The 57,671-nt window shown below is 64.0% G+C and carries 47 protein-coding genes (2 of these 47 cut by a window edge); 27 read left to right on the top strand and 20 right to left on the bottom strand.

The genetic code is table 11. The features are described from left to right. The 3 genes from P3T23_RS23965 to P3T23_RS23955 form a co-directional block, all read left to right on the top strand. Positions 1 to 359, top strand: partial view of a sigma-54 interaction domain-containing protein gene (locus P3T23_RS23965; protein WP_429318596.1) — the end only. 700 nt of this gene lie to the left of the window's left edge; 359 of the gene's 1,059 nt are visible here — the last part of the coding sequence; its start codon lies off the left edge, out of view; the stop codon is at positions 357 to 359. Between the two features lie 352 nt (positions 360 to 711). Beyond that, positions 712 to 1,221, top strand: a complete 510-nt coding sequence (locus P3T23_RS23960) for a hypothetical protein (protein WP_429318633.1) — start codon at positions 712 to 714, stop codon at positions 1,219 to 1,221. Continuing rightward, positions 1,218 to 1,733 carry a hypothetical protein gene (locus P3T23_RS23955; RefSeq protein ID WP_429318595.1) on the top strand — a complete coding sequence of 172 codons (516 nt, stop codon included), beginning with the start codon at positions 1,218 to 1,220 and terminating at the stop codon, positions 1,731 to 1,733. The genes P3T23_RS23960 and P3T23_RS23955 overlap by 4 nt, the downstream gene beginning before the upstream one ends. 93 nt (positions 1,734 to 1,826) lie before the next feature. Here the strand turns inward: P3T23_RS23955 and P3T23_RS23950 are convergent, their stop codons facing one another. Together P3T23_RS23950 and P3T23_RS23945 are read right to left on the bottom strand one after the other, a co-directional pair. Further along, positions 1,827 to 3,170, bottom strand: coding sequence for an AAA-associated domain-containing protein (locus tag P3T23_RS23950; RefSeq protein WP_429318594.1), 1,344 nt, complete (start codon positions 3,168 to 3,170; stop codon positions 1,827 to 1,829). 23 nt (positions 3,171 to 3,193) lie between these two features. Beyond that, positions 3,194 to 4,945, bottom strand: coding sequence for an ABC transporter permease (locus P3T23_RS23945; RefSeq protein WP_429318593.1), 1,752 nt, complete (start codon positions 4,943 to 4,945; stop codon positions 3,194 to 3,196). 658 nt (positions 4,946 to 5,603) lie between these two features. On the opposite strand from P3T23_RS23945, the gene P3T23_RS23940 reads away from it, so the two are divergent. Together P3T23_RS23940 and P3T23_RS23935 are read left to right on the top strand one after the other, a co-directional pair. Beyond that, positions 5,604 to 7,283, top strand: a complete 1,680-nt coding sequence (locus P3T23_RS23940; RefSeq protein WP_429318632.1) for a sensor domain-containing diguanylate cyclase — start codon at positions 5,604 to 5,606, stop codon at positions 7,281 to 7,283. 144 nt (positions 7,284 to 7,427) lie between these two features. Continuing rightward, complete coding sequence (locus P3T23_RS23935) at positions 7,428 to 7,694, top strand: hypothetical protein (RefSeq protein ID WP_133660407.1); 267 nt, start codon at positions 7,428 to 7,430, stop codon at positions 7,692 to 7,694. Positions 7,695 to 7,821: 127 nt separating this feature from the next. Here P3T23_RS23935 and P3T23_RS23930 read toward each other — a convergent pair whose 3' ends face one another. After that, positions 7,822 to 9,144, bottom strand: a complete 1,323-nt coding sequence (locus tag P3T23_RS23930) for an ATP-binding protein (protein WP_429318592.1) — start codon at positions 9,142 to 9,144, stop codon at positions 7,822 to 7,824. Continuing rightward, on the bottom strand, positions 9,128 to 9,853 hold the full coding sequence (locus P3T23_RS23925) for a response regulator (RefSeq protein WP_133660409.1): 726 nt from the start codon (positions 9,851 to 9,853) through the stop codon (positions 9,128 to 9,130). Before P3T23_RS23925 ends, P3T23_RS23930 begins: the two co-directional genes overlap by 17 nt. Before the next feature lie 239 nt (positions 9,854 to 10,092). Between P3T23_RS23925 and P3T23_RS23920 the strand changes: the two genes are divergently transcribed. After that, positions 10,093 to 10,635 carry a periplasmic heavy metal sensor gene (locus tag P3T23_RS23920; protein WP_429318591.1) on the top strand — a complete coding sequence of 181 codons (543 nt, stop codon included), beginning with the start codon at positions 10,093 to 10,095 and terminating at the stop codon, positions 10,633 to 10,635. Between the two features lie 159 nt (positions 10,636 to 10,794). Here the strand turns inward: P3T23_RS23920 and P3T23_RS23915 are convergent, their stop codons facing one another. Further along, the gene (locus tag P3T23_RS23915; protein WP_429318590.1) at positions 10,795 to 11,493 is read right to left on the bottom strand and encodes a pirin family protein; all 699 of its coding nucleotides are present in this window, start codon (positions 11,491 to 11,493) and stop codon (positions 10,795 to 10,797) included. A gap of 384 nt (positions 11,494 to 11,877) precedes the next feature. Between P3T23_RS23915 and P3T23_RS23910 the strand changes: the two genes are divergently transcribed. From P3T23_RS23910 to P3T23_RS23890, 5 genes are all read left to right on the top strand, one after another. Further along, on the top strand, positions 11,878 to 12,654 hold the full coding sequence (locus P3T23_RS23910) for an ABC transporter substrate-binding protein (protein WP_429318589.1): 777 nt from the start codon (positions 11,878 to 11,880) through the stop codon (positions 12,652 to 12,654). A gap of 410 nt (positions 12,655 to 13,064) precedes the next feature. Then, positions 13,065 to 13,754, top strand: a complete 690-nt coding sequence (locus P3T23_RS23905) for an ABC transporter permease (protein ID WP_429318588.1) — start codon at positions 13,065 to 13,067, stop codon at positions 13,752 to 13,754. After that, on the top strand, positions 13,751 to 14,464 hold the full coding sequence (locus tag P3T23_RS23900; RefSeq protein ID WP_429318587.1) for an ABC transporter permease: 714 nt from the start codon (positions 13,751 to 13,753) through the stop codon (positions 14,462 to 14,464). The genes P3T23_RS23905 and P3T23_RS23900 overlap by 4 nt, the downstream gene beginning before the upstream one ends. Before the next feature lie 17 nt (positions 14,465 to 14,481). Next, a complete protein-coding gene (locus P3T23_RS23895) occupies positions 14,482 to 15,270 on the top strand; it encodes an ABC transporter ATP-binding protein (RefSeq protein WP_429318586.1) in 789 nt (262 codons plus the stop codon). Positions 15,271 to 15,829: 559 nt separating this feature from the next. Next, positions 15,830 to 16,948 carry a porin gene (locus P3T23_RS23890; protein WP_429318585.1) on the top strand — a complete coding sequence of 373 codons (1,119 nt, stop codon included), beginning with the start codon at positions 15,830 to 15,832 and terminating at the stop codon, positions 16,946 to 16,948. 211 nt (positions 16,949 to 17,159) lie between these two features. Here P3T23_RS23890 and glnK read toward each other — a convergent pair whose 3' ends face one another. Together glnK and P3T23_RS23880 are read right to left on the bottom strand one after the other, a co-directional pair. Next, the gene (glnK, locus tag P3T23_RS23885) at positions 17,160 to 17,498 is read right to left on the bottom strand and encodes a P-II family nitrogen regulator (RefSeq protein WP_007587958.1); all 339 of its coding nucleotides are present in this window, start codon (positions 17,496 to 17,498) and stop codon (positions 17,160 to 17,162) included. A gap of 120 nt (positions 17,499 to 17,618) precedes the next feature. Beyond that, a complete protein-coding gene (locus P3T23_RS23880) occupies positions 17,619 to 19,307 on the bottom strand; it encodes an NAD+ synthase (protein WP_429318584.1) in 1,689 nt (562 codons plus the stop codon). A gap of 144 nt (positions 19,308 to 19,451) precedes the next feature. Here P3T23_RS23880 and P3T23_RS23875 point away from each other — a divergent pair, with 144 nt between their 5' ends. Together P3T23_RS23875 and P3T23_RS23870 are read left to right on the top strand one after the other, a co-directional pair. Next, the gene (locus tag P3T23_RS23875; RefSeq protein ID WP_429318583.1) at positions 19,452 to 20,621 is read left to right on the top strand and encodes a GNAT family N-acetyltransferase; all 1,170 of its coding nucleotides are present in this window, start codon (positions 19,452 to 19,454) and stop codon (positions 20,619 to 20,621) included. 170 nt (positions 20,622 to 20,791) lie between these two features. Further along, a complete protein-coding gene (locus tag P3T23_RS23870) occupies positions 20,792 to 21,145 on the top strand; it encodes a GIY-YIG nuclease family protein (RefSeq protein ID WP_429318631.1) in 354 nt (117 codons plus the stop codon). Positions 21,146 to 21,238: 93 nt separating this feature from the next. Here P3T23_RS23870 and ppa read toward each other — a convergent pair whose 3' ends face one another. After that, positions 21,239 to 21,766, bottom strand: a complete 528-nt coding sequence (ppa, locus tag P3T23_RS23865; protein ID WP_429318582.1) for an inorganic diphosphatase — start codon at positions 21,764 to 21,766, stop codon at positions 21,239 to 21,241. A gap of 353 nt (positions 21,767 to 22,119) precedes the next feature. Between ppa and P3T23_RS23860 the strand changes: the two genes are divergently transcribed. From P3T23_RS23860 to P3T23_RS23850, 3 genes are all read left to right on the top strand, one after another. After that, entirely contained in the window at positions 22,120 to 23,559 is a 1,440-nt protein-coding gene (locus P3T23_RS23860) for an aldehyde dehydrogenase family protein (protein ID WP_429318581.1), read from the top strand. A 55-nt stretch (positions 23,560 to 23,614) separates the two neighbouring features. Beyond that, complete coding sequence (locus tag P3T23_RS23855; RefSeq protein ID WP_429318580.1) at positions 23,615 to 24,373, top strand: SDR family oxidoreductase; 759 nt, start codon at positions 23,615 to 23,617, stop codon at positions 24,371 to 24,373. A gap of 163 nt (positions 24,374 to 24,536) precedes the next feature. Beyond that, positions 24,537 to 25,856: an MFS transporter gene (locus P3T23_RS23850; RefSeq protein ID WP_429318579.1), complete on the top strand. Its 1,320-nt coding sequence runs from the start codon at positions 24,537 to 24,539 to the stop codon at positions 25,854 to 25,856. A gap of 159 nt (positions 25,857 to 26,015) precedes the next feature. Here the strand turns inward: P3T23_RS23850 and P3T23_RS23845 are convergent, their stop codons facing one another. Genes P3T23_RS23845 through hemC form a run of 3 tightly spaced genes read right to left on the bottom strand, consistent with a single transcriptional unit; the run spans position 26,016 to position 30,216 of the window. After that, the gene (locus P3T23_RS23845; protein ID WP_429318578.1) at positions 26,016 to 27,206 is read right to left on the bottom strand and encodes a heme biosynthesis protein HemY; all 1,191 of its coding nucleotides are present in this window, start codon (positions 27,204 to 27,206) and stop codon (positions 26,016 to 26,018) included. A 2-nt stretch (positions 27,207 to 27,208) separates the two neighbouring features. Then, complete coding sequence (gene hemDX, locus P3T23_RS23840; RefSeq protein ID WP_429318630.1) at positions 27,209 to 29,236, bottom strand: fused uroporphyrinogen-III synthase HemD/membrane protein HemX; 2,028 nt, start codon at positions 29,234 to 29,236, stop codon at positions 27,209 to 27,211. Further along, positions 29,236 to 30,216 (bottom strand): hydroxymethylbilane synthase, encoded by a 981-nt coding sequence (gene hemC, locus P3T23_RS23835; protein WP_429318577.1) that lies wholly within the window; start codon positions 30,214 to 30,216, stop codon positions 29,236 to 29,238. Before hemC ends, hemDX begins: the two co-directional genes overlap by 1 nt. A gap of 408 nt (positions 30,217 to 30,624) precedes the next feature. Between hemC and ppc the strand changes: the two genes are divergently transcribed. Then, positions 30,625 to 33,765: a phosphoenolpyruvate carboxylase gene (gene ppc / locus P3T23_RS23830; protein ID WP_429318576.1), complete on the top strand. Its 3,141-nt coding sequence runs from the start codon at positions 30,625 to 30,627 to the stop codon at positions 33,763 to 33,765. Positions 33,766 to 33,875: 110 nt separating this feature from the next. On the opposite strand, the gene P3T23_RS23825 is transcribed toward ppc, so the two are convergent. Beyond that, positions 33,876 to 34,628 (bottom strand): class I SAM-dependent methyltransferase, encoded by a 753-nt coding sequence (locus tag P3T23_RS23825; protein ID WP_429318575.1) that lies wholly within the window; start codon positions 34,626 to 34,628, stop codon positions 33,876 to 33,878. A 155-nt stretch (positions 34,629 to 34,783) separates the two neighbouring features. Here P3T23_RS23825 and P3T23_RS23820 point away from each other — a divergent pair, with 155 nt between their 5' ends. The 3 genes from P3T23_RS23820 to P3T23_RS23810 all read left to right on the top strand — a co-directional run bounded on the left by P3T23_RS23820 (position 34,784) and on the right by P3T23_RS23810 (position 38,474). Further along, complete coding sequence (locus P3T23_RS23820; protein ID WP_429318629.1) at positions 34,784 to 35,599, top strand: helix-turn-helix transcriptional regulator; 816 nt, start codon at positions 34,784 to 34,786, stop codon at positions 35,597 to 35,599. Between the two features lie 148 nt (positions 35,600 to 35,747). Then, entirely contained in the window at positions 35,748 to 37,154 is a 1,407-nt protein-coding gene (gene argH / locus P3T23_RS23815) for an argininosuccinate lyase (protein ID WP_429318574.1), read from the top strand. Between the two features lie 360 nt (positions 37,155 to 37,514). Beyond that, the gene (locus P3T23_RS23810) at positions 37,515 to 38,474 is read left to right on the top strand and encodes a bestrophin family protein (protein ID WP_429318573.1); all 960 of its coding nucleotides are present in this window, start codon (positions 37,515 to 37,517) and stop codon (positions 38,472 to 38,474) included. A 66-nt stretch (positions 38,475 to 38,540) separates the two neighbouring features. On the opposite strand, the gene P3T23_RS23805 is transcribed toward P3T23_RS23810, so the two are convergent. The 5 genes from P3T23_RS23805 to apbC all read right to left on the bottom strand — a co-directional run bounded on the left by P3T23_RS23805 (position 38,541) and on the right by apbC (position 44,160). Further along, positions 38,541 to 39,242, bottom strand: coding sequence for a lysozyme inhibitor LprI family protein (locus P3T23_RS23805; RefSeq protein ID WP_429318572.1), 702 nt, complete (start codon positions 39,240 to 39,242; stop codon positions 38,541 to 38,543). Then, the gene (locus tag P3T23_RS23800; RefSeq protein WP_429318571.1) at positions 39,242 to 41,527 is read right to left on the bottom strand and encodes an Orn/Lys/Arg decarboxylase N-terminal domain-containing protein; all 2,286 of its coding nucleotides are present in this window, start codon (positions 41,525 to 41,527) and stop codon (positions 39,242 to 39,244) included. Before P3T23_RS23800 ends, P3T23_RS23805 begins: the two co-directional genes overlap by 1 nt. An 83-nt stretch (positions 41,528 to 41,610) precedes the next feature. Beyond that, a complete protein-coding gene (dcd, locus tag P3T23_RS23795) occupies positions 41,611 to 42,180 on the bottom strand; it encodes a dCTP deaminase (protein WP_429318570.1) in 570 nt (189 codons plus the stop codon). A 215-nt stretch (positions 42,181 to 42,395) separates the two neighbouring features. Continuing rightward, entirely contained in the window at positions 42,396 to 42,932 is a 537-nt protein-coding gene (locus P3T23_RS23790) for a superoxide dismutase family protein (protein ID WP_429318569.1), read from the bottom strand. 139 nt (positions 42,933 to 43,071) lie between these two features. Then, positions 43,072 to 44,160, bottom strand: a complete 1,089-nt coding sequence (apbC, locus tag P3T23_RS23785) for an iron-sulfur cluster carrier protein ApbC (protein ID WP_429318568.1) — start codon at positions 44,158 to 44,160, stop codon at positions 43,072 to 43,074. 268 nt (positions 44,161 to 44,428) lie between these two features. Between apbC and P3T23_RS23780 the strand changes: the two genes are divergently transcribed. Together P3T23_RS23780 and metG are read left to right on the top strand one after the other, a co-directional pair. Beyond that, positions 44,429 to 45,091 (top strand): OmpA family protein, encoded by a 663-nt coding sequence (locus P3T23_RS23780; protein WP_429318567.1) that lies wholly within the window; start codon positions 44,429 to 44,431, stop codon positions 45,089 to 45,091. 444 nt (positions 45,092 to 45,535) lie between these two features. Then, positions 45,536 to 47,689, top strand: coding sequence for a methionine--tRNA ligase (gene metG / locus P3T23_RS23775; protein WP_429318566.1), 2,154 nt, complete (start codon positions 45,536 to 45,538; stop codon positions 47,687 to 47,689). Between the two features lie 79 nt (positions 47,690 to 47,768). Here metG and P3T23_RS23770 read toward each other — a convergent pair whose 3' ends face one another. Then, complete coding sequence (locus P3T23_RS23770) at positions 47,769 to 51,854, bottom strand: translocation/assembly module TamB domain-containing protein (RefSeq protein WP_429318565.1); 4,086 nt, start codon at positions 51,852 to 51,854, stop codon at positions 47,769 to 47,771. Between the two features lie 12 nt (positions 51,855 to 51,866). After that, positions 51,867 to 53,681: an autotransporter assembly complex protein TamA gene (locus P3T23_RS23765; protein ID WP_429318564.1), complete on the bottom strand. Its 1,815-nt coding sequence runs from the start codon at positions 53,679 to 53,681 to the stop codon at positions 51,867 to 51,869. A gap of 345 nt (positions 53,682 to 54,026) precedes the next feature. Here P3T23_RS23765 and P3T23_RS23760 point away from each other — a divergent pair, with 345 nt between their 5' ends. The 4 genes from P3T23_RS23760 to panD all read left to right on the top strand — a co-directional run bounded on the left by P3T23_RS23760 (position 54,027) and on the right by panD (position 56,588). Further along, positions 54,027 to 54,212, top strand: coding sequence for a DUF3460 family protein (locus P3T23_RS23760; protein ID WP_429318628.1), 186 nt, complete (start codon positions 54,027 to 54,029; stop codon positions 54,210 to 54,212). A gap of 2 nt (positions 54,213 to 54,214) precedes the next feature. After that, the gene (locus tag P3T23_RS23755; protein WP_429318563.1) at positions 54,215 to 55,087 is read left to right on the top strand and encodes a segregation and condensation protein A; all 873 of its coding nucleotides are present in this window, start codon (positions 54,215 to 54,217) and stop codon (positions 55,085 to 55,087) included. A gap of 233 nt (positions 55,088 to 55,320) precedes the next feature. Continuing rightward, positions 55,321 to 56,154, top strand: coding sequence for a pantoate--beta-alanine ligase (gene panC, locus P3T23_RS23750; RefSeq protein WP_429318562.1), 834 nt, complete (start codon positions 55,321 to 55,323; stop codon positions 56,152 to 56,154). Positions 56,155 to 56,201: 47 nt separating this feature from the next. Then, positions 56,202 to 56,588: an aspartate 1-decarboxylase gene (panD, locus tag P3T23_RS23745; RefSeq protein ID WP_133660441.1), complete on the top strand. Its 387-nt coding sequence runs from the start codon at positions 56,202 to 56,204 to the stop codon at positions 56,586 to 56,588. Positions 56,589 to 56,666: 78 nt separating this feature from the next. On the opposite strand, the gene P3T23_RS23740 is transcribed toward panD, so the two are convergent. Beyond that, positions 56,667 to 57,296, bottom strand: coding sequence for a ParA family protein (locus P3T23_RS23740; RefSeq protein ID WP_133660442.1), 630 nt, complete (start codon positions 57,294 to 57,296; stop codon positions 56,667 to 56,669). Positions 57,297 to 57,449: 153 nt separating this feature from the next. Between P3T23_RS23740 and P3T23_RS23735 the strand changes: the two genes are divergently transcribed. Beyond that, on the top strand, positions 57,450 to 57,671 hold the 5' portion of the coding sequence (locus P3T23_RS23735; RefSeq protein WP_429318561.1) for a PaaI family thioesterase. 198 nt of this gene lie beyond the right edge of the window; 222 of the gene's 420 nt are visible here — the first part of the coding sequence; the start codon lies at positions 57,450 to 57,452; the stop codon falls past the right edge of the window.

Here is a 57,671-nt window from a genome sequence, read left to right as displayed (position 1 = left end):
ACAAGACGTTCAGCAAACGCGCGATCGAAACGCTACGAACCTGGTCGTGGCCCGGCAACGTGCGCGAACTGAAGAATGCGGTGTATCGGGCATTCATCCTCGCGGAGAAGACAGTCGAACTGCCGCATCCGCACGTTGCGTCGCGCGTGAAGAAGCCGGTCACACAGGGCGATTCGATGAGTGTATGGATTGGTACGCCGCTCGCCGACGCGCAGAAACAGATCATCCTCGGCACACTGAAGTATTGCGGCGGCGACAAGCGGCGCGCAGCGAAGACGCTCGGCGTGAGCCTGAAGACGCTTTACAACCGCCTTGGCGCGTACGGCAGCGAAGACGATGCGCAAGTCGACGAAGAATAGCCGGGGCAGGCCGGCGGGTCCTGTCGGCAATGTCCCGTCGCCCTGCTACGCAAGGGCCGCGCACGCGGCAGTTTCGCGAATGGTTCAAGTTCTCATGCAGTGCGAAGCAGTGCGCTTTGGCAGAAAGCCACGCCACGCGCAGCATATTTTGCAATTCTTTGCACTTTCCCACTGCCAATTACAAATCGCATCCTGCACAATGCTGCGGCGTGAAACGACGCATTCGAGCGTCGTGTGACCGCCACCTGAACACGAGGCATCAAGCCCCGGCAGGCAGCGCATGCAGGAGCAAGACAGGGAAATGCAAAACAAGAATCAACGGGCCAGTTGCGCCCTGCGTCCGGGCATCACGATGCGCGCGACGCTTGCTGTCGCCCTGGCGGCGACGTTGAGCGGATGCAGTTCGCTCTACTCGGAAGGCGCGGCCACCACGGCGGGCATCGCGGGTGCAGCGATCGCCGGACAGGTCACCAATAATGCAGCGGTCGCAACCGGTATCGGCCTTGGCGTCGTCGCCGCGGCGCGGGCCGGCGTCCAATATTCGCAACGCGTGGTCCATCGCGACACCCAGGACCGCATTGCCCAGGCCGCCGGCCCGCTCGAGGTGGGCGGCGTCGCACCGTGGAGCGTCACGCACTCTGTGCCGATCGAAGACGACGAACATGGTCGTGTCACGGTCAGCCGTACGATCAGCAGCGGCGCGCTCGACTGCAAGGAGATCGTTTTCTCCGTCGACACGAAAGCCACGCCGAACGTCCCGGCAAGCAGCGCGTTTTACGTGGCGTCGGTCTGCCGCGACGGCAACGCGTGGAAATGGGCCTCGGCCGAACCGGCCACCGAACGCTGGGGTGCGCTGCAATGAGCGGCCGGCGAGGCGCAAGACTGCTCGTAGCCGGCGTGCTCTGCGCGAGCACCAGCATCCTGATGAGCGGCTGTGCGTCGGTCGGCGCGGCGAGCGGCGCGGCGGCCGGCGTCGCGACCGGTCTCGTCACGGCGAACCCGGCGGTCGGCATCGGCGTCGGTATCGCGGTGCAGGCCGCCACCGATGCAACCGTGAAGCGCTACATGCGCGAGATGCACGGCGACCAGCAAAACCTGATTGCCGCGCTCGCAGGCGAGATGGCAGTCGGTGAAACGCGGCCGTGGAACGTGAAGCATTCGCTACCGATCGAGAACGGCCACGGCCAGGTGCGCGTGACACGGGCGTTCGCATCGGCGCTCGCGATCTGCAAGGACTTCGTCTTCTCTGTTCAGGATGGCGACGACCCGGGCGCGCACGAAGCGTGGTTCACCGGCAGCGCGTGCCAGGACGACAAGGGCTGGAAATGGGCGTCGGCTGAACCGGCCGTGGAGCGCTGGGGCAACCTGCAATAGCGGCGCCAGGTCACGCGCATGCGCGCCATCCATGCAAAAAGGCCGTGCGGTTCATATATCGCACGGCCTTTTTTTCTGCCAGCAGGCTGGCGATCAGGACTCGACGTCCTCGAGGCTGAAGATTTCCGTCTGGTCGTTGTACGAGAAGATCTCGCCATAGCGGCCCCAGTTGATCACGGCGTCGAGCGTCTCTTCGGCGGCGCTGTCGGAGAGAAAATCTTCCAGCTCCTGCTCGAAGCGCACGCGTGGCGCACGGTGTCCCGGACGCTCGTTCAGCACCTTCTTGATCCGTGCGGCGAGCGGCACGTGCCGCAGCAGATGCTCGGCGAACATCATCTTCCGCTCCTGCGTGCCGAACTCGGCAAAGACGCGCGCCGGCGGCGTGAGGAAAATATCGCCTTCGCGCACGTCCGCGAAACCGAGATGCTGCAGCACTTCGGCGACCGGGAACAGATCGTCGACCTCGAGATGCAGCGAACGGGCGATCTCCGGCATGTCCGCGCGGCCGTGATACGGCGCGGCGGCCAGCGTTTCGATCAGACCGGCCATCAGGTTGGTCGACACATGCGGCAGCCAGCTGCCGAGTTCGAGCCCCTTCCTGGTCGCTTCGCCCGTCTGACGCGCGGTCATCTTCGCGTAGATGTCGTCGACGAGACGGCGGAACGCCGGGTCGAGACGGTTGCGCGGATGCTTGAACGGCACCTTGATTTCTGCGATCACACGGCCAGGATTGGACGACAGCACGAGAATCCGGTCGCACATGAACACCGCTTCCTCGATGTTGTGCGTGACGATCAGCACCGACTTGATCGGCATGCGGCCCTGCGTCCACAGGTCGAGCAGGTCGGTACGCAGCGTTTCGGCGGTCAGCACGTCGAGCGCGGAGAACGGCTCGTCCATCAGCAGCAGCGTCGGATCGACGACCAGCGCACGCGCAAAACCCACGCGCTGCCGCATGCCGCCCGACAGCTCGCGCGGATACGCGTTTTCGAAACCGTCGAGACCGATCAGGTCGATCGCCGCCAGCGCGCGCTCGCGACGCTCGCGTGCGCCCACGCCCTGCGCCTCGAGGCCCGCTTCCACGTTCTGCAGCACGGTCAGCCACGGGAACAGCGCGAAAGTCTGAAACACCATCGCGACGCCTTTAGCGGGGCCGTCGAGAGGTTTGCCCATATAGGTGACTTCGCCGCCCGTCGGCTCGATCAGCCCGGCGATGATGCGCAGGAGCGTCGACTTGCCCGAGCCGGAACGGCCCAGCAGCCCGACGATCTCGCCCTCACGCAGCGACAGATTCGCGTCGTCGAGGACGAGCAGTTCGCCCTGCGTCTTGTTGAAGCCACGGCACACGTCCTTGACGCGCAGGATCTCTTCGCCGAGGCGAGGGGGCATCGGCGGCGTCTGGATCGGCGGGGCGGTTACGGCTTTGGGATTTTGCATCGCGGATTGCCCTAAATTTGCTCTCAATCGAGCCGGAGCTTGGCTTCGGCATAGGCGTACATCGGACGCCACAGCAGGCGGTTGAACAGGGTCACGAACAACGACATCACGGCAATGCCGAGAATGATCTTCGGATAGTCGCCTGCTGCGGTGTTCTGCGCAATGTAGGCGCCAAGGCCGTGCGCAACGACCTTCGTGTCGCCCCACTGGACGAATTCCGCGACGATACTCGCGTTCCACGCTCCGCCCGAAGCGGTGATCGCACCCGTCACGTAATAGGGGAAAATGCCCGGCAGCATCGCCTGACGCCACCATTGCCAGCCGCGAATGCGGAAGTTGGCAGCGGCTTCACGATAGTCGTTCGGATACGACGTCGCGCCGGCAATCACGTTGAACAGGATATACCACTGCGTGCCGAGCACGATCAGCGGCGACAGCCAGATATCTGGATTCAGGTGAAACCGCACGATCACGATCACGAACACCGGAAACAGCAGGTTCGCCGGGAACGCCGCAAGGAACTGCGCGAGCGGCTGCATTTTCTCGGCGAGCGCCGGGCGCAGCCCGATGAGCACGCCGATCGGCACCCACACCACCGAGGCGATCGCAATCAGCAGGACCACGCGCAGCAGCGTGATGAGCCCGAGCACGAACACATGGCCGACCTCGTCCATCGAGACGCCGGTGCGCACATACATGATCACGCGATAGACCACGTACACCGTGGCGAGCAGCACGATGACCGACCATGCGATGTCGCCAACCTTCGACGACTTCTCGCGTTGCGGGATCTGGAAGCGCGCCCGGTCGAACGTCGGCAGCTGCAGCGGCACGCGCGCCGCCTTCGCGAACATCCAGCCGAGCGGCACGAGCAGGCGGTGAATCAGCCGGGTACGCCGCACCAGGTCGAGCAGCCATGACTCCGGCGCGTTACCCGAGCTGGTGGTTTCCATGCGGAACTTGTCCGCCCACGCGACGAGCGGCCGGAACAGGAACTGGTCATAGGCGAGGATCACGACGGTCATCGCGAGGATCACCCAGCCGATCGCCGGCAGATTTCTCTCCGTGATCGCCTGCGCTAGATACGCGCCGATCCCCGGCAGCGTAATGGTGTTGTTGCCAACCGTAATCGCTTCCGAAGCCACGACGAAAAACCAGCCGCCGGACATCGACATCATCATGTTCCAGATGAGGCCCGGCATCGAGAACGGCACTTCGAGCTTCCAGAAGCGTTGCCAGGAAGTCAGGTGAAAGCCGCGCGACACTTCGTCCAGATCGCGCGGCACCGTGCGCAGCGACTGATAGAAGCTGAACGTCATGTTCCACGCCTGGCTCGTGAAGATCGCGAAGATCGCCGCGAGTTCCGCGCCCAGTACGCGCCTCGGGAACAGTGCGAGGAAAAAGGTGACCGTAAATGAAATGTAGCCGAGCACCGGCACCGACTGAAGGATGTCCAGAATCGGCACCAGCACAAGCCCGGCACGTCGGCTCTTGGCAGCCAGCGTTCCGTACACCAGCGTGAAGATCAGCGAGGCGACCATCGCGGCGAGCATCCGCAGCGTGGTACGCATTGCATACTCCGGCAGGTTTGTCGGATCGAGCGAGATCGCCTGCGTCTTCAGGGTGGAGATCGGCGCCATCGTCTCGTGGAAACCGATCGCCGCCATCGCGATGAGGCAGATGATGAGCGGAAAGGCGACGAAGTCCCAGCGATTGGGCAGCACCCGCCATGCGGACGCATTGGCGGTGCGGTTCAGGTTGAAGCTGAAGTCCATCAGGCGCCCTTCCTGTGTGGTTGAGCCGGAGCAACGCCAGCGGAAGAAGCCGCATCAATTCGCGCCAGACGAGAAGCCAGCGGGGCGCGAGCGACGCAGCGGTCGAAAGATCGGTCCGGAAAGCGGAATTCAGGCATGGCTAAACGCTTGTGCGGGATAAATCGTTGGCGTTGGAGACGCGTTGACCGGCTGAGCCGTGCGGCGAACCACACCGGCTCATGCTTCCCCCGGCTCACCGGCCGCCGCTGTCGCCGCCCGAAGGCTGGCGGGCTTTCCTTGTTTTGGACGGCACGACACTACTACAACCTGTGTTTCAGGCACAACCTCGCGCGCTCAAATTCGCGCAATCGGGCGCCATTTGACGTGCGACGCGCCCGCTTCCTGCGACCGGCGTCGCGTGCGAGCCACATCCGGTAAACCCGTGAGCCCATTCAGAAAATGACGCCTGCAGCCGATAAAGAACCTGATGGGTGCCCGAGTTGCTGAATAACGCTCTCTCACCGCGCTGTCTGGCGGTTAAAATCCCGTGATGGCGAGCGGCACCCGTTTTTCCGGCGTGTTTGCGACGCCTCGCTGCCCGGGTCCACAGGTACGAACCAGCGCCGGCGCGCTGCAACGCATGACCTCGCATGTAACAGTCAGACGGATCAGAGGGTTGATGAACAGGACAATCTTGCGCCAGACAACCGGACCGGTCAGTTTCGTACTGATCGTGCTCCTGTGCTGGTTCATCGCGGGCATGATCGCCGACCGGATGGTACAGCAAGAGCTGGACGCCGCGATGCGCTCGCAGCAACAGATGTCCTCGTCGATCGTCGACAACATGGCCGAGGTGATCGCAAGCGATCTCGCCATGTCGCGCGCCATTCCGGCCACGATGGCCGAACTGGCCGTGATTCAGCACGCGCTCGCGCAAACGCTGGATTATGCCGTGAAGAGCACCGGCGGGGAACCCTCGCACCGGGACGAGCTGCTGAAGGTGCCCGAGCTGATCGCCGTCAGCAACTTTCTTCACGACGCGCAGGGCTTCTCCGGGCTCGACTCGATCTGGCTGGTGAACGCTAACGGGCTGTGCGTCGCGTCGAGCAACTCTCAGAACTCGCAGACCTTTATCGGCATCGACATGCGCGCGCGCAGCTATCTGGCGAACGCGCTGCTCGGTGCGTTCGCCGAGGCCTACGGCGTCGGCCGGGCGAGCGGCGAGCCGGGCATCTTCATCTCGGCGCCCGTCTATGACGACGGCCTGCTGGTCGGCGCGGTCGTGGCCAAGGTCGGGATCGCGCGGTTGCGCCACTGGGTCGCGCACGCGGGCACCTTCGTCGCCGACGACAATGGCGTCATCATCATGGCGCACGACAGCTCGCTCGAAGGCCGCGCACTGCCCCACTCACGGGTCACCCGGATGCCGGTTGCGGAACGCCTGAGCACCTATCGCCGCGACGCCTTCCCCGAGATCGAAATCCGCCCGGCCACGAAACAGGTGCGCCAGCGGGCGCCGTGGATCCCGGAGGCGCTTGCCGCACAGCTCTTCGAAACGCCCGAACAGCATATGCCGGCGCTGTATGAATACCGCATCGGGCTGAACTCCGGGCTGTCCGCCCATCTCGTCGACCCGCTCGCGGCATGGCCCGAACTGCTGCGCAATCACACCCGCGACCGGTTACTGGTGTTCCTGACGCTTGCTGGCACGGTTGCGCTGGCATGGGTGATCGCCGTGTCGTACATGCGCGAACGGCGCCATCACCGGGCGACGCGCGATCTGGCCGAGCAGCTCCAGTCGGCCAATACGCTGCTGTCGGCCGAAGCCAGGCACGACGCGCTGACAGGCGCGCTGTCGCGACGCTACTTCCTGGATCTGCTGCGACGTGAAATCGATGCCGCCCGCGCCAAACGCGAGCCGTTATGCATGGCGATCGCCGATCTCGACCATTTCAAGCAGATCAACGACCGCTTCGGCCACGCCGCCGGCGACCGTGCTCTCGAACATTTCGTCGACACCTGCCGGGCCGAACTGCGCGGCGGCGATTCAATCGGCCGGCTGGGCGGCGAGGAGTTCGGCATTCTGTTGCCCGCAACCACGCTCGCGGCCGGGCTCGAAGTCGTGGAACGGCTGCGCCAGCGGCTGAAGGCCGCGCCGTCGGCGAAACTGCCGTCTGCGGCGGCACTCAGCGTGAGCATCGGAATTACGGAGCTATCCGCCGAAGATCTCCCCGAGCGAATCATGAGCCGCGCTGACCTCGCACTTTACCAGGCGAAATCGGCCGGCCGCGACCGCACCAAGGCCGTCCCACCGGACGACACCGCGCCGCCCGCGCGGGCGGCTGCTTCAGTCTGGTAACCAGGTCTGGTAACTGTGCCTGGCAACCAGGTCTCACAACTCAACTGCAAAGTAAGCTAACCATCCCCCAGTCCACCCGGAAGGAAGCAGGTATCATCGACTTTCGTACGAAGGTTACTGTTACCGCTCTACCGGGAGATTCGCATGAAGGGAAATCTGGTCATCGTCTGTCGCGATCAGGATGCTGACGCGTTCGACCATCTGCTGGCCGAATACGGTTCGTTCCAGACCCGGCTATCGTCGACCACCTGGTATCTGAAGCTCGAAGTGGCGCCGGAAGTCATTCAGGAGGAAATCCTCGCGCGCCTCGGCAAGTACACCACCCACTATATTTTCGAGGCGGATACGGTGACCTGGAACACAGTGGACAGCGACGCAGCCACCGCGTTGAACACACTGTTCACGGAATAACGCGTTCAGGACGCGAGGCCAGAGTCGGACTGCGGGTCACCCGCCCTTACGTGGGTGGCGTTGCCGGTTGAAGGAAGCTGTCACTCGCGCGAGTGCCGTGCGGTTGCCTGTTCAGCCCGCCGACGGTTCACCTGCCCCAGACGCTCTCGGCCGCGGATGGTTCGCGCGATACCGCGTCGAAAGGAAAACGGATCAGGACACGCAGGCCACGCCCCTCATGGTTACCGATTTCCCACTCTCCGCCCGCACGCCGCACCAGCCGCTCGACGATCGCCAACCCAAGCCCGCTATGGCCGTTACCGCCGCGCGCCGGGTCCAGCCGTACGAAGGGACGGCTTGCGTTGATCAGGTCGTGCACGGCGATGCCGCTGCCGTTGTCGCTGACAGCGAGCGTGAAACCATCGGGAGTGCGCGCCGTCTCTACAACGATCGGCGGCGCGCCGTACGCGTGGGCGTTGTCGAGCAGGTTCGACAGGACGCGGTCTAGCGTCGCGGCGGGCAGGCGAAAGCCCGGACCGGCCTCCAGCACGGTTTGCACAGCGGGCGCGCCGGCCGCGACCGCACGATAACTGCGCACGACACGCTCGCACTGCATGTCGACCTCGACCGGCTCGCTGCGATCGGCGCCGTCATGCGCAAACACCAGAAACTGGTCGACGATATGCGCCATCGAATCGACGTCGCGCACGACGCCGTCGCGCAGCTTGGCTTCTTCCATCATTTCGGCGCGCAGGCGCAGCCGGGCGAGCGGCGTCTTGAGATCGTGAGCAACACCCGCGAGCATCACTGCGCGGTCATCCTCGGTACTCGCGACTTCCTGAACCATCTGGTTGAAACCGTGCGTCAGCTGACGCAGCTCCCTTGGCCCGCGTTCCGGCACCGGCGGCACAGGCAGGCCGCGGCCGAACCGCGCGACCGCCTGGGCCAGCGAGCGCAGCGGCTGCTGCAACTGCCAGGCGGCAAAGAGCGCAGCCATCACGGCGGCGGAAAAGATGATGACGAGCCACCACACCATCCGGTCGAGCGGACGCGGCGGCCGCAACGGCTGCACGGGAACGACGATCCAGCTTTGGTCACTCGCTGCGCGGACCCACAAGGTAGGCGGCTTGCCGGGCGAGCCGACGCGTACCAGCGTACCTGCCGGCATGCGATCACGCACATCCTCGAGGAAACGCTGCATCGGAGCCGGAAGATCATTGGTATCGGCCGGAACGTCCGTGCTGGCCGGATCGACCAGTTTCACGCGCGACGGCAGCGGCTGATCAGGCGTGCGCGCAACGTGCTGACGCACAGCATCGACGAGGAACGTCGCTTCTTCAACTGCATAGCGAGCCTGCAGCTGGTTGCGCTCGAGCCGCATCAGCGCATACCACGCGAAATGCGAGATCAGCAGCACCCCGACGACCAGCACCGCCAGCCGTCCGAACAGCGAATCAACTGGTCGGCGCATGCTGCTCGCCGTCGGGCACGAACACGTAACCGCGACCACGCACGGTCTGGATGAAACGCGGCGTGGAAGGATCGGTTTCGAGGATGCGGCGCAGGCGCCAGACCTGCACGTCGATGCCACGGTCGGTGCCGTCGTACTCCGGGCCGTGTAGCAGTTCGAGCAGACGCTCGCGCGTAAGCGTGCGCATCGGATGGTTGACGAAGATCTTGAGGAGCGCGAATTCGCTGCCCGATAGCGTCAGCGGCCGGCCGTCGTGATTCAGCGTGCGCGACTGAAAGTCGAGCGTGAAGCGGCCAAACGCGAACGGCTCGCGCTGCTCGGGCGCCGCCGCCGACGGCATCGTGCGGCGCCGCCGCAGCACCGCCTGCACGCGGGCAAGCAGTTCGCGCGGGTTGAACGGCTTGCCGAGATAGTCGTCCGCACCGAGTTCGAGGCCGACGATACGGTCCACGTCGTCCGCGCGGGCGGTCAGCATGATCACCGGGATATCGTCGCCGGCGGCGCGCAGCTTGCGCAGCGCCGTCAGGCCGTCTACGCCCGGCATCATCAGGTCGAGCACGATCAGGTCTGGGCGCTCGCGTTCCAGCCGGCGCTCGAGAGAGCCGGCGTCGTGCAGCACCGATACCTCGATGCCCTGGCGGGCGAGATAGTCGCGCAGGAGATCGCGCAGTTCGACGTCGTCATCGACGACAAGAATTTGAGTAGCCATGGAACGAAGTTTAACGCGCGCGCCCAACCGTTTCTGACACAAACCCTCCGCAAAGGGTTACCGGGTGTTACCGCGAAAGGCGCACGTAATGTCGCGTAACGGCCGCAGGCGGCCGTGTAACACGCCGAGCCCTGGACAACTCTACGCTGTGTCTTACCGAATGCAGGCCGTCACAAGCTAACCCAGGGAGCTGAAGTCGAATCTGCATCGTCGGCTAGTTCAATACAAGGAGTTGTTCCATGTCTACAAAAACATCACGTTTTCTCGCCGTTGCTGCTACTTCGCTTGCGCTGAGCCTCGGCATCGCCCATGCCGCTCAGCCCGATGCGCCGATGGGTGGTCCCGGCGGTGCCGGCGGCTGGCACGGTCATTTCATGAAGGAGCTGAGCCAGTTGCACAGCCAGCTCAACCTGAACGCGGATCAGGAAAAGCAATGGCAGTCCGCACTCGACACGATGAAGCAGACTCATGAGGCCGAGCGCGCCAACCATGAACAGATGAAGCAGCAGTTCAAGGCCATGCAACAACAGCCTATCCTCGATCTGAACGCACTGCACGCTGCGCATCAAAAGGTCCAGCAGCAGGATGCGCAACTGCGCGAACAGAGCGCGAACGCGTGGCTCGCTTTCTACAACGGCCTGAACGACCAGCAGAAGACGACCGTGAGCACGGCGCTCAAGCAACGTTTCGCGAAGATGGAGCAGCGCCACGAGAAGATGCGCGAGCGCTGGGAGCAACATCGCGATGCGGCGCCGGGCGGCGCTTCGACGCTCAAGCCATAACGCAACCGCTCCGCCTGCCTGCGGCAGGCGGGCTGCACCGGGCCCGTTTGCCGCAGGGATCATGCGGATCGGTCAAAAGGCTGCGTCAAAAAAAACGCCACGGAAGCGATTCCGTGGCGTTTTCTGCTACTACGCCTGCCTGCGAGCGATCGCGACCGATCAGGCGAGATCGAACAGCAGCACTTCTGCGGCACCCCCCTTTTCGAGCGTGACCGTGTCGACATTCGACAGCATGGCGGCATCGCCGGCGGCGAGCGCCTCGCCGTTCACCGTCAGGCCGCCTCGCGCCACGTGCACGTAAACGCGCCGCCCCGCCGGCACGGCATATTCCGCCCGTTCAGCGCCGTCGATCAACGCTGCATGGATCGACGCATCCGAATGAATCGTCACCGAGCCGTCGCGTCCATCCGGCGACGCCACCACGCGCAGGCGACCGCGCTTGTCAGCATCGTCGAAGCGCTTTTCTTCGTAGCCCGGCTGATCGCCGCGGCGGGCCGGCAGCACCCAGATCTGCAGCAGATGCACCGCCTCGTCCTTCGAAGCATTGAACTCGCTATGCATCACGCCCGTGCCGGCGCTCATCCGCTGGACGTCGCCGTGACGGATGGTCGAACCGTTGCCCATGCTGTCCTTGTGCGCGAGCGCGCCGTCGAGCACGTAGGTCACGATCTCCATGTCGCGGTGGCCATGTGCGCCGAAACCCTGACCGGGCGCGACCACGTCTTCGTTGATCACGCGCAGCGGGCCGAACTGCATGTGGTCGGGATCGTAGTAATCCGCAAACGAGAAGCTGTGATACGAATCGAGCCAGCCGTGGTTGGCATGACCCCGCTCAGCCGAGCGGCGAATCTGAAGCATGTCGATCTCCCGTCAGTGATTGGCGATGCCTGGAATGTATGGGCAATCGACCTCGAGGACAATCCGCACCGGCGCACCGCATCGTTCCATCCGTGACGGCAATGCCATGCGATGCAGCTTGCGGCACACGGCTTTGCCGTGCGAGGCGGCCGGCCACGCTCCAGGTCGGGCCTTCGGTGGCGCCGTCCGGCTCTTCGGGTAAAATACCGCGCTTTTCGGTCGGGCTGGGTCAGGCGGATGCGCACGCGGCGTTCCCGGGCCGCACGCCGGATCGGGCGACACAGCGCCCTGCGCCGCAATTTTGTCCGCCTAGAATAGCGACGGCCAGTCACAAGCCGGCAGTCGTCGCCCGGACCCCGACGATCAGTCAGAATCAGGAGAATCATGAAGAAGTTCGCACTGTGCGCAGCGCTTGCAGTCGCCGCCACCGGGGCCATGGCAAAAGAATGGAAAACGGTGCGAATCGGCGTCGACGCCAGCTATCCGCCGTTCGAATCGAAAGCGGTCAATGGCCAGATCGTCGGCTTCGATGTCGATCTGACGAAGGCCATGTGCGCGAAGATGAACGTCAAATGCGTGTGGATCGAGCAGGATTTCGACGGCATCATCCCGGCCCTGAAGGGCAAGAAGTTCGACGCGATCGTGTCGTCGCTGACGATCACCGACAAGCGTCGCGAGCAGATCGATTTCTCGGACAAGCTGTTTGACGCACCCGCCCGCATGATCGCGAGGACCGGCTCCCCGCTGCAGCCGACGGCGGCATCGCTGCAAGGCAGGCGCGTCGGCGTCGAGCAGGGCTCGACGCAGGAAGCTTACGCGAAGGCCTATTGGGAACCGAAGGGCGTGACCATCTTGCCGTACCAGGATCAGGATCAGGTCTATGCCGACCTCACCTCGGGCCGACTCGATGCCGCGCTGCAGGATGAAGTGCAGGCCGATGCCGGCTTCCTGAAGACGTCGCGCGGCAAGGGCTTCGCGTGGGCGGGTCCGGAAGTGAAGGATCCGAAGACGATCGGCGAAGGCACCGCGATTGGCCTGCGCAAGGACGATGCCGAACTGAAGACCCTGTTCAACAAGGCGCTGGCGGATGTCCGCCAGGACGGCACGTTCGGCAAGCTCGCGAAGCAGTACTTCGACTTCGACATTTACACGGGCAAATGAGCGGAAAAATGAGTGGTAGAGAATCCGGTAGATGAGCCACCATACGACGCGTTGCACGGCACCGTGCGATTTCGGTAACGCGGACCCATCGGGGCGTGCACCGATGGGCTGGATGGGGTTCCGGTAATACAGTCGCAGTCAGTCAAAAGCAGTTAGCAGCAGTTAAAGGCAGTCGCTAAAAAACGCGCTGCTCCGCCGGCGGCAGTTCGGCATGCGCCTCAGTTGAAACGAGACAGCGTGTCGTGCTTCGCGGCCCCGGATCCGGGGCACGGAGGAGCGGTCATGATTCGCACAGCGGCGCGCTGTGCGCCGGGCGTCCGGCCGGATCGAGGATCCACCACCGGTCAGGGACGCACGGCGCGGGCAAACCGCGTCTTTCGCGGCGCTTCGGGCGCCGTCGAGGACTTCATATGCTCTTTCAAGGCTACGGCCCGCTGATCCTGGCCGGCACCTGGCAGACCGTCAAACTGGCGGTGTTGTCACTGGCGTTCGCATTTCTGCTCGGGCTGCTTGGTGCAGCGGCGAAACTGTCGAAAAACCGCGTGTCGCACGGCGTCGGTACGCTGTATACGACGCTGGTTCGCGGCGTTCCCGATCTCGTGCTGATGCTGCTGCTGTTCTACAGCATCCAGATCTGGCTCAACGACCTGACCGACATGCTCGGTTGGGACCAGATCGACATCGACCCGTTCATCGCCGGCGTGATCGTGCTCGGCTTCATTTACGGCGCGTACTTCACCGAGACCTTCCGCGGTGCCTTCCTGTCGGTGCCGCGCGGCCAGCTGGAAGCAGGCTCCGCGTACGGCATGAGTTCGTGGCAGGTGTTCTCGCGAATCATGTTCCCGCAGATGATGCGCTTCGCATTGCCCGGCATCGGCAACAACTGGCAGGTGATGGTGAAAGCCACCGCGCTGGTGTCGATCATCGGGCTTGCCGACGTCGTCAAGGCTTCCCAGGATGCCGGCAAAGGCACCCTGCGGTTCTTTTTCTTCACCTTGCTTGCGGGTGCGATCTACCTCGCCATCACCACAGTCTCCAACTTCGTGCTGATGTACCTCGAAAAGCGTTACTCGACCGGCGTACGAAAGGCGGACCTATGATCGGGCTGATCCAGGAATACTGGCGCAACTATCTTTTCACCGACGGTTATCGCTTCACCGGCCTCGCGATCACGATGTGGTTGCTGGTGGTATCGATCGGCCTCGGCTTCTGCCTGTCGATCCCGCTCGCCGTGGCGCGCGTGTCGAAGAGGGTATGGCTGTCCCGCGCAGTGTGGCTGTATACGTATATCTTCCGTGGGACGCCGCTCTATGTGCAGTTGCTGCTCTGCTACACGGGCCTCTACAGCCTCGAAATCGTCCGCTCGCATGAGCTGACCGACGCTTTCTTCCGTAGCGGCATGCACTGCACGCTGCTCGCGTTCACGTTGAACACCTGTGCGTACACCACCGAGATCTTCGCCGGCGCCATCAAGGCCACCCCGTACGGCGAGATCGAAGCGGCACGCGCGTATGGCATGTCGCAGTTTACGCTGTACCGGCGCGTGATCCTGCCGTCGGCGCTGCGCCGCGCGCTGCCGTACTACAGCAACGAAGTGATCCTGATGCTGCATGCCACCACCGTCGCCTTCACCGCGACTGTGCCGGACATCCTCAAGATCGCGCGCGACGTGAACTCCGCCACGTACCAGTCGTTCGGAGCATTCGGCATTGCCGCCCTGCTCTACCTCGCCATTTCCTTCACGCTCGTGTGGCTGTTCCGCCGCGCCGAGCGCCGCTGGCTCGCTTATCTGCGGCCGCAAGGCAAGTAAGCCAGACAAGGACACAGATGAACACCCAGAAAACCAGGCAACAAAAGCTTTTCGTCGACGAACTGCACAAGCAGTACGGCGACAACGAAGTCCTCAAGGGCGTCTCGCTCAAGGCGAACGCCGGCGACGTGATCAGCGTGATTGGCTCCTCCGGCTCCGGCAAGAGCACGATGCTTCGCTGTATCAACTTCCTCGAGCAACCGAACTCGGGGCGCATCTTCGTCGACAACGAGGAAGTGCGCACCGCGAAGGATCGCAGCGGCGCGCTGCGCGTCGCCGACCAGAAACAGCTGCAACGCGTGCGCACCAAACTGTCGATGGTGTTTCAGCACTTCAACCTGTGGTCGCACATGTCCGTTCTGGAAAACGTGACAGAGGCGCCGGTCAACGTGCTCGGCCTGCCGCGTCGCGAAGCCGAAGAGCGTGCCCGCCAGTACCTCGAAAAGGTGGGTCTCGCTCCCCGTCTCGAGAAGCAGTACCCGTCGCATCTGTCGGGCGGCCAGCAGCAGCGCGTGGCGATTGCGCGGGCGCTGGCGATGCATCCGGACGTGATGCTGTTCGACGAACCGACCTCAGCGCTTGATCCGGAGCTCGTGGGCGAGGTACTGAAAGTGATGCAGACGCTGGCCGAGGAAGGCCGCACGATGATCGTCGTCACGCACGAGATGGCGTTCGCGCGCAACGTGTCGAATCACGTGATGTTTCTGCATCAAGGGCGGGTCGAAGAAGAAGGACATCCCGAAGAAGTCTTCAAAAACACGAGGAGCGAACGGTTAAAACAGTTTCTTTCGGGCAGTCTCAAATGAGTCTGTAGTTAATGTAGTTTTACAAGGCGCTTACAGCGCCTTTTTTATTCCCGCTTCCTCGCGCTTCCAGCTCATATTTCCCAAGATTTGAGACTTCAAAGGCTGAAACGCACTACTCCCGACGATTTCTATCGTCAATAGTGGCAATCCTTGACGCCCTTGCCTTCGATCCGTGATTCCCTTGTCTGACAAGGCTTTCGGCGCATTTCTTCGTACCAGCCGCAGACCGGCACGCATACCAGTATTGCAATTTGGCGACACCTGTTTGGGAGAAGACGATTTTCTTCGCCACGTAAGGGTATTTTTGCTAAATTAGTAACCAAAGTAGCAAAACAAAGTTCGATAAAAGTAGTTTCACTTCATAAGTCACAGGAGATACCGGTCGACGTGGGGATCGGAAATGACGAACAGACGGCCACTCACACAGGCTGCATGTCATGACAACAGGCCCCCGGCCGTAAAAGCTCTCTGGTACAGAAATTCTGTTCGGCGCCTCTGGCGTCCGGACACCATTCGCAGTACTGGGTTTACTTTTTGACAGGGTATGGAGGAGGAGAAGATGAAGAAAGCTTTGCTCGCGGCATCGCTGCTGACGTTCGGCGTGGCAGCACACGCACAGAGCAGCGTTACGCTGTATGGGCGCCTGGATGCCGGCCTTGAGTACCTTAGCGGTCTCTCAAACGGTAATGGCGGTACGACCAGCCGTTGGAAGGCTGAAAGCGGCGACTGGGGCACCAGCCTGTGGGGCATGAAGGGTGTCGAGGACATCGGTGGCGGCAACAAGGTCCTGTTCCAGTTGGAAGGCTCCTTCAACACGATGACGGGTCAAGGCCCGGGCGGCGGCGGTCTCTTCAATCGCTGGGCAACGGTCGGTATGTCGAACGACATGTACGGTACGCTGACGGCAGGCCGTATGCTCTTCATCTCGAACGGCGTGTGGGACTTCGATCCGTTCGGTCAATCGAACTGGTCGTCGGCTTCGCTGGTGCGTGGCCGCAACTGGCCGCAATCGAGCAACAACATTGCATACCAGTCGCCGAAGTTCGCAGGCTTTGACTTCTACGGTCAATACGCCCTGTCGAACGCCACGAACTGGAACGGTAACGGCACGACGACGCAAGGCCGCGAAGCTGGCGCGCAGGTTACGTACACGTCATCGCTCTTCCAGGTCCGCGGTATCTATGACGAAATCCGCAACCCGGCAAACGGTCAGTTCACCGACCCGTTCAACTTCTCCCGTGAGTACTCGGCATTGGTCAACGTGTTCCTCGGCCAGTTCAAGGTCCAGGCTGCTTACCAGGCAATTCGTACGGCCAACGCAGCAACGCTGGCTAACGCGGCGCCGACCTCGCTCGATCATGAATGGGGTGGTGTGACGTGGCAAGCTACGCCGGCTGCAGCCCTGATTGCGGCGGTCTATCACGTCAACGCGAACAAGGGCGGCGGCAACGCTACGATCTACACGATCGGCGGTTCGTACAACATCTCGAAGCGCACGCTGTTCGACATCCAGATCGCAACCGTGCGTAACAGCTCGACTGCGAACTTCGGTCTGGAAGCGAACGCGGCAGGTCCTGGCGGCTCGTCGACGGTGGATGGCGTCACGTCGTTCAACGACAACCCGCCGGTCGGCAAGAACCAGACGGGTGTGTACGCAGGCATCCAGCACTCGTTCTAATCGAACGGTGTAATCAGAACAGTTAAAGAGAAGTTTTCACGCTGCTGCGAGAGGCGCGTATCGGTGCGGTACCCGAAAGGGTATCGCACCGTTTTTTATTGTGGCTAACGAATATGCGCGCACCGGGTTGGTGCAGTGGCGATGCCTGATATCCAGCGAGGTCAGCCCGGATCAGTTGTGATCGAATCGGGCGGCCCCGCTAAGAGCCGCATCACACCGCCGCTTCGTTCTCCTCACCCGTGCGGATGCGGATCACACGCTCGACGTCCGCGACGAAGATCTTGCCGTCGCCGATCTTGCCGGTGCGCGCCGCGCCGATGATCGCATCGATGACCTGATCGCACTGGTCGTTGGCGACGACCACTTCAATCTTGACCTTTGGCAGGAAATCGACGACGTACTCCGCGCCGCGATACAGCTCTGTGTGACCCTTCTGGCGTCCAAAGCCCTTCACTTCCGTCACGGTCAGGCCTGTCAGCCCCACTTCGGCGAGCGCCTCACGCACTTCGTCGAGCTTGAATGGTTTGATGACTGCAGTGATGCGTTTCATGGCGTACCTCGTCGAGGGTCGGAAATTGAACGGTTTGAAAACAAAATGAATGCTTTTGATTCTACGCCGCGCAGGACGCATTGCGAGTAGTCCAGCGCACGTATCTCACGTACAGCGACCTCATTCGACGGGTTCCGTATAGCGTGACGTAATCGGATAACGCCAGTCGCGGCCAAACGCGCGATGCGTCACGCGGATGCCGATGGGCGCCTGACGCCGCTTGTATTCGTTGATCTTGATGAGGCGCGTGACGCGCTTCACGTCTTCGACGGCAAAGCCGGCCGCGATGATTTCCGCCAGCGACCGGTCCTCCTCCATATACATGCGCATGATCGCATCGAGCACTTCGTACGGCGGCAGGCTGTCCTGGTCGGTCTGGTTGTCGCGCAATTCCGCCGACGGCGCGCGCGTCAGGATCCGCTCCGGGATGATGTCCTGCTTCCCGAACGTGGTCGCCGCGTTACGGTAGTGGCACAGGCGATAGACGAGCGTCTTCGCGATGTCCTTGATGACCGCGAAGCCGCCGGCCATATCGCCGTACAGCGTGCAGTAGCCCACGGCCATCTCGCTCTTGTTGCCGGTGGTGAGCACGATCGAGCCGAACTTGTTCGACAGCGCCATCAGCAGCGTGCCGCGAATGCGCGCCTGGATGTTTTCCTCGGTGGCGTCTTCGGGGCGGCCGGCGAATTCGTCCGCAAGCGAGGCGCGAAACGCGTCGAACATCGGCGCGATGGCGATCTCGTCGTAGCGCACGCCGACGCGGCGAGCCATGTCGGCCGCATCGGTGGTGGAGATGTCGGCGGTATAGCGCGACGGCATCATCACCGCGCGCACCCGGTCCGCGCCCAGCGCGTCGCACGCGACGGCCAGCACCAGGGCGGAATCCACGCCGCCCGACAGGCCGATGATCGCCCCCGGGAAACCGTTCTTGTTGATGTAGTCGTGCACGCCCATCACGAGCGCGGCGTAGACCTGCGCTTCGACCGACAGCTCCGGCGCGATCGTCGAAGGCACCGGGGTCGCGCCGTCGAATTCGACGATCGCGTACCCTTCTTCGAACTGCGCCATCTTTGCGACCACCTCGCCCTGGCCGTCGAGTACGAATGAGCCTCCGTCGAACACGAGCTCATCCTGCGCGCCGACCATGTTCACGTAGACCATCGGCAGACCGGTCTCGCGGATGCGTGCGCGCAGGATGTCGACACGCACCGCTTCCTTGTTCAGGTGATACGGCGAGCCGTTCGGAATCAGGAGCACCTGCGCGCCCGCGGCCTTCGCGATCTGCGCCGCCGACGCATGCCACACGTCTTCGCAGATCACCACGCCGAATTTCACGCCATCGAGTTCGAACACGAACGGCTGCGGGTCGTTGGCGAAATAGCGCTTCTCGTCGAAGACTTCGGTGTTCGGCAGATCCTGCTTGCGATACGTACCGACAACGTTGCCATCGACGATCAGCGACGCCGCGTTGAACGTATCGACGGGCGGCACGCCGCGCTCGATTGGCGCGTTTGCATTACCATGGCCGTTTGCCGTGTCGCGATGCGGATGCCCGACGATCACATGCAGGCCCTTGAAAGGCTTCAGCTGTGCGGCGAGATCGGCCAGCGCCGCGGCGCTCGCCGTATAGAACGCGGGACGCAGCAACAGGTCTTCTGGCGGATAACCGGACAGCGCGAGTTCCGGCGCGACCAGCAGCTTCGCACCATCGTTGTGCGCAGCACGCGCCGCGTCGACGATTTTCGCGACGTTGCCGGCGAAGTCGCCGACGGTGACATTGAGTTGGGCTAGAGCGATTCGGGTCTTCATGGCAGGAGCAAAGGCCGGGAGGCAAGCCCGCGGCTTGCCGGCGACGGCGGCAACAGTAGTTCGATGAACGGGCAACGGACAACACGGACGACGGGCCGCACACCACGCGGTTAAAGGTAGAACAGAGTGGAACGGTCACACAGATTGAATCAGGAACGCTTTGATTATCGCACGGGCATTCTGGCGTCGCCGCTCGAGGTCGATGCCACCGAATGGAATGCACTGCTCGCGCGGCAGACGCAACCCACGCCGTTTCTGCGCCATGAATTCCTGAGTGCGCTGCACGCGACACGCTGCGCCGTACCCGATACGGGCTGGCACACGCAGTTCGTCACGCTGACCGACGCGCGCACAGGGCGCCTCGAAGCGGCCGCGCCGGTGTACCTGAAAGGGCACTCGTACGGCGAATACGTGTTCGACTGGGCCTGGGCGGATGCGTACAAGCGCAACGGCGTGCCCTACTACCCCAAGCTGCTGTGCGCGGTGCCGTTCACGCCCGTGCAGGGCAACCGCCTGCTCGCGACGGGCGAACACGCGCTGCGCCATCTCGCCGCGACGTTGATGGCGTTTGCCGAGCAGGCGGATGTCTCATCGCTGCATGTGCTGTTCCCGACCGAAACCGAAGCCGATGCGCTCACCGACCTCGGGATGATGCAGCGCGAAGGCGTGCAGTTTCACTGGCTCAACGACGGCTACCGCCACTTCGACGATTTTCTCTCGACGCTCGAACAGAAGAAGCGCAAGAACATTCGCGCCGAGCGCCGCAAGGTGCACGACGCGGGCATCACGTTCCGGCGCGTGCGCGGCGAAGACGCCACCGACGCCGACTGGCGCTTCTTCAGCAAATGCTACCGGCAGACGTATCGGGAGCATTTTTCGACGCCCTATCTGAACCTCGATTTCTTCCGCATGATCGGCGAGTCGATGCCGGAGAACCTGCTGCTCGTGATCGCCGAGTTCGAAGGCAAGCCGATCGCCAGTTCGCTCGTCGTGTACCAGCGCGACGCAACGACTGGCGGCACGCTGTACGGACGCTACTGGGGTGCGCTCGAACACGTGCCGTGCCTGCACTTCGAGACCGCGTACTATCAGCCCCTCGAATTCTGCATCGAGGAAAAGCTCGGCGCGTTCGAAGGCGGCGCGCAGGGCGAACACAAGATGGCGCGTGGTTTTCTGCCGACCGTCACGCGCTCGGCACATTGGCTCGCGCATCCGGCTTTCGCGGATGCGGTTGCGCGGTTCCTTGAAGGGGAAACGAACAACATCCATGCTTACGTCGATGAACTGCGCGAGCACAATCCGTTCAGGATCTGACTGAAGAGCTGACCGAAGAGCGGGTTAAAGGGCTGAATGAAGGGCTGAATGAAGGGCCAGTTGAAGCACAGACCGAAGGCGACGGCAGCAGGTTACGGCGGTGTGTTTCTGTGGGAAACTTGCGCCCGCACCGTCCCCCACTTTCGACGACTGACGTTTTCATCGCCGCCATGCCGTGGTTTCTCTACCTGATCGAATGCGAAGACGACAGCGTCTATACGGGCATCGCCACCGATGTTCAGGCGCGCTTCGACAAGCATGTCAACGGCACCGGCGCGCGCTACACGCGTTCGCGCAAGCCGCGACAGTTGCTGGCGTGGTTCGAACTGGCCGACCGCTCGAGCGCATCGCGTGCCGAGTACTGGGTCAAACGGCTTCCGCCAGTCGAAAAACGCGCGCTCGCGGCAGGGGTCCGCTCACTTGAATCGGTTTTGCCCGCGCCTCCTGCCGATGAGGAGGAGGAGGAGGAGTCGGAGCCCGACTCCGAAATCGCTTCCGCGGAAACCGATGCCTCCAGGGCGTAAAAAACCGCGCGGCCCGTTAGGGGCACGCGCGGTTTTTTCATACTGCGGCGCGCAGGCTAGCTGGAATAGCAGAACCCGCGCGAGGCGAAAACTTCACTTCTTGTAGTTCGCCACGCCTTCGCTGATTTCCTTGTGCGCGGCATCGATGTCCGCCCAGCCGTCCACCTTCACCCACTTGCCCTTTTCGAGCGCCTTGTATTGCTCGAAGAAGTGCTTGATCTGGTCTTTCAGGTACGACGGCACGTCGTCGATGGACTTGAGGTCAGCAGTCATCGGGCAGATTTTGTCGTGCGGCACGGCGATCAGCTTCGCGTCGACGCCCGATTCGTCCGTCATCTGCAGCATGCCGAGCGCGCGGGCGCGCACCACCGAGCCAGCCAGCAGCGGGAACGGCGTGATCACGAGAACGTCGACCGGGTCGCCGTCACCGGACAGCGTTTGCGGAATGAAGCCGTAGTTGGCCGGATAGCGCATGCCCGTGCCGATGAAGCGGTCGACGACGAGCAGGCCCAGTTCCTTGTCGGCCTCGTACTTCACCGGATCGCTTTGCGCGGGGATTTCGATGATGACGTTGAAATCTTGCGGGAGATCTTTGCCTGCGGGGACGTGATTGAAGCTCATGAGCGTTCTCTGGTCGGGATGAAATTCGGAACACGGCGTACGGCGCGACACCTGACGGACATCAGGTGCATCACGCGCATGAGGCGCGGATAACACCTCACGCGCGGCGACGCGACCGGACAGTGCGGGATGCGCCATTATAGCCAATCGGCCGATGGCACCCGGCGCGGGATCGGCGCGATAATCGTTCTGCGTCCTGCGAGTTGCGCGCTGCTTCCGGGTGCTTTTGGGTATTTCTGGTCAGATCCGGAAGCCCGGCGGCGTCCGCACCGCCCGCGCCAACCTCTGCCCGTGGCATCCGGCGGTTCGGCTGTCGGCTCGCCCTGTCTGTGGCTTTTCAACCAGGAGCATGCATGGAAGAAGCGAAACACTTCATCGGCGGCGAATGGATCAATCCTGCGGGCGGCGAGACGATCGACGTCGTCGATCCGTCGGACGGCCAGCCGTTCACGCGCCTCGCCCGCGGCACGCCCGCCGATGTCGACCGTGCCGTGCAGGCGGCGCGCCGCGCCTTCGAGGGCGCATGGGGCGCAGCGAGCGCCGCCGAACGCGGTCGCGTGCTTTACCGGCTGTCGATGCTCGTCACCGCGTGTCACGAAGAACTCGCGAAGCTCGAAGCGCGGGACACCGGCAAGCCGCTGAAGCAGGCGCGCGCGGATGCTTCGGCGCTCGCGCGTTATTTCGAGTACTACGCGGGCGCCGCCGACAAGCTGCACGGCGAAACGCTCCCCTATCAGGCCGGCTACACGGTCTTCACGATCCGCGAACCGCACGGCATCACGGGCCACATCGTGCCGTGGAATTATCCGATGCAGATCTTCGGCCGCAGCGTCGGCGCGGCGCTCGCGGCGGGCAACGCATGCGTCGTGAAACCCGCCGAGGACGCGTGCCTGACGGTGCTGCGCGTCGCCGAACTGGCCTCCGAAGCTGGCTTGCCGGCGGGCGCGCTGAATGTCGTCACCGGTTATGGACACGAAGCGGGCGCGGCGCTCGCACGTCATCCGGGCATCGATCACATCTCGTTTACCGGATCGCCGGAAACCGGCAAGCTCGTCACGCAGATGGCGGCCGAAAATCATGTGCCCGTCACGCTCGAACTCGGCGGCAAGTCGCCGCAAATCGTTTTTGCCGACGCGGACCTCGACGCCGCGCTGCCTGTGCTGGTCTCGGCCATCGTGCAAAACGCGGGGCAGACCTGTTCGGCAGGCAGCCGGGTGCTGATCGATCGTGCGATCTACGAGCCCCTACTCGACCGGCTGGCCGCGGCGTTCAATGCGTTGCGCGTCGGGCCGTCGCAGGCCGATCTCGATTGCGGGCCGCTGATCAGCGCGAAGCAGCAACAACGCGTGTGGGACTTTCTGTCCGACGCGCAGCACGACGGCGTCGCGATGGCCGCCCATGGTGAAGTTGTCAGCGAAGCGCCCGAAACGGGCTTCTATCAGGCGCCGACGCTTTTACGCGACGTGCCGCCCGCTCACCGGCTCGCGCGCGAAGAAGTGTTCGGCCCGGTGCTTGCCGCCATGTCATTCAGCAGCGAGGACGAAGCCGTCGCGCTCGCCAACGGCACGCCGTACGGGCTTGTCGCCGGCATCTGGACGCGCGACGGCGCGCGTCAGCTACGCCTGGCACGCCGGGTGCGTTCCGGCCAGGTTTTCATCAATAACTACGGCGCCGGCGGCGGCGTCGAACTGCCGTTTGGCGGCGTCCGGCATTCCGGCCACGGACGCGAGAAAGGCTTCGAGGCGCTGTACGGCTTCACGGTTCTGAAAACGGTCGCGATCCGTCACGGCTAGCCGGCACGCTCCACACCACTGCAGTTCGAACACTGACTAAAACACAGGAGACATCATGCGGTTGACAGGCAAGACAGCCATCGTGACAGGTGGCGGCTCGGGTTTCGGCGAAGGCATCGCGAAAACCTATGCACGCGAGGGTGCGAATGTCGTCGTCAACGATCTGCACGGCGCGGCAGCCGAACGTGTCGCAAGCGAAATCGCGCTGGCGGGTGGCAAGGCGATCGCCGTGGCCGGCGACGTCACGAAGAGAGATGACTGGCGCCTGCTGCGCGAAGCGGCGCTCGAAGACTTCGGTAGCGTGCAGATCGTCGTCAACAACGCCGGCACGACACACCGGAACAAACCGGTACTTGACATCACCGAAGCCGAGTTCGACCGCGTCTACGCGGTGAACGTCAAAAGTATCTACTGGAGCGTGCAGCAGTTCGTGCCGTACTTCCGCGAAAAAGGCGGCGGCGTGTTCGTCAATATCGCGTCGACGGCGGGCGTACGTCCCCGCCCCGGGCTCGTCTGGTACAACGGCAGCAAGGGCGCCGTGATCATCGCGAGCAAGTCGCTCGCCGCTGAACTCGGGCCAGACCGGATTCGCGTGAATTGCGTCAGTCCGGTGATGGGCGAAACCGCCCTGCTCTCAGAGTTCATGGGGGTCGAGGACACGCCGGAAAACCGCACGCGGTTTCTCGCCGGAATTCCGCTCGGTCGCTTCTCGACGCCGCAGGATGTCGCCAATGCGTGCCTCTATCTTGCCTCGGACGAAGCGGAGTTCATCACCGGCGTGTGCCTCGAAGTCGACGGTGGACGCTGCGTCTAGCCTTGCGTCTCGCGCCGCATGGCCACATGCGACGCACTGTGTTCGAATGGCCGTCGCATCTCGGTGTTTTCCCCGACGCCACACGCCGGGGATTCGTATGAACCGCGTATAGAATGCGCGAGACGCGGCACTTCTTTCTACCTAGAACAAATGAGGAGACACCATGGCCAGTCCCGCGAATCAGCTGCACCATCCCGGCGCCGGCGCGCCGCCTTCCACCTTCGAAGAAGCGACCTACCGTAAAGTCGCATGGCGGCTCACGCCGCTCTTGATGCTGTGCTATGTGGTCGCGTATCTCGACCGCGTCAACGTCGGTTTCGCGAAGCTGCAGATGACCACCGACCTCGGTTTAAGCGACGCCGTCTATGGCTTTGGCGCCGGTATCTTCTTTGTCGGGTACTTCATCTTCGAGATTCCCAGCAACGTCATCCTCCACAAGGTCGGCGCTCGCGTATGGATCGCGCGGATCATGGCATCGTGGGGCGTCATCTCGATGCTCACGATGTTCGTTACCACCCCGACGATGTTTTACGTGATGCGCTTCCTGCTCGGTCTCGCCGAAGCAGGCTTCTTTCCCGGCATCATCCTGTATCTCACGTACTGGTATCCGGCGCATCGGCGCGGCCGCATGACGACCTGGTTCATGACGGCGATTGCGCTCTCAGGCGTGATCGGCGGCCCGGTGTCGGGCTACATCCTGAAAACGTTCAATGGCGTCAACGGCTGGCATGGCTGGCAATGGCTGTTTCTATTGGAAGGGGTGCCTTCGGTGATCGTGGGCGTGATGGTGTTCTTCATGCTGGACGACCGGATCAGCAAGGCAAAGTGGCTGACCGACGAAGAACGGCAACTGCTCGAACGCAATATCGCTGCGGAAGACGCGACCAAGCATGACATGCCGATCCGGAAGGTCCTGTCCAGTCCGCGTGTGTGGCTGATGAGCCTGATCTACTTCTCGTTCGTGATGGGGCTTTATGGCGTGAGCTTCTGGCTGCCGACGATCATCAAGGCGACGGGCGTCACCGACGCGTTCGTGATCGGCCTGCTGTCGGCGATCCCGTTTGCGGCAGCCGTGGTCGCGATGGTGCTGGTCTCGCGCAGCGCGGACCGTATGCGCGAGCGTCGCTGGCACGTCGCATTGCCGGCTCTGGCGGGGGCGATCGGGCTGGTGCTGTCGGTTGTCTGGGCGCACAACACGCTTCTCGCGATGACCGCGCTGACGCTAGCGACGATGGGCATCCTCACGACGCTGCCGCTGTTCTGGAGTCTGCCGACTGCCTTTCTCGCCGGCACAGGCGCCGCCGCAGGCATCGCGATGATCAATTCGCTCGGCAATCTCGCCGGCTTTCTGAGCCCCTATGCGGTGGGCTGGCTCAAACAGGCGACGGCTGCCAACGACTCCGGCATGTACCTGCTGGCCGGATGCATGATCCTCGGCGGCCTGCTGGCGATCAGTGTGCCCGCGCGGGTCGTGAACAAGTAGCGGTTACGTTGCCCGCAACGTTCCCAGGCGGTTGATCGCACGCGCCGGCCTGCAGAAGCGAATCAGCGAATCGAAACAAAGGCGCGAACCGTCGAAAGAACAAAGCCTCCGGGGATTCAATCCACCGGAGGCTTTTTTCAATTCACCTTCCAGAACAGCTCAAACCACATTCATCGCCAGCGCGCTTTCCCGATAGTGCTCGCTGGCCTTGGCGGTATCGCCCAGCTGCTCGTGCAACCGCGCGAGCGCGCGATGCGAGCGGATTTTCAGCGGCTCGTTGTCGGCGAGCTTCAGCGCCATTTCGAGGAACGACTGGGCTTTGCCCCAAAGCTGCTGACGCAGGCACAACCGTCCGAGCGCGAATAGCAGATCCGCATCCTCCGGGCGCTCGTTTTTCCACGCCTCGGCCTTCTGGATGAGCGGCAGCGCGTCGTCGCCTGCGGTATCCGGGTAGCGGCGCAGCAGGCGCGCGTCCCAGTTCTGCGCGAGCGCTTCCTCGACGATCCTGCGCGCGTCGTTCGGACGGTTCAACGCAATCAGCAACTCGGCCGCCAGATCGGCAAGTCGCGGCGAATGCCGCTCGGTCGCCGACAGGGAATGCCACAGTTCAAGCAGCGCGTCCGCATTGTGACGACGGTCGCGCAGCAGATTCTCGGCTGCCAGTTGACGCAGCCGCACCGCGACTGCCGGGTGAATCGCCTCGCGTTTTTCCAGCGTCTTCACGAGCTTCAGCACCTCGCCCCAGTTCTTCAACTGCTGCTGGGCGCGCAGGGCGATCTGTTGCGCGTGAATGCGCCGGCCGCCCTGCGTCTGCATCTGCTTGAGCGCTTCCAGCGCACCGTCCGCGTCGCGGCCGTCGGCACGCATGTCGGCGGTGGCCATCTGACGCGCATCCTGCAGCTCGGCTTCGTCGATCTGCGCAAGCCATTCGTCGCGGCGCGCATATTCGTGCATACGATGTGCCGCGCTTGCGGCGATCAGACCGGCCGCGCCCTTGTTGTCAGGGTTCGCGAGCGAATCGCGCGCCGCCTTTTCCGCACGCGAGAAACGGCCCGCATACAGATTGCCGATCGCATCGCGCAATGCCGCATGCGCCTTCGCGACACGAGACCGCGCGCGGAAGGCCGCGACACGTTGCGGCATGCGCCAGATATTGCGGATGGCGCGCAGGAGCGCGTACAGCGCGATAAACATCACGATCAAACCGACGACGAACAGGTTCAGCGAGATGTCGACGCGGTATGGCGGATAGACGAGCAGCACCTGGCCGGTGTCGAAGCGGCCGGCTGTCGCCAGCACGACCGCGATCACGAACAGGAAGGCCAGCCAAAGAAGTCCCCGGATTGCCATGATTACCCCCGGCTCCGGTATTGATGAATAGCCTGCAGGCTCGTGTTCAGATTCGGCAGTTCGACTGCGGCCGAGCCTGTATCGACGTCCTTGACCAGTTCACGCACCGTCTGCACGCGCTTCGACGAGTTATCGAAGTAACGTCCCAGCGCGACGTCAGCCGCACGCAGGTCGGACTTGAGCGTGGTCTGGTTGCGCGACAGCAGCGCAAGCCGCGCCGACAGCAGGCGCAGCTTCAGGTTCTCGCGCACGAAGTAGCCCTGATCGGGCGACACGAGCATCGCGTCGGCATTGTCGATGCGGCGGATCTGAACGAGGCTCGTCAGCTGTTCACCGACGCCCTTCGTGAACTCGAACCACAACACCTTCCAGCGCGGCTCGCCGGTTGCGGCCGCGACCTTCGTCGAATCGGGCGGCGTGGCGGCGTGCGCGGTGGCGTGGCCGATCGGCGCCTCACCCGCAAGCGGGAGGGCGTCGATCTGCTCGATCGCGTTGTCGAGCTTGATCGCGAGGCCCGTGAGATCGGTGGACGGCGCGGCCTTCAGCTTGTCGATGTCCTGCGCGATGGCCTTGCGTACCGCGATCACCTGGGCGGCATCCGATGCCGCAAGACGCGTGTCCGCGCTTTGCAGGGCAAACAGCGCAAGTTGCGTGTTGCCGGTGAGCTGCAACTGCTGGCTTGCGGCCGACAGCATCTGCCCGACTTCGGCGAGCGTCCAGTCGTCGCGGTTGCGGGCGAGGTCCGCGTATTGCTGCTGCAACGCCTGCTGCCCGGCCTGGGCATCGGCAAGCCTGCCCTCGAGTTGCGACACCTGCGAATCAGACTGATGCACGGTCGCGAGCGCCTGTTCCGTCTTCACGTTCAGCGCGGCGGTGAGTGCGTCGTTGGCCTGCTGGCGCTGCACCAGCTGCTGCTCCATACGATCGACCTTGCGGTTCAACGCGAACGCGCCGACGCCCACCGCGCAGATCACCACGACGAGCACGAACCATAGCAGCGGTCCGCTCATGCTGCGCGGCTTCTGCGCTTCGAAGGGCGTGAAGGGAGGGTTCGGCGGCAACGGAGGCATGGCAGCCGGCGAAGTTGGGGCGTTCGTGGAAGCGTTCGATTCTGTCATGCGTGAGTGAGCCGGGTTGGACGGTACCGGTTTAACAACGGAAGCAACGGAAGCTGCGGAAGCGAGCAACGAGCGGACGATACGCTCGTCGCCCGCGCCTGACACCGTAATCCTATCAAAACCCACTCCCCGCGCGGTCTGCGCGATGCGTGGGTGTGGCGTGACGAGCACCGCGCGTTTCAGTTGCGCGATCTCGCCGGCGGTCAGATGGTCCTGCGCGAGCGCGTCGAGATTGCGCACCCCTTCGGAACTGGTGACGAGCCACGCGTGCGGCTCGCCGGACAACAGCCGGTGCACGCGCGCCCAGACACTGATCGACGGCTCGGGGACGATGCGCCGGTAAGCCGCGACCGTCTCGACCTGCGCGCCCGCCTCCCGCAGCCGGTCCGCGAGCCATTCGCGGCCGCCGTCGCCGCGCACGATCAGGACGCGCCGCCCTTCAAAACCGCTGGTTCCGAGCGACGCCTCCAGCGCCGCAAAGAGCGCCTCAGAATCGAAACGAGCGGCGTCGTCATCGGCCGCGACGGCCGGGCTGATCACGCGATACCCCGGCGCCTCGACGCCATGGCGCGCGAGCGCCGCGACGCTGCCCGGCCCTACCACGCCAACCGGCAGCGCATGCGGCCAGATCGCGTCATGGTGGGCGAACGCCCGATCGACCGCATTCGGCGAAACGAATACCACCAGCGCATAGTTTTCGAGCGACGCCAGTGCGGCGCGCAGCGGACCAGCGTCCTCGACGTCGGCGATATCGATCAGCGGGAACTCGAGGGTCTCCACGCCCGCTGTAGCGAGCAGCCCGATCAGTCCGGACGATTGCCCGGCCGGGCGTGTAACGACGACGGTGAACACCGGTGCAACCACGCCGGCAGGAGGATCGATGCCCGCTTCTGGCGGCGCGCTGGATGACATCACGCGCCGGATGCGTTGCCGCTCGCAGCGGATAGCGCGCGGACGATGTCGAGTGCGCCCTGGCTTTCGAGCTGGGCTGCCACTTTGCGCCCCAACTCGATAGCGGCGCCGACCGTCGGCGCGGGCGCGGACGCCTGTGCGTGCAGCACGCGCTGGCCGTCGGGCGTCGCGACGATGCCGCGCAGATGCAGCGCACCGTCATGCCAGCTTGCGTAAGCCGCGAGCGGTACCTCGCAACTACCGCCCAGCGCGCGCGACACCATCCGCTCAGCCTCCACCGCCGCAGCCGTGTGTTCGTGATGCAGTGGCGCAAGCCACGCGGCGAGGTCAGCACGATCCGCGCGGATCTCGATGCCGAGCGCGCCCTGGCCCGCTGCGGGCAGGCTGTCTTCGGGGTCGAGCAGCGCGCGGATGCGCTCAGCGAGGCCAAGCCGCTTCAGGCCGGCCGCCGCCAGGATGATCGCCGCGTAGTCGCCTCGGTCGAGCTTCGCGAGCCGCGTGTCGAGATTGCCACGCAACGGCTGCACGACAAGGTGCGGATAGCGGGTCCGCAGCATGGCCTCGCGGCGCAGGCTGGAGGTGCCGACGACGCTGCCGGCCGGCAGCGCCGCCAGCGAGTCATAGGTGTTCGACACGAACGCGTCGCGCGGATCTTCGCGCTCCATGATCGTGGAAAGCGCGAAGCCTTCCGGCAGTTCCATCGGCACGTCCTTGAGCGAATGGACGGCCAGGTCGGCGCGGCCATCGGCCAGCGCGTTTTCGAGTTCCTTGATGAAGAGCCCCTTACCTCCAACCTTCGAAAGCGTGCGATCGAGAATCTGATCGCCACGTGTTGTCATTCCGAGGATTTTTACGTCGCAAGATGGATATAATTTGTGCAGCGCACACCGCACATGTTCAGCCTGCCACATGGCAAGGCGGCTTTCTCGCGAAGCGATCACAAGCGTGCGGGGTAGCGCTGAATTGGTCTCGGAACTCATTGCAAGGTCTTTGGAAGACGGGATCGAATAACAATCAATGTTAGCACGCACGCCAGCGTCTCTAACCCGGCCAGATGGCCGTACTGGCGTGGCATCGATGGAGGAGACGGGCCCGTCCCGGGCGTTGCCGCTGGATCCGCCCCCATGCTTCACGCACGGTCGTTCGCGCGCCCTGCGCCTGCATGCGGGATGATGCAATGCGGCGGACCGTGGGGCGAGTCATTTCCTTCCTCGATTGCATCCACGCGTGCATGTCGTTCCGGCAGTCCCCGCGCTGTCGTGCCCCGGTGCATACCGGCGCGCGACAGCGAGCGCAGCTCGCCTGCGCAGTTGGCCGCAGTTGGCCGCAGTTGGCTTGTAACAGCAGTCCATCATCAATAGACCCTGGCTTCCCTGAGGAAACCCATCGTGACGTCTTCCGGATCGGCGCGCCCTGCCCGCCGCAACACTGCATCGCTCAATGCTTCAACGGCTGCGAACGCCACTCAGGCCACGCCGGCCAAAGCGGCCAAAGCCGCAAAAGTCGATAAAGCCGCCACTAAAGCCGCCGCCAAAGGCGCAAAACAGGCAAAACCCGCGAAGGCCCTGAAACCCATCAAAGCCGGCGCGAGCCGCGCTGCGCCCGACGACGCCCAGGCCGCGGCGAACGCCGTGGCACAAAATGGCGCCGCCAATGGCCATGCCGACCCCGCCGCGCTCACGCCGGTCGCGGACGCGGCGCCGGCAAAAACCGGTGGCCGCACACGCGAAGACAAGGATCAGCCGCTGTTCCAGGACATCCGCTATCTGGGACGCCTGCTCGGCGACGTCGTGCGCGAACAGGAAGGCGACGCGGTATTCGACGTCGTCGAGACGATCCGCCAGACGGCTGTGCGCTTTCGTCGCGAAGACGACAGCGCCGCCGCGCAGACACTCGAAAAGAAGCTGCGCTCGCTGAGCCCGGAACAGACCGTGAGCGTCGTGCGCGCGTTCAGCTATTTCTCGCATCTCGCGAACATCGCCGAAGACCGCCATCGCAATCGTCGCAATCGCATTCACGCGCTGGCGGGCGCGGGGGCGCGGCCGGGCACGATCGCGTACGCGCTGGAACGGCTGATGGAAGCGGAAGCCGCGCCGACGCCCGTGCTGCAGCAGTTCTTCAACGATGCGCTGATCGTGCCCGTCCTGACGGCCCACCCGACCGAAGTGCAGCGCAAGAGCATTCTCGACGCCGAACACGACCTCGCGCGCCTCCTCGCCGAGCGCGACCAGCCGCTGACGGAGCGCGAACGTGCGCACAACGAAGCGATGCTGCGTGCCCGCGTGACGTCGCTCTGGCAAACGCGGATGTTGCGCGATGCGCGCCTGACGGTCGCCGATGAGATCGAAAACGCGCTGTCGTACTACCGTGCGACCTTCCTCGAAGAAATCCCGGCGCTGTACGCCGACATCGAAGCCGCGCTCGCCGAGCACGGTCTGCCGGCGCGCCTGCCGCCGTTCTTCCAGATGGGCAGCTGGATCGGCGGCGACCGTGACGGCAATCCGAACGTCAGCGCCGCGACGCTCGAAGAAGCGATCACGCGCCAGGCAGCGGTGATCATCGAACACTATCTTGAACAGGTGCACAAGCTCGGCGCCGAGCTGTCGGTGTCGAATCTGCTCTCGGGTGCGAGCGATGCGCTGAAGGAACTCGCGGCGGCCTCGCCGGACCAGTCGCCGCACCGCGTCGACGAGCCGTACCGCCGCGCGTTGATCGGCATGTACACGCGACTCGCCGCGAGCGCTCGGGTCCGCCTCGGCGAAGGGGTCGTGCCCGTCCGTAGCGCGGGCCGCGGCGCGAAGCCGGTGCGCGCGACGCCGTACGCCGACGCCTCGGAATTTGTGCGCGACCTGCACGTGCTGATGGATTCGCTGGCCGAGCATCACGGCGCCTCGCTCGCCACGCCGCGCCTGTCACCGCTCGCGCGGGCCGCCGAAGTGTTCGGCTTCCATCTGGCCAGCATCGATCTGCGTCAAAGCTCGGACATCCACGAGGCCGTGATCGCCGAGCTGTTGAAGCGCGCCGGTGTCGAGGACGATTACGCGGCGCTCTCCGAAGCCGACAAGCTGCGCGTGCTGCTCGCCGAACTGGAACAGCCGCGCCCGCTGCGCCTGCCGTTTGCCGAGTACTCCGACCTCGCGAAGAGCGAACTCGGCGTGCTCGAAATGGCGCGTGTGACGCGCGAGAAATTCGGCCCGCGCGCGGTGCGCAACTACATCATCTCGCATACGGAGACGGTGAGCGATCTGGTCGAAGTGATGCTGCTGCAGAAGGAAACCGGCCTGCTGACGGGCCTGCTCGGCAATCCGGAACAGCCGGCGAGAGCTGGCCTGATGGTGATCCCGCTGTTCGAGACGATTCCCGATCTGCGCAACGCACCGCATATCATGCGCGATCTGATCGCGTTGCCCGGCGTCGACTCGCTGATTGAACATCAGGGCGGCGAGCAGGAAGTCATGCTCGGCTACTCGGACAGCAACAAGGACGGCGGTTTCCTGACGTCGAACTGGGAGCTGTATCGCGCGGAACTGGCGCTGGTGTCGCTCTTCAACGAGCGCGGCGTGACGCTGCGTCTGTTCCACGGCCGCGGCGGCACAGTCGGCCGCGGCGGCGGCCCGACCTACCAGGCGATCCTGTCGCAGCCGCCGGGCACCGTCGACGGCCAGATCCGTCTCACCGAGCAGGGCGAAGTGATTGCGAGCAAGTTCGGCAATCCGCAGATCGGCCGGCGCAATCTCGAGACCGTGGTGGCCGCGACGCTCGAAGCATCGTTGCTGCCGCACGGCAATGCGCCCGCACAACTGCCCGCGTTCGAGGAGACGATGCAGCAGCTCTCGGATACGGCGATGGCGTCATATCGTGCGCTCGTGTACGAAACGCCCGGCTTTACCGACTACTTCTTCCTGTCGACGCCAATCTCCGAAATCGCCGAGCTGAACATCGGCAGCCGGCCTGCTTCGCGCAAGCTGCAAGATCCGAAGCAGCGCAAGATCGAAGACCTGCGCGCGATTCCGTGGGGCTTCTCATGGGGTCAGTGCCGTCTGCTCCTGACCGGCTGGTACGGCTTCGGCAGCGCGGTCGCGGCGCACCTCGACAGCGCACCGTCTGACGCCGAACGCACACGGCGTCTGAACCTGCTGAAGAAGATGCACAAGACCTGGCCGTTCTTCTCGAACCTGCTGTCAAACATGGACATGGTGCTGGCAAAGACCGATCTCGCGGTCGCGTCGCGCTACGCACAGCTCGTCACCGACAAGAAGCTGCGCAAGCACGTGTTCGAGCGGATCGTCGGGGAATGGGAGCGCACGTCGAAGGCGCTGTCGGAGATCACCGGCAAGACCGAACGGCTCGCGGATAACCCGCTGCTCGCACGGTCGATCAAGAACCGCTTCCCGTATCTCGATCCGCTCAATCACCTGCAGGTGGAACTGCTCAAGCGCTACCGTGCGGGTGATACGAATGCGCGTCTGCGTCGCGGGATTCACCTGACGATCAACGGCGTCGCCGCGGGGCTCCGCAATACGGGCTGAACGCCGGGGTCAAGCGCGACAGGATGCTCCACTTGAGCAAGGGCACGCGATCCTTCATCGGGATCGCGTGCCTTTTTATTGCCCGTGTTATTTCCTGCTGCGCCCCGATATCAACGCGCTTCGATCATCAGCGCGTCGAGCTTGAAGGAGCCGTCGTCCCCCACGTCGAAATACTGACGCACTTCATCCGGCGCACCCGCCCACAATGAACGGATCGCGACGACACGAGGCTCCGGCGTACGCATCCGCGCCACCCACGAAGCGAAGTCGATCGGCAGGCGCCAGCGTTCGCGGATCGTCGCCTTGAAACCAGCCGCTTCGAACAGTGCGATCCACTCGTCGGCGCGATAGTCGCGGATATGTGAGCCATCGCGCAGCAACTCGACCGCCTGCAGATGCGTGTCGAGCAACGGGTGATCGCTGCCGGCAATATCGATGAAGAGCACCCGGCCGCCCGGCTTCAGCACGCGCCGCACTTCTGCAAGCGCCTTCGGTACGTCGTGCCAGTGGTGCGCGCTCATCCGGCTGATGACCCAGTCGAACGAGGCGTCGTCGAACGGCAGCGTTTCCGCCGCGCCCTGCTGCGTGCGGATCGTGTCGAGCCCGCGTTCGCGCGCCGCGGCGGCCACCGTTTCGAGCATTGGCGGCGCGATGTCGTACGCCACCACCGACTTCGCGTGCGGCGCCACCGCGAAACTCGCATGACCCGCGCCGCAGCCCATATCGAGAACCGTCGCCCCGGGCGTCGCCTGGATCGACGCCGCCAGCGTCGACAGATCGGCGCCCGTCGCGTGCACCTGACTCGTCAAGTAAGAGGCGGCGGTCGAGCCGAATGCGTCGGCGACCTGATCGTGATGCTTCATGGGATGCTCCTTGCCCGTGCAGGGGTCTAGTTGAGGTGGGCGAGCGGCCCGTCTGTGCGATTTCTGCCGCCCGAGCCGCTACAATAGAGCCCGCGCTGTACCAGTACAAGTTGAGCAATTATTCTGGTATCGACAACACCCCCTTCACGCACACGATGACGCCGCCGTCCGCTTCCGACCTCTCACCGCCACCGCTCGACGCCACACCCGCCCGCGCGCTGGGCGATTTCATCCGCGCCCACCGCGAACGTCTGTCGCCTCAGGCGGTCGGCCTGCCGCCCGGCCCGCGCCGCCGTACGCCTGGCCTGCGCCGCGAGGAAGTCGCGCAGTTGTGCAGCGTGAGCCCGACCTGGTACACGTGGATCGAACAGGGCCGGCCCGTGTCCGCTTCCGCCGATGCGCTCGCGCGGATCGCCGTGGCGTTGCAGCTTTCGCGCGCCGAACGGGCCTATCTGTTCGAGCTGGCTGCCCAGCGCGACCCCGCCGAACCAGACCCGGCCGCCGCCGATGCCCCCGCCACGCTGCTCGAAACCGTCCAGTTGATCGACGCGCCCGCGTACGTGCTCGACCGGCAATGGACCGCCCTCGCCTGGAACGCGCGGGCGGCGGACCTGTTTGTCGGCTGGCTGGACGGCGAGCATGACCGCAATCTGTTGCGCTTCACGTTCACCGAGCCCGGCGCGCGCGAGCTGATCGCCGACTGGGAGATCCGGGCGCGACGGCTTGCCGCCGAGTTTCGGGCGGATTCGATCCGGCATCTGAACGATGCGCCGACCCGCGGGCTGATCGACTCCCTGAGCACCGCCAGCGATGCTTTCGCGCGGTTCTGGGCGTCGCAGGACGTAGGCGGACGCGAAGGCGGACGGCGCGAATTCAACCATCCGCGCCACGGACACATCGTGTACGACCAGATCACCTTCAAGCCGGCGCATCGCGAAGACCTGAAGCTGGTGGTGCTGGTGCGGCTGTAGTGCTTCGGGCGCAGGTCGCTGAAACTGAAATGCGCCCGGTGCGGCGGGGGGTCATGCCTGCGCCGGATGTTAAAATCGCTGTCTTCTTCGCATCCGCGACGCGTGTACGCGTCGCACGCCTCTCACCGCCTCTTCACTGCCAAACATCATGACGTCCCAACTGCACAAAAAAGGCGAAGCCTGGTCGGCACGCTTCTCGGAGCCGATGTCGGAACTCGTCAAACGCTATACGTCGTCGGTTTTCTTCGACAAGCGTCTGGCGCTCGTCGATATCGAAGGGTCGCTCGCGCATGCCTCGATGCTGGCCGCGCAGAAGATCATCGCCGCCGACGACCTCGCCGCGATCCAGCGCGGCATGGCGCAGATCAAAGGTGAGATCGAACGCGGTGAATTCGAGTGGCAACTCGATCTGGAAGACGTGCACCTGAACATCGAAGCGCGCCTGACGGCGCTGATCGGCGATGCGGGCAAGCGTCTGCATACGGGCCGCTCGCGCAACGACCAGGTCGCCACGGATATCCGGCTCTGGCTGCGTGGGGAAATCGACCGTATCGGCGATCTGCTGAAGGATCTGCGTGGCGCGCTGATCGATCTGGCGGAGCAGAACGCCGGAACGATCATGCCGGGCTTTACGCACCTGCAGGTCGCGCAGCCGGTTACGTTCGGGCATCACCTGCTGGCCTACGTCGAGATGTTCACTCGCGATGCCGAGCGGATGCGCGATTGCCGCACGCGCGTCAATCGCCTGCCGCTGGGTGCGGCTGCGCTGGCTGGGACCAGCTATCCGATCGATCGTCATGCGGTCGCCAGGACCCTGGGCTTTGACGGCATTTGCGCGAACTCGCTCGATGCGGTTTCGGATCGCGATTTCGCGATCGAATTCACGGCGGCTTCCGCGCTCGTGATGACGCACGTGTCGCGGTTTTCCGAAGAGCTCGTACTGTGGATGAGTCCGCGGGTCGGCTTTATCGATCTGGCTGACCGGTTCTGCACGGGCTCGTCGATCATGCCGCAGAAGAAGAACCCCGATGTCCCCGAACTGGCGCGTGGCAAGACCGGGCGTGTGAATGGCCATCTGATGGCTTTGCTCACGCTCATGAAGGGTCAACCGCTCGCCTATAACAAGGACAATCAGGAAGACAAGGAACCGCTGTTCGATACCGTCGATACGGTCGCGGATACCCTGCGGATCTTTGCTGAAATGGTCGCAGGGATTACCGTCAAGCCGGCTGCCATGCGCGCTGCCGCGTTGCAGGGTTTTTCCACGGCAACCGATCTGGCTGATTATCTCGTGAAGCGCGGCCTGCCGTTCCGTGACGCTCACGAAGCCGTGGCACTCGCTGTGCGGATCTGCGTCGATCGCGAATGCGACCTGGCCGATCTTTCCCTTGACGAGATGCGCCATGAACTGCCGAACGTGGCTCACCTCATCGGTGAAGACGTGTTTGAATACCTCACGCTCGAAGGCTCGGTTGCAAGTCGTAACCATCCAGGAGGCACTGCGCCTGAGCAGGTGCTGCTCGCTGTTCAGGCTGCGCGGGCCAGGCTTGGCTGAAGCTGGTTTTTTGCGCCTTTAGCGCGCGTCGAGTTCCAGGCTGAAGGCGGGTCTCTTTTTAAGGGATCCGCCTTTTTCTTTTTGGTGGATCACTCGCATGATTTCATCAGGCTTCCTCAGCAGAATCAAATCCGAAAAACCTGCGCTCAGCATCACCACTTTATCGGCGCATCAGCAATTAATCTGCTACCCCTATCACGGGGCATCGGCCGACTGCTCTTACCTGTGTCGCTGACAGGCACGCCTTGCCCCGTCGGCCGTGCCCCTTCTCTCCCCCGGACAATGCGACGCACGCAGAAAACCTGATCCTTACCTGCATTTTCGACATAATGGGGTTTCGTTACGCCCGGCTCCGCCCCCATGATCATCCGGCCTCACCTGAACTGGTTTCGTATGCTCCTCGCGTGGAAAGGCTCTGTCCTCCCGCAACTGCTGCCGCGTCTCCTCGTGATTTTCTGCATATCGATCATCGCTGTCGCCGTGCACGATCACATTCTCAAGATCACCGTCAATCTCAACCCCACGCCGTTTTCCCTCATCGGCATCGCACTCGCCATCTTTCTCGGGTTTCGCAATAGCGCCAGCTACGACCGATACTGGGAAGCGCGAAAACTCTGGGGGCAACTGCTTAACGAGTCCCGCTCGATGACGCGTCAGGCGCTTACGTTTCCCCGCCATACGGGCGATGCGGGCGATGCGGGCGATGCGAACGCTGCAGCCGACGCGGACGAAACGCGCGAATTCGTGCGGGTCCTCGGCGCGTTTCCACACGCGCTGCGTCATCAACTGCGCAGGAGCGATCCGCGCGAGGACCTCGCCGCGCGCCTGCCGACGCCGCTTCTGGAACGCGTGATGGGGTCGCGCCATCGTCCGGCGACCATCATGCTCTGGCTCGGTGAATGGGTGCAGCGGCGCGCGCGTGAAGGCAGGCTCGAGTCGTGGACGGTGCTCGCGTTCGACCGCAATCTGAACGGGCTGTCGGATATCGTCGGGGGATGTGAGCGGATTGCGTCGACACCTCTGCCGTTTGCGTATTCGGTGATGATTCACCGCACTGTCTACTTCTTCTGTGCGGCTCTGCCCTTCGGGCTCGTGGATAGCATCGGCATCTTTACGCCGATCTTTTCGGTGTTCGTTGCGTACACCTTCATGGCGCTGGAAGCGATCGCGTCCCAGATCGAAGAACCATTCGGCACCGAGGACAACGACCTCGCGCTAGGCGCGATGTCCCTCTTCATCGAGGATGCCACGCGCGATCTGCTCGGCGAACCGGCGCTCGAAACCCAGACGCCCGGTCAACCACCGTTCTCGCTCAGCTAGCGGGCTGTGCGGCCATCCCGGTAATGCCGGCCCTGGCCTGACCTGAATCACGACGCCTCGCCTGGCTCAGTCGTTGCCGACCGTCTCCGAGAGACGCTTGATTGTCGCCACGCGCGCGCCAATGATATCGACACGGCTCCGTTCGTCGATCAATAGCGTCGTCGCATCGCGATATCCCATCCACGCGCGCTGCGCGCGCGACAGCGTCGAACGCGAGCGTGGCGGCATCTTCGCCCGCAGTTGCCGGAGGTAGCGGTTCAGATCGTAAGTGGCATGTTCGCACTGGGCGTCCATCGAACACGGGCGCAGTTGGGGGCTGTCGTCCCGGCGGGCATTCGCCGCGGCGGCGCGCAGCGCCAGCGCGCGGTCACGGACTGGCTGCAACTGCATGTCCGCCTCGGACAGCACATACATCGTCCCGTGGGTGGTTTCGAAGACGGCCTTCAGGAGCGGCGCTTCAGCCTCCCGCCATGCCTTCCAGCGCCGCTGGCTGGTTTCCCAGCCCCTGCGCCGCGAGGCCGGCGTCACAGCCTGCAACTGCTGCCATGCGGTATCCACCGCGGACTGCCACGCAGCCTGCGCCGCGTCCATGCACTGCACCTGACCCGCGGTCGACGAGCGGTCGCTGCGCGCGAGACACTGCCGCATCGCCGCGTCGATCGGATCGGCCGCGGCGACCTCCGCGCGGGCCGTGCCGGCCGCGAGGGTCAGCGCTACGCCCGCCGTGCAGAGCAAGGCGCGCGCAGCCCATGTCGAGCGCCCGACCATCAGCCGCGGACGCAGTCGACGAAGTACTCGATGCGCCCGTTGATCATCTCGCCTACGAGCCCGTGGATATCCGTATGGAAACCCGGGAAGCGCTCGTTGAACTCGCGCGCAAAACGCAGGTAGTTGACGATCGTCCGGTTGAAGCGCTCGCCGGGAATCAGGAGCGGAATGCCCGGCGGATACGGCGTGAGCAGGATCGACGTCACGCGGCCCTCGAGTTCGTCGATGGGCACCCGGTCGACCTCGCGGTGCGCGAGCTTTGCGAATGCTTCCGATGGCTTCATCGCCGGCTCCATGCTCGACAGATACATCTCGGTCGTCAGACGCGCGATGTCGTTTGCACGGTACACGCTGTGAATCTGCTCGCACAGATCGCGCAGGCCGATGCGCTCGTACGCCGGATGGTGCGACACGAATTCGGGCAGCACGCGCCACAGCGGCTGGTTGTTGTCGTAGTCGTCCTTGAACTGCTGCAGCTCGGTCACCATCGAGTTCCAGCGGCCCTTGGTGATGCCGATCGTGAACATGATGAAGAACGAGTACAGGCCTGTCTTTTCGACGATGATGCCGTGCTCGGCCAGATACTTCGTCACGATCGCGGCCGGAATGCCGGTTTCGCCGAACTCGCCGTCGACATCGAGCCCCGGCGTGATGATCGTCGCCTTGATCGGGTCGAGCATGTTGAAGCCTTCGGCCAACGGGCCGAAGCCGTGCCAGCGGTCATTCGGTCGCAGCATCCAGTCTTCGCGCGAGCCGATGCCTTCTTCAGCCAGTTCTTCCGGGCCCCAGACCTTGAAGAACCATTCGTCGCCGTACTCGGCGTCGACCTTGCGCATCGCGCGGCGGAAGTCCAGCGCTTCGGCAATCGATTCCTCGACCAGCGCGGTGCCGCCGGGCGGCTCCATCATCGCGGCCGCCACGTCGCACGACGCGATGATCGCGTATTGCGGGCTCGTCGACGTGTGCATCAGATACGCCTCGTTGAAGCGGTGCTTGTCGAACGTGCTGTTCTCGGAGTCCTGCACGACGATCTGCGAGGCCTGCGAGATGCCGGCGAGCAGCTTGTGCGTCGAGTGCGTCGCGAACACGAGTGCGCCCGTGCGCGGACGGCCCGCGCCGATCGCATGCATGTCCTGGTAGAACTCGTGGAACTCGGCGTGCGGCAGCCACGCTTCGTCGAAGTGCAGCGTGTCGAGCAGGTCGCCCAGCAGGTCCTTGATCATCTCGACGTTGTAGACCACGCCGTCGTACGTGCTCTGCGTGATCGTCAGGATGCGCGGCTTGAGGTTCGGGTTCCTGGCGAGCGCCTCGCGCGCGAACGGATTCGCCTCGATCTTCTTGCGGATGTTTTCCGGCTTGAATTCGTCGCGCGGAATCGGGCCGATGATGCCGAAGTGATTGCGCGTCGGCGTGAGGAACACGGGGATCGCGCCCGTCATCGTGATCGCGTGGAGGATCGACTTGTGACAGTTGCGGTCCACCAGCACGATGTCGCCCGGTGCGACGGTGGCGTGCCAGACGATCTTGTTCGACGTCGACGTGCCGTTCGTCACGAAGAACAGGTGATCGGCGCTGAAAATGCGCGCCGCATTGCGCTCCGACGCGGCTACCGGGCCGGTATGGTCGAGCAGCTGGCCGAGTTCGTCGACGGCATTGCAGACGTCGGCGCGCAGCATGTTCTCGCCGAAGAACTGGTGGAACATCTGGCCGAGCGGATTCTTCAGGAACGCGACGCCGCCCGAGTGGCCCGGACAGTGCCACGAATACGAGCCTTCCTCCGCGTACTGCACGAGTTCCTTGAAGAACGGCGGCGCGAGCGAGTCGAGATACACCTTCGCCTCGCGAATGATGTGGCGCGCGACGAACTCCGGCGTGTCCTCGAACATGTGGATGAAGCCGTGCAGTTCGCGCAGGATGTCGTTCGGCAGGTGGCGCGACGTGCGCGTCTCGCCGTACAGGAAGATTGGAATGTCCGCGTTGCGGCGGCGCACTTCGGTCACGAACGCGCGCAGCGCGATGATCGCGGCCGCGAGTTCGGGCGTCTCGCCTTCGACCACGACGTTCTCGACATACGGCAGCAGCTCGTCGTCGTCGATCGACAGGATGAAGCACGACGCGCGGCTCGACTGCTGCGCGAACGAGGTCAGGTCACCATAGCTCGTGAGCCCGAGCACTTCCGCGCCTTCTTTTTCGATGGCTTCGGCCAGCGCCCGGATGCCGGAACCCGAGATATTCTCGGAGCGGAAATCTTCGTCGATGATGACGACGGGAAAACGAAACTTCATGGGCGATTCTCCAAAAAGAACGACCGCTGCTTCTGATGCGCAGCGGTCACCCGTATAGCCGGTGAGTCAATGCGCGCTGCGCGTTAGGTTTTGGGCAACGTGACGCCGTGCTGGCCTTGATATTTGCCGCCGCGATCCGCGTACGACACCTCGCAAATCTCGTCGCTTTCGAAAAACAGAACCTGCGCGACGCCTTCGTTCGCGTAGATTTTCGCAGGCAAAGGTGTCGTATTTGAGAATTCGAGCGTCACGTGCCCTTCCCACTCCGGTTCGAACGGCGTCACGTTGACGATGATGCCGCAACGCGCGTACGTAGACTTGCCGAGGCAGACGGTCAGCACGCTGCGCGGAATGCGGAAATACTCGACGGTACGCGCCAGCGCAAACGAGTTCGGCGGGATGATGCAGACGTCACCCTTGAAATCGACAAACGACTTCTCGTCGAAGTTCTTCGGGTCGACGATCGTCGAATTGATGTTCGTGAAGATCTTGAATTCGTCGGCGCAGCGGATATCGTAGCCGTAGCTCGACGTGCCATAGCTGACGATCTTCCGGCCGTCTTCCGAGACGCGAACCTGATCGGGCGAGAACGGCTCGATCATGTTGTGCTGTTCGGCCATGCGCCGGATCCACTTGTCGGATTTGATGGTCATATATGAATGCTACGTGACACGTGAGAGGGGTAAAAGGCTGGCCGGCAAGGGCCCTGCCGGGCGAAAGGCGCTTATTTTACGCGATCGAACGAACGCGGATGGACACACGGCCGATGGATGCCCGCGAACCTGCCGGAACCGGCACGACCGCGCGCGCTCCGGGACGGCATCGAGTGATGCCTCGGCTGGCGGCGTGCCGACGACATCATCGTATGTCACTGCTGCCGGATCACCCCGCAGGCGAGCGCAGTACCGGCGCCATGCTGCGGGTAGGCGTACGGATCAGACGCGTCGCGGTGCAGGAGAACCGAGCGCTGCAGCACCGAGCGGATGCCGTCGAGCGACACATCGGGCGCCACGATAAAGCCGGTCGCCACGCCGGTCGCATCTGCGCGAATATTCCCCAGGTCGCCCTCGACCCGCGCACCGATCTTCAGGCGCTCGGCGGCTGGCGAGAAGACCGCACCGGCACTGGAGCCGTCGGTGGCGTTGCAGTCGCCGCGCTCGTGGATCTGCAGCGCGTGGTCGCTATCCGGCGGAAGGCCCGCAAGATTGTAGGTGACCTGCACGCCGTCCGAGCGTTCTATGAAGGTCACGGAGCCGCGAGCGGAACTGCCCACGGTAGGCAGAAGTTGCGCATTGGCACGCTTTTCCTGTGGCCTCAGGAATGCAGTGCAGCCGCACAGAAGCAGGCTGCTGGCAGTCAGAACGATGAACGCATGCACCGCCTGTCCGTCGATTCGTTGTCTCATGCGATCCTCTTGCCGGCCAGCGACCGCCCGTGCGGCCGCTTTGCCGGACCTTTGAAGCCGACATGATACCGCGCCAGCCGGCCGCATTGACGCCTGCGGCAGGTTGGCCGGATGGCCAGCGCGGACCGGCCGGAACGGCTCAGGTGTTCTGCACGACGATGTTCGGAAACTTCGAGGTCATGTCGCGCGCGCGCTCGGCGATATGGAGCGCCATCTTGCGCGCGATCGAACGATAGATTTCCGCGACGCGCCCTTCCGGATCCGCCACCACGGTTGGCCGGCCGGAGTCGGCCTGCTCGCGGATCGCGATGTCGAGCGGCAGGCTGCCGAGCACCTCGACGCCGTATTCCTTTGCCATCCGCTCGCCGCCGCCCGCGCCGAAGATATGTTCTTCGTGGCCACAGTTCGAGCAGATGTGCATGCCCATGTTTTCGACGATGCCGAGAATCGGAATGCCGACCTTCTCGAACATCTTGAGACCCTTTTTGGCGTCGAGGAGCGCAATGTCCTGCGGCGTCGTGACGATCACCGCGCCCGTCACCGGCACGCGCTGCGAGAGCGTCAACTGGATGTCGCCAGTGCCAGGCGGCATGTCGACGATCAGATAGTCGAGGTCTTGCCAGTTCGTCTGCCGCAGCAGCTGTTCGAGCGCCGACGTGGCCATCGGGCCGCGCCAGACCATCGGGTTGTCCTGCTCGATCAGAAAGCCGATCGAGTTGGCCTGCATGCCGTGGCCGGTCATCGGATTCATCGACTGGCCATCGGGCGACTCGGGACGCCCCTCTATGCCGAGCATCGTCGGCAGCGAGGGGCCGTAGATGTCGGCATCCAGCACGCCGACCGACGCGCCTTCGCTCGCCAGCGCCAGCGCAAGGTTGACCGCGGTCGTGCTTTTGCCGACACCGCCCTTGCCGGACGCGACAGCCACGATGTTCTTGACGTTCGGCAACAGTTTTACGCCACGCTGGACGGTGTGCGCGGCGATCACCTGCGACACCTGCACGCGGGCGTCCTTCACGCCAGGCACCTGAAGCAGAGCATCGGCGACGATCTTCTGGATGGCGTCAAACTGACGTTTCGCCGGATAGCCGAGTACCACGTCGAGGCTAACCGTTGCATCATTGACGGAAACGTTCTTGAAGTTCTTCGCCGCCGCGAACGGACGGCCAGTGTTGGGGTCGGTGACGGCCGCGAGGGCGGCGTCCACCAAAGCCCGATCGATACTCATTGAAACTCCGAGGAACGGTTTGCGGCGCGGTCGAATCGAACCATCGGCCGGCTGCACGAAATTGAAAGAAATTGTTGCTCGGCATTGCGAAAACAGCGCTTGCCGGGCACCCTTCGGCGGCTGCAATCTATAGGGCCGAATCACTGCGTGCCTCAGCCGTCATTGTAGTGGCTGGCGCGGCGCCCTGCCGGAAGACCCTTTTCCGTTATCGGAGCGGGCATCCGGGGCTTGTCATCGACGACTCGTTTTTCTGAAGAGAGGATCCACAATGAACACGAAAATCATGTCCCGCCTCACGGTCTTCGCGGTGGCCGGCGCGCTCCTCGCCGGCTGCGCTACCCAGCAGGGCACCAACACCGCTGTTGGAACGGGCGCCGGCGCGGCTGTCGGCGCGGGCATTGGTGCAATCTTCGGCGGCGGCAAGGGCGCGGCGATCGGCGCGGCGGCGGGTGCGGCGACGGGCGGCATCGTCGGCTATAACTGGCAGGCGATCCACAACAAGCTGTCGGGCGCAACCAAGGGCACCGGCACGCAGATCACCGAGCAGCCGGACGGCTCGCTCAAGCTGAACATCCCGAGCTCGGTCACGTTCGACACGAGCAGCTACGCGATCAAGCCGACGTTCGCACCGGTTCTCGATCAGGTGGCTCAGACGCTGGCCGGAAGCCCTGAAGTGATCGCCCAGGTCGTCGGTCATACGGACAGCACGGGCTCGGACGCGTACAACCAGACGCTGTCGGTGAACCGCGCGCAAAGCGTCGTGAGTTATCTCGGGACGCACGGCGTCGCGCCGCAGCGCCTGTCCGCTGAAGGCCACGGCTCGTCGCAGCCGGTCGCCGACAACAATACGGAAGCAGGCCGCGCCCAGAACCGGCGCGTCGAGATCTATCTGCGCGCTACCGCCCAGCCGGGTCAGCAGCCTAAGGGATGATCTCGAAAGAGGAGAATCGGCACAGGTTGCGTGTCCGCCCGGACAAGGCCGGACGCGCACCGCACGTCGAATTGAAACCTTCGGGTAACTGATTCGAAAAAAATTTCGAACTCTCGCGCAAATCCGTTGTCTCTCTTTACGGTACGTGGCTGGCGATGCCGCCGCGTCACCATTCTCCTCTTGTCGTTGTTGCTCCGGGGCCCAATAGCCCCGGTTTTTTTTGGTTCTTCAGGGGTGCCCGCCGCGCCGTTCCGGCCTCTCCTCCCAACTCCGCCGCTTCAGCCCAGACTCCCTGGCCGCCCCTTCCGCATTTCCCGAACGTCGTTCGAGCGGCCGCGCATCAGACTCCTGCTGCCATGCCTGCCGGTCATCCGGCCTGTCCCGCTGTGGCTGGCCGCCCTGATAGAATCGAAGTTTCGTCCCTCCGCAAGTCCCAGAATCCCTATGTCAGCACCCGCCACCGATCTCACCGCAGGCACGCCGCCGGGCCGTCGCCAGATCCTCGTCACGTCCGCGCTGCCGTACGCAAACGGGCAGATCCATATCGGCCACCTGGTCGAATATATCCAGACGGACATCTGGGTGCGCACCCTGCGCATGCACGGGCACGAGGTCTACTACGTGGGCGCCGACGATACGCACGGCACGCCCGTCATGCTGCGCGCGGAGAAGGAAGGCATCACGCCAAAGCAGTTGATCGACCGCGTCTGGCAGGAGCACAAGCGCGATTTCGACAGCTTCGGCATTTCGTTCGACAACTACTATTCAACCGACTCCGAAGAGAACCGGGTTCTGAGCGAATCTGTCTACACGGCGCTTCGCGACGCGGGCCTGATCGAGGCGCGGGAGATCGAACAGGCGTACGACCCGGTCAAGGAAATGTTCCTGCCGGACCGCTACATCAAGGGCGAATGTCCGAAGTGCGGCGCGAAAGACCAGTACGGCGACAGTTGCGAAGTGTGCGGCTCGACCTACCAGCCGACCGAGCTGGTTAATCCGTATTCGGTGGTGTCTGGCGCCACGCCAATTCGCAAGAAGTCGACGCATTACTTCTTCCGTCTGTCGGACCCGCGCTGCGAGAACTTCCTGCGGAGCTGGGTCGGCGGCCTCGCGCAGCCGGAAGCGACCAACAAGATGCGTGAATGGCTCGGCGATTCGGGGGAAGCCAAACTCGCCGACTGGGACATCTCGCGCGACGCGCCCTACTTCGGTTTCGAGATTCCCGGCGCGCCGGGCAAGTACTTCTACGTATGGCTGGATGCACCGGTTGGCTATTACGCGAGCTTCAGGAACCTCGCCGAAAAGCGCGGCATCGACTTCGACGCGTGGACCCGCAAGGGCGCCACCGCGGAGCAATACCACTTCATCGGCAAGGACATCCTCTATTTCCACACGCTGTTCTGGCCGGCGATGCTCGAATTCTCGGGCCATCGCACGCCGACCAACGTGTTCGCGCACGGCTTCCTGACGGTCGACGGCGCGAAAATGTCGAAGTCGCGCGGCACATTCATCACCGCGCAGAGCGTGATCGACACGGGCCTGAACCCGGAATGGCTGCGCTACTACTTCGCGGCCAAGCTGAACAGCACGATGGAAGACCTCGACTTGAACCTCGAAGACTTCCAGGCGCGCGTGAACAGCGACCTCGTCGGCAAGTACGTCAATATCGCAAGCCGTGCGGCGGGCTTCCTGATCAAGCGTTTCGACGGCCGCATCCAGGACAGCGCGATGCACCATCCGCTGCTCGCCACGTTGCGCGCCGCGATTCCGCAGATCGCCGCGAACTACGAGGCGCGCGAGTACAACCGGGCGCTGCGCCAGACGATGGAACTCGCCGATACGGTCAACGCGTACGTCGACTCCGCCAAGCCATGGGATCAGGCGAAAGACCCGGCCAACGCCGTCGCGCTGCACGAAACCTGCTCCGTCAGTATCGAGGCGTTCCGCCTGCTGTCGCTGGCGTTGAAGCCGGTGCTGCCGACGCTCGCGGAATCCGTCGAAGCGTTCCTCGGCATCGAGCCGCTCAAGTGGTCGGACGCCAGCGTGCCGTTGAGCAGCGACCGGCCGATCAACGCTTACAAGCATCTGATGACTCGTGTCGATCCGAAGCAGATCGGGGCGCTGCTCGCGGCCAACCGCGACTCCCTGCAGGCAACCGAAACCGGCGCGCCTGCCGCCGACGCGAAAGCCAGGGCAAAGGCGAAAGCCGCCGCGGCGAACGGCAAGGCCGACGACAAGGCGGACAGTGAAGAATCGGCGATCATCTCGATCGACGACTTTGCGAAGATCGATCTTCGTATCGCGAAGATTGTCGACTGCCAGGCGGTCGAAGGGTCGGACAAGCTTTTGCAGCTGACGCTCGACGTCGGCGAAGAGAAAACCCGCAACGTGTTTTCGGGCATCAAGTCGGCCTATCAGCCGGAGCAACTGGTCGGCAAGCTGACGGTGATGGTCGCGAATCTCGCGCCGCGCAAGATGAAGTTCGGCCTGTCCGAAGGGATGGTGCTGGCCGCATCGGCCGCCGATGAGAGGGCCGAGCCGGGCATCTACGTGCTCGAACCGGACAGCGGCGCGAAACCAGGCATGCGCGTGAAGTGAAACAGTGTGCCTGAAGTAACCAGCCGTACAAAAAGCACGCCCGAAAGCGTGCTTTTTTATTGCGCAGAAACCGCCGCACTCACCAGCGCCAGCGGTCAAACCGCCTCGTGTAAAACAGGACGAAACCCTGGAACGTGCCGGCATAGGTCGTCACTGACCAGTAACGCGTCAGGTTCACCGTCGCCTTGACCGCGTTGCTCGCCGACTGCAACCCCTGTTCGTAGCCGATCACGAGCCATTCGTTGATCGCCTTCGACACCATCACCACCTCCGAATCCGTCAGACCGACCTCGCTGCTCCCGATCGAAAACTCGTCGAGACCGAATGACTGCGCGATCCGCTTTCCGCCCGCGCTGCCGAGCAAGGCCAGCGCAGTCGTCATCGTGTTCTGCTGTCCCTGGTTGTTGCCCTGATCCGTGCCGTGGCCGAACAGCAGCCACGAGAGTTTTTCGTTGTCCGGGACGTTCGGCTCCGAAACCAGCTTCGCATTCGGCGACTGGATCGTCCCGGTGACCTGCACGCCCGCTTCGACCTGCTGGTTGCGCCGCATCGCCAGAATATTGATGCCTGGATTCGCGACCGGTCCATTGAACGTGAAAAAGCCGTTTTCGATCGCAAGCCTGCGGCCAAACGCGGTGTAGGTCGACCCTTCGGTCACACGGACGTTGCCGACCGCGCGCAACGGCATGTTCGGCGCGCTCATTGCCGTAATCGTGCCGCGCAGGCCGAGGTCCGCGCCCTGTCCGCGGAAACGGAAGTCGTTGCCGAGATCGATATCGATGTTGGCGCGCGGCGCGAACGGGCCGACGGACCGGTCCGAGCCAGCCGCCGAAGGCGGCGGCACGCGACGGACCGTGCCATCCGGCCGGACGATGACGACATCGTCGCCGAGCCTCGGTGCGGCCTGCTCGGGCATGTCGAAGAGCGCATGGTCGACCTTGAACTTGCCGTTGATCGCGAGTCCGCCGAGCGGCCCCGCGCTGACGACAGTCGCGCTGCCGGACAGCGACAGCTGGCGGTCCGGCGAGGCAAACAGTTCAAGCTTGTCCGCGACGATGCTGGCCTTGACGTCGGGATCCGGGCCGCCCAGCTTCACCTCCCCCGTCGCGCGAAGCGTGCCGCTCGCGCCGTGGAACTCGACCTGCTGGAAATCGACGAGGTTTTCCGACAGCGCGATGTGAATCACGCCGTCCTTCAATTGCACGCCTTGATCGACGAGTGTGGCGGACAGCCCGTCGCCAGTCAGCGCTCCCGACACCTTCGGCTTCGCCACGGTTCCGGTCAGCGCAAGTCTCAGCGCGACGTGTCCGTCGAGCAGGTAGCTCGGACCGAACAGTCCACCCGTTGTCTTCAGCGAAGGCACGTTCGCGTTCACCGAGCCCGCAAGCGGCGCTTCTTCGCTGAGGGTCAGCAGGCCATCCTGCATGACGAGGTTGGTATGCGCGGCGACGTCGATGACGCCAAGACGGCTCGCCTGCGCGTGAACCGTCGCGTTCAGACGATTGCCGGCGCTGAAATCGACGCGAGCCGCGATATCCGCAATGCCGAGCGATGCGACGCCGCGCCCGACCTCGACCGTCACGTCGCCTGCACGGCGTTTCAGCTGGATATGACCGCTCGCCGTATCGCCGAGCGCGAAATCCCAGTCGCCGTCGAAAACGAGATCGGTCTTCAACGGCGGCGGCGTACCGGTGATTTCCTGCCGCAACTCCTGCAGGCGCGCCAGCGAAATCCCGTTGATCGAGCCCGCCGAGCGGATGCGGCCGCGGTCGAATACGAACGACTTCAGATCGAGCACGGCGTTTTCGAGCGTCATGCGCGTCGCGCCGAGCGTCACGCGACCGGCGCCGGCACTCACCGACAGCGGCGACTCGAGATTGACGGCCGGCGTGCCGCGGTTCTGCAGACGTGTCACCGTGCCGTCCCAGTGCGGACCGTCGCGCGTGTCGGTGAGGTGGCCGTTCGCCGCCAGCGTCAGATCCAGCGGGCGTTCGTGCACCTTGCCGGCCGCTTCTGCATCGAGTGTGTGGTTGGCCCGCGTGCCGCGCAGATGCGCCGTGAGCGTCGCGAGTTCGACACCGTTGGCAGCCAGGTTGCGCGCATCGGTCGTAAACACGAGCGCGCCGTTCGCACCGTCGCGCAGTTCGGCGTGGCCCTCGGCGTGACCGACCCGGTTCGCGCCGAATTCGACGCCATCGGCCTTGTAGTTGAACACGACGTCCGGATGCGCGAACGTGCCGGTGAGGTCGCCGTCGGCCATCACGACGCCCGCGATGCCAAAACCGAGCCGCTCCAGCTGCGGCGCATCGACCTTGAAGTGCAGACGGTCACCGCGCGCACCGAAGCTGCCCTGCACGTCGACATCGTTGCCCGCTACCGACAGATTTGCCCGGCTTGGCAGAATCCGCGAGCCAGCCAGCTGGATCGTGCCGCCGCCTGTCAGCGGCAGACCGTCGTAGACGCTTTCGCCGAGCCGGAAGTCGGCTTTGGTCGTGAAAGTTGGCCCGAGCACGCCGGCGGCGCTGATCGTGCCGTTCACCCGCGCCTCGATCCTGCGCGCCGCGGGTGTTGCCCGGTTCGCCGCGGGCCTGCCCGACGTGCCCCTGGCCGCCGGAGCGGCAGCCGCACGGGACGGCGTCTGCGAGGTCAGCGCGAGCGGATCGAAGTCGGTCAGCGTTGCCTTCAGGTTGTAGCTCGAACTGGCGTCGTGCTTGATCGCGCCCGACAGATCGATGCGCCCTTTGCCCGCCGTCACCCTGACGTCGTTGAAACTCATGCGTGCCGGATCGAACGTCACCTTGCCCTGCGCGCGCAACCCGGCCCGCTGGTCAGCGAGGTCGAGCGTGATGCTTTGTATGTCGTCGTTCAGGCGGATGCCGATCGGGCCGGCGAGCTGCGTCGGGTGCACGCTCGCCTGAAGTGCGTTCAGATCGAGGCCGGCTACCTGCAGGTTGAACTGGCCGCGTTTGCCCGTGAGCGAGCCGCCGCCCGTGATTGTCGCGTTCCTGACGATGCGCACATTCAGGTTCGAGATGTGCTGCGCCTCGGCGTCGAGCCGCACGTCCGCGCGAGCGTCGATGAGCGGCAGAAGGTGCTCGTCGATCGCACCTGGTCTGGCGTTGACGATCGATACCGAGCCGGCCACGGCAAAGGCGCCCGGCCTCGCCGGATGCGTGGACTTTGCAGCCGCGCCCGCTTCACCCAGCACCGCGGGCTGCAACTCCGCCCGCACCGCAAGGTCCGCGAACGGCGCGCCAGGCGCGAAGGCCTGCGGATTCACGTGATCGAAGGTTACCGTCGCGCGCTGCAGCGGCACCGCACCAAACGGCGTCGCCTCGACCCGCGCGTGACCCGCGAGCTTCAGACCGGTCGCGTCGAGTTCGGCCACAAGCGTCTCCAGCGTCCCCGTCACATGCCCGTTCACCTGCACCGGTTCATCGTTGACCTTGCCTGAATAGCTCGCGTCGCCGGTCAGGGGAAACGGCTTCACGCCATCGAGCAACGCCCGCGCCGTGACCGCGCCGAAAGGCGTATCGAGCCGGTCGACCGCCGCTTCGTGATGCCGGCCATCGCTCTTGCCATGGAAGACAAACCGTGAGAGCTCCGTGGTCGATCCGCCCTCATGCAGCAGCAACTGGTCGACCCGCAGATCGCGCACCTCGAGCTGGAACGGCAACTGAAGGTCCTCCGGCAAGGTCATCGGGCCGGCAGTCGACGTCGACGGCGCGACCCGCGCGTCGATTGTGCCGACGTGCAGGTAGTCGACGGCAAAGCGCCAGGGTTCATGGGTCAGCGCCCAGCGGCCCGCAATGCGGTCAACCTTGATATCCGTGCCGCTGCCGTCGAGGCTGCGCCACTCGACATGACGCAGGCGCAGGCCCGTCGCGATCGTCCCGCCGTCGAGCGTGCCGGCAAGCCGCCCGTCCAGCAACTTCACGGCCGCGCGCCATGCGAAAGCCGTACCCCGCTCGGTCGTCAGCACGCCATACAGCGCGCCCGCGACGAGCACGACGATCAGCACGGGCGCCACGGCCGCCCACACGAGCCGCCGCCACAGACGCCGACGCGCCCGCGGGGGCGGCGGCGTGTCCGCGCCGCCCGGCCCGTCAGGCGGAGGAGCGCCGGGCGTGTCTGGTAGTGGGGTGGCGGAGGAGTCCGTCGTCATGGATGACAAAAATCAGAAAGCGATGCCGAGCGTCAGGTACGGACGCACGCTCTTGTTGCGAATACCGTAGGCCAGATCGACGTTGATCGGCCCGACCGGGCTGCGCCAGCGCGCGCCCACACCTACACCGGGGTAGAAGACCTTTTCGCCCCACGTGTCAGTAGCGGTGCCGATGTCGAAAAACGCCGCCGCGCCCCAGCTACGGTTAAACCAGTGCTGGTACTCGGTCGAGCCGGTGATGAGGTATTTGGTCGGCAGGACCGAGCCGGCGACGTTGTTACCGATGCTCTGGAAGCTATAGCCGCGCACTGAGTTCGAACCACCCGCGCGGAACAGCAGCGACGCCGGAATCCCGCTCGAACCGCCGCTCGTGAAGACGCCGCCCAGTTCCGCGCGCAGCAGAATCAGGTCGCGCTGACCTATCGGCAGATACTGCTGGCCACGCGCGTAGCCGCGAATGAACGTCTGGTCGGTCGCCACGTTCTTGATGGCGAAGCCCGCCTCCACGTGAATCAGGTTGCCGGAGCGCGGGAACAGCGGATCGTCGGTATTGCGGCGCGTCCAGATCCAGGACGGCACGAGCGCGCGGCTCGTGGTCGGCGGCCCGACATTCTGCGTCAACCGGTCCTGGTAGTAGAGGATCGAGTACCCGTAGTCGATGAACTGCGACGTGCGCGTGCGCTGCACACCGGCGCGCGCGCTATAGATCTGCGTGTTCGACACATCCGTGCTCGTATAGGACGCCAGCACGCTATTGACCCATGCCCGCTCGCCGGGCGGCATCGACAGCTGGATCTGCCCGAATCGCTGGATCTGGTCGATGCGCCCTGTGATGGAGAACGGGTAGGCCCGGCCGAATGTGTTCAGATAGGAATACGAACCCTGCACCTGCGGGCCGTTGTCCGTCGAGTAGCCGACGCCGCCGCGGAAACTGTTGTAAGGATATTCGCTGACCTTCACCTGGATCGGCGTTTCGAGCGGCTTTTCCGGGTCGTTGCCGACATCGATCGCGACGCTCGCATAGTACGGCGTGTTCTGCAGCTGACGCTGCAGTTCGGCGACCCGCCGCACGTCGTAGATATCGCCGACCGCGATCGGGTTCACGTTATGCACGATCTGCTCCGGGTAGCGGCGCGTACCCGACACCTCGAGCGGCCCCATCGTGAAGGTCGGGCCGCTGTCGTAGGTGACGCTCAGACTGGCTTCATGCGTGCGCGGGTCGATGAGCGCTTCGGAATGGTAAATCTTCGCGGCGACATAGCGGCGCGCCTGGAGGGCTTTCAGCGACGCGCTCTTCGCGTCGTCCCAGCCACCCTGTGAAAACGGATCGCCTTCATGCAGCGTGAACGCAAAACGCGCGGTATGTTCCTGCTCGGGATCTTCGGTCGCCACGGGGCCGCGAAACGACAGCGAAATCGACGAGATGGTGGTTTGCGGCCCCGGATCGACGTTGATGGTCACCTCGCGGCGGCCGTCGACGGTACGCACGTCAGTGCGTATGACCGGCGAGAAATACCCTTCCGTCGCAATGAGATCGCGCACCTGCTGCGGTGTGGCGGTCACGAGAAATTCGAACTGATCTTCGCTGATATCTTTGCGGCTGGCGAAACGGGCGATGTCGAGGTGAGCTTCGAGGAGCTTGCGCAGCGAACGCGGCGAGGTGTTGACGTCGACCCTGTAGGCATCCCGCGCATGGGCTTCGCTGGCGGTCAATACGGACATCAGTACGAGCGCCCCGGCGACGAGCCACGCGCGCAGATTCCGCCACGGGCGCGATGTCCCGCGCGCGGCGTAAAGGCGCTTGCCACCGGCTGATACACGCCACATGCGCGATGGTTCGATCACACACCCCGCCAAACAGAACCTCCGGCCATGGTTGAATTGTTCCGTCCGGCACCGCGCAAACGGACCGAAGCTCGTTATTTGACCACATCGGGGCCAGATAGCCATGTCAAATATGGTGTCACGACGGCGCCGCAAAAACGCGCATGCCGCCCGGCAGCAGCCGGGCAGGCGCCTTCCCACAGGACCGCCGCGCCCGCCTTGGACGCCCCTTCCGGCATCTTGTTCCGCGTTTTTCGACCGCGCGTAAGGCTTGCGGTAAAATTGCGTTCGACATCGACGGTCGCCGCCTGCGCGGCCGCCGCACTTCTCTATCACGGACGTCGAGCCATGTACCAATCGGACATCACCCAGTTCCTGAATCAGCTGAAGCAGCAAAAGCCCAATCTGGAAGCCGAACAGCGCCGCGGCCGCTCGCTCCTGTGGGACAAGCAGCCGATCGACCTGGACGAACGCGCAACGCAACAGTCGTCGCGCGTGCAGCAGACGCCCTACGTCTATTACCAGAACTTCTGAGCGTGTCCACCGCCGACGAGGCCCGCGCCGCAAAGCAACGCCCCGACGCCGCGCTCGCTGCGCCCGCGACCGACTCGACGCCTGACACCGTCGACGGGATCGCGTTTGCGCGTCTGTACGGCGAGCCGCTGTTCAAGCTCCCGACGGACCTTTACATCCCGCCGGATGCGCTCGAAGTCTTCCTCGAAACGTTCGAAGGTCCGCTGGATCTGTTGCTGTACCTGATCCGCAAGCAGAATTTCAACGTGCTCGACATCCCGATGGCGGATGTGACCACCCAGTATCTGGGCTACGTCGAGCAGTTGCGCAAGACGAATCTCGAACTCGCCGCAGAGTATCTGCTGATGGCCGCGATGCTGATCGAGATCAAGTCGCGGATGCTGTTGCCGGTGAAGAAGCACGACACCGGCGAGGAAGCGGAAGATCCGCGCGCCGAACTCGTGCGCCGCCTGCTCGAATACGAGCAGATGAAGCTTGCCGCGCAGCGCCTCGACCAGCTGCCGCAGCTTGGCCGCGACTTCCTGCGCGCGGAAGTCTATATCGAACAAAGCATTACGCCGCGCTTCCCCGACGTGAATTCCGACGACCTGCGCGCCGCATGGGCCGACGTCATCAAGCGGGCCAAGCTGGTGCAGCATCACCGGATTTCGCGCGAGGAGCTGTCGGTGCGCGAGCACATGAGCGTCATTCTGCGGCGGCTGCAGAACGCGCGTTTCATGGAGTTCTCCGAGCTGTTCGATACGACGCGCGGCGTGCCGGTCGTCGTCGTGAATTTCATCGCGATGCTCGAACTGGCGCGCGAGACGCTGATCGAGATCACGCAGGCCGAGCCGTTCGCTCCGATCTACGTCCGTCTGGCCTATCTGCCGGCTTGACGGCCGGACCGGCGGGCGATGCGAACGCCTGCCCCGGTCTGGGATATAAGGTGGCATAGGAGAAGGTGGCATATGAGCTGGCGAAATGCCTCGTTTCGGTGCGGCGTCGTCATAAATCCACTACAATCCCGCGCTCCGAACCCGTCTTCACTGTGCCGGGGAGCGCGCCGCAAAACAGCGGGCGATTCGCCCACGCGGCGCCCTGCTCCGTGCAAGGAACCCACCGTCCGATCATGAAAGTCATCAGCTCGATCCACGAATTGCGCGACCAGTTGCGTGGTCAGAATCGCACCGCCTTCGTCCCGACGATGGGCAACCTGCACGAAGGGCATCTGTCGCTGATGCGCCTCGCGCGCCAGCATGGCGATCCGGTGGTGGCGAGCATCTTCGTCAACCGGCTCCAGTTCGGCCCGAACGAGGATTTCGACAAGTATCCGCGCACGCTCGAAGCCGACATCGAAAAGCTGCAGAAGGAAAACGTCTACGTGCTGTTCGCGCCGACCGAAAAAGATCTGTATCCGGAGCCACAGGAATACCGCGTGCACCCGCCGCACGATCTGGGCGACATCCTCGAAGGCGAATTCCGGCCGGGATTCTTCCACGGCGTGTGCACCGTCGTGATGAAGCTGATGTCGTGCGTGCAACCGCGCGTCGCCGTGTTCGGCAAGAAGGACTATCAGCAGTTGATGATCGTGCGGCAGATGTGCCACCAGTTCGCGCTGCCGACCGACATCATCGCCGCCGAAACCGTGCGCGACGCCGACGGCCTCGCGCTCAGCTCGCGCAACCGCTACCTGCAGGCGGCCGAGCGCGCCGAGGCGCCGGTGCTCGCCGCAACGCTAAACCGGGTGCGCGACGCAGTGCTGGCCGGCAACCGCGATTTCGCGAAGATTGAACAGGACGCGATGGCGTCGCTGGCCGCACGCGGCTGGCAGCCTGACTACATCGCTGTGCGCAAGCGCGTGAACCTGCTGCCGCCGACGCCGCAGGACACCGACGCCCCGCTCGTCGTCCTCGCAGCCGCGAAGCTTGGCGCAACGCGTCTCATCGACAACCTCGAAATCTGACGCCGCGCACGCAAGTGCTTCAGGGCGCCCAAGGGAAAGGAACGGCCATGCAACGCAATATGCTGAAATCGAAGATCCATCGTGCGGCAGTCACGCACTGCGAACTGCACTATGAAGGCTCGTGCGCGATCGACGAGAACCTGCTCGAAGCGGCGAACATTGTCGAAAACGAGCGCATCGATATCTGGAACATCAACAACGGCGAACGTTTTTCGACCTACGCGATCAAGGGCGAACGCGGCAGCGGCATGATTTCGCTGAACGGCTCGGCCGCGCGACGCGCGCAACTGGGCGATCTGGTGATCATCGCGGCGTTCGCGATGGTTGACGAAGCCGAGCTGAAAGCAGGCTGGAAGCCGGATCTGGTGTTCGTCGACGAAAACAACCGCATCAAGGGCAGCCGCGATCACGTGCCGACGCAAAGCTGGACCTGAGCCAGACCGGCCGCGGCCTCATCAGGCGCAGCGAAGCCAGCCGCTGCGCTTTTTTATTGCCCGACGCCGGGAGAACGCTCACGCCTTGTTGCTGGTCCAGTCGATGATGGGCTGCCACTGTTCGAGATCCTTCTCGACGCGGCTTTTCGCAACGTCCCACAACGTCAGGCCGTGCGCGGCCAGCTGCACGTAGTTCTGGGTATCGCGCAGAAAGCCCAGTACAGGCAGATCCAGCCCCTCGACGAACCGGTGCAGCTGATCCGCCGACTTCGTCCGCGCATCGACCCGCATGCCGACCACGCCGACCTCGATGGCGCCCTTCCGGACGGCCTTTTCTTTTGCCAGGCGTTCGAGAAATTCCTGCGTGGCGAGGATATCGAATATCGACGGCTGCAACGGGACGATCACCTTGTCCGCGAGATCCAGCGCGATACTGAAGCGGTTGCCGTGCAGGCCTGCCGGCGTATCGATGACCGCATGCTCCAGCCCTTTCGGCGGCCTGGCGGGGGAATCGTGATCGACCTCCCACATTTCGATGGCCGCCAGCGTGCCGGGCCGGAGCTCGAGCCAGGCGTGGGCTGACTGCTGCTTGTCCAGGTCGGCGAGCGCCACCCACTCGCCGGAGGCCGCGAAATACCCAGCCAGATTGGTCGCGAGCGTGCTTTTGCCGACGCCGCCCTTCGGGTTCGCCACTACGATTACCGTCATGAATTCTCCCGGGAAGAAGGCTGGCCGGGCCAGCCGGTTTGCCGTGCGTTACCGTCAATCCGATTCAGGCGTTGATAATATCGGCAAATCCCGCTGCATCGAAGTCTTTGGCGCCGCATTCCTTTTTCTTTTTTACCCTGGAGTTTGAACACCATGAGCACGCTTCGCCCGGAATATTCGATCGACCGCCTCCACGAGCGGCAAAAGGGCACCCTTCCTGGTCTGCTTGGATTTCGGGTGGTGTCGCTGGAGCAGGGGTCGCTGACCGGCGAGTTGACAGTGCGCGCGGAGTTGCTCGCGCCTAATGGGTTCCTGCATGCGGCTTCTGTTATCGGGCTTGCCGATACCGCATGTGGGTACGCCTGTCTGGCTCAT

The sequence above is a fragment of the Paraburkholderia sp. GAS448 genome, from assembly GCF_050435685.1.
In the GTDB taxonomy this organism is placed as follows: domain Bacteria; phylum Pseudomonadota; class Gammaproteobacteria; order Burkholderiales; family Burkholderiaceae; genus Paraburkholderia.
The sequence above is the reverse complement of the archived record's forward strand: the minus strand, read 5'-3'. Positions and strand labels throughout refer to the sequence as shown.

Coding starts and splice junctions, on each gene's coding strand:
- P3T23_RS23805 (WP_429318572.1), bottom strand. CDS start 39,242: ATGGTCGGGCGCTCGACATGGGCTGCGCGCGCCTTGCTCTGCACGGCG.
- P3T23_RS23960 (WP_429318633.1), top strand. CDS start 712: ATGCGCGCGACGCTTGCTGTCGCCCTGGCGGCGACGTTGAGCGGATGC.
- ppa (WP_429318582.1), bottom strand. CDS start 21,766: ATGAGCTTCAATCACGTCCCCGCAGGCAAAGATCTCCCGCAAGATTTC.
- P3T23_RS23930 (WP_429318592.1), bottom strand. CDS start 9,144: ATGCGCCGACCAGTTGATTCGCTGTTCGGACGGCTGGCGGTGCTGGTC.
- P3T23_RS23925 (WP_133660409.1), bottom strand. CDS start 9,853: ATGGCTACTCAAATTCTTGTCGTCGATGACGACGTCGAACTGCGCGAT.
- P3T23_RS23890 (WP_429318585.1), top strand. CDS start 15,830: ATGAAGAAAGCTTTGCTCGCGGCATCGCTGCTGACGTTCGGCGTGGCA.
- P3T23_RS23760 (WP_429318628.1), top strand. CDS start 54,027: ATGTACCAATCGGACATCACCCAGTTCCTGAATCAGCTGAAGCAGCAA.
- argH (WP_429318574.1), top strand. CDS start 35,748: ATGACGTCCCAACTGCACAAAAAAGGCGAAGCCTGGTCGGCACGCTTC.
- P3T23_RS23800 (WP_429318571.1), bottom strand. CDS start 41,527: ATGAAGTTTCGTTTTCCCGTCGTCATCATCGACGAAGATTTCCGCTCC.
- P3T23_RS23770 (WP_429318565.1), bottom strand. CDS start 51,854: ATGACGACGGACTCCTCCGCCACCCCACTACCAGACACGCCCGGCGCT.
- metG (WP_429318566.1), top strand. CDS start 45,536: ATGTCAGCACCCGCCACCGATCTCACCGCAGGCACGCCGCCGGGCCGT.
- P3T23_RS23820 (WP_429318629.1), top strand. CDS start 34,784: ATGACGCCGCCGTCCGCTTCCGACCTCTCACCGCCACCGCTCGACGCC.
- P3T23_RS23935 (WP_133660407.1), top strand. CDS start 7,428: ATGAAGGGAAATCTGGTCATCGTCTGTCGCGATCAGGATGCTGACGCG.
- P3T23_RS23880 (WP_429318584.1), bottom strand. CDS start 19,307: ATGAAGACCCGAATCGCTCTAGCCCAACTCAATGTCACCGTCGGCGAC.
- apbC (WP_429318568.1), bottom strand. CDS start 44,160: ATGAGTATCGATCGGGCTTTGGTGGACGCCGCCCTCGCGGCCGTCACC.
- P3T23_RS23920 (WP_429318591.1), top strand. CDS start 10,093: ATGTCTACAAAAACATCACGTTTTCTCGCCGTTGCTGCTACTTCGCTT.
- P3T23_RS23905 (WP_429318588.1), top strand. CDS start 13,065: ATGCTCTTTCAAGGCTACGGCCCGCTGATCCTGGCCGGCACCTGGCAG.
- dcd (WP_429318570.1), bottom strand. CDS start 42,180: ATGACCATCAAATCCGACAAGTGGATCCGGCGCATGGCCGAACAGCAC.
- P3T23_RS23825 (WP_429318575.1), bottom strand. CDS start 34,628: ATGAAGCATCACGATCAGGTCGCCGACGCATTCGGCTCGACCGCCGCC.
- P3T23_RS23910 (WP_429318589.1), top strand. CDS start 11,878: ATGAAGAAGTTCGCACTGTGCGCAGCGCTTGCAGTCGCCGCCACCGGG.
- panC (WP_429318562.1), top strand. CDS start 55,321: ATGAAAGTCATCAGCTCGATCCACGAATTGCGCGACCAGTTGCGTGGT.
- P3T23_RS23845 (WP_429318578.1), bottom strand. CDS start 27,206: ATGGCAATCCGGGGACTTCTTTGGCTGGCCTTCCTGTTCGTGATCGCG.
- P3T23_RS23810 (WP_429318573.1), top strand. CDS start 37,515: ATGATCATCCGGCCTCACCTGAACTGGTTTCGTATGCTCCTCGCGTGG.
- hemDX (WP_429318630.1), bottom strand. CDS start 29,236: ATGTCATCCAGCGCGCCGCCAGAAGCGGGCATCGATCCTCCTGCCGGC.
- glnK (WP_007587958.1), bottom strand. CDS start 17,498: ATGAAACGCATCACTGCAGTCATCAAACCATTCAAGCTCGACGAAGTG.
- P3T23_RS23895 (WP_429318586.1), top strand. CDS start 14,482: ATGAACACCCAGAAAACCAGGCAACAAAAGCTTTTCGTCGACGAACTG.
- P3T23_RS23940 (WP_429318632.1), top strand. CDS start 5,604: ATGAACAGGACAATCTTGCGCCAGACAACCGGACCGGTCAGTTTCGTA.
- panD (WP_133660441.1), top strand. CDS start 56,202: ATGCAACGCAATATGCTGAAATCGAAGATCCATCGTGCGGCAGTCACG.
- P3T23_RS23900 (WP_429318587.1), top strand. CDS start 13,751: ATGATCGGGCTGATCCAGGAATACTGGCGCAACTATCTTTTCACCGAC.
- P3T23_RS23870 (WP_429318631.1), top strand. CDS start 20,792: ATGCCGTGGTTTCTCTACCTGATCGAATGCGAAGACGACAGCGTCTAT.
- P3T23_RS23855 (WP_429318580.1), top strand. CDS start 23,615: ATGCGGTTGACAGGCAAGACAGCCATCGTGACAGGTGGCGGCTCGGGT.
- P3T23_RS23780 (WP_429318567.1), top strand. CDS start 44,429: ATGAACACGAAAATCATGTCCCGCCTCACGGTCTTCGCGGTGGCCGGC.
- P3T23_RS23950 (WP_429318594.1), bottom strand. CDS start 3,170: ATGCAAAATCCCAAAGCCGTAACCGCCCCGCCGATCCAGACGCCGCCG.
- P3T23_RS23915 (WP_429318590.1), bottom strand. CDS start 11,493: ATGCTTCAGATTCGCCGCTCGGCTGAGCGGGGTCATGCCAACCACGGC.
- hemC (WP_429318577.1), bottom strand. CDS start 30,216: ATGAGTTCCGAGACCAATTCAGCGCTACCCCGCACGCTTGTGATCGCT.
- P3T23_RS23945 (WP_429318593.1), bottom strand. CDS start 4,945: ATGGACTTCAGCTTCAACCTGAACCGCACCGCCAATGCGTCCGCATGG.
- P3T23_RS23765 (WP_429318564.1), bottom strand. CDS start 53,681: ATGTGGCGTGTATCAGCCGGTGGCAAGCGCCTTTACGCCGCGCGCGGG.
- P3T23_RS23790 (WP_429318569.1), bottom strand. CDS start 42,932: ATGAGACAACGAATCGACGGACAGGCGGTGCATGCGTTCATCGTTCTG.
- P3T23_RS23850 (WP_429318579.1), top strand. CDS start 24,537: ATGGCCAGTCCCGCGAATCAGCTGCACCATCCCGGCGCCGGCGCGCCG.
- P3T23_RS23955 (WP_429318595.1), top strand. CDS start 1,218: ATGAGCGGCCGGCGAGGCGCAAGACTGCTCGTAGCCGGCGTGCTCTGC.
- P3T23_RS23740 (WP_133660442.1), bottom strand. CDS start 57,296: ATGACGGTAATCGTAGTGGCGAACCCGAAGGGCGGCGTCGGCAAAAGC.
- P3T23_RS23860 (WP_429318581.1), top strand. CDS start 22,120: ATGGAAGAAGCGAAACACTTCATCGGCGGCGAATGGATCAATCCTGCG.